Source organism: Bradyrhizobium sp. 33ap4 (assembly GCF_032654765.1).
GTDB lineage: Bacteria > Pseudomonadota > Alphaproteobacteria > Rhizobiales > Xanthobacteraceae > Bradyrhizobium > Bradyrhizobium australafricanum.
The window spans coordinates 1-57,671 of record NZ_JAUMTJ010000002.1 but is presented as its reverse complement, the minus strand read 5'-3'; the positions used below and the strand labels follow the sequence as shown (position 1 = coordinate 57,671).

The window sequence follows — 57,671 nt, the reverse complement described above, 5'->3', positions numbered from 1 at the left end:
GTACATGCTCCCAAGCGCCAGTCCTGTTATCACCGCGGGAAGAAATGACATCGATGACCACCCTGCTTGTTTGTCGGACGATCTCGCGCGGTCAGTTCCGTGCGAACGGCATGATGTGGTTGTCCTCGAACCGCGCCCAGATGTAGTCGCCCGCCGTCAGCGCATCGTGCTTGTCCTGCGCGAACGGCTTCTCGTAGGTCTTGATCAAGCCATCCACGCGATCGATGGCGTAGAAGCCGTCACGGACGGCGGTCGGTTCGGTGCCACCGGCCTTTTCGATCGCTCGCGCAATGACCAGGATGGAGTCGTAGGCGTTGGCCACGCCAACCGCCGGCGTCACGTCCGCAGGCCCCTTGATGTCCGAATACTTCGCCTGAAGGGCCGACATCACCCGCTTGCCGACCGGCGACAAGTTCCCGAAGAAGCTGTAGGTCTGGACGAAGATCACGTTCTCCGCGCTCGGCCCGGCGAGCTCGGTGAAGCGGCCGCCGGCCGGCCCCCAATGCGAGACGATCGGCGGCGCCCAGCCCATACGGTCGAGCGATTTCACCACCTGGGAGGACGGTCCGACGTTGCCGACCAGGTAGAGCGTATCGGCGCCCGCCTGCTTCAGCCGCGACAGCTGGGAAACGACATCGACGTCGTTGCCTTCAAACTTCTCGACGCCGGCAGGCTCGATTCCTGCGGCCTTCAATGCCGCCTTCAGGCCATGCTCGTTCGACTCGCCCCAGGGATTGTTGACCAGGATGAGCCCGGGCTTCTTCGCATTGTACGTCTTGCGCGAGAACTGGACGATCGCCTTATCGACCTCATCGTCCATGGCCGAGACGCGGAACACGTAGTTGGACGGGGCGCCGTTCCGCGTGATGTTGGTCCCGGCGGCCCATGGCACCACGAACGGCACCTTGACGTTGTTGACGAACGGCACGATGGCGAGCTCGACCGGCGTGTCGAGGCCGCCGACCAGGACCGCGACCTTCTCGCGCTGAATCAACTCGCGCGCCGCGATCAGCCCTTTGGCCGGATTGCTCTCGTCGTCGCGGCGGACGAGCTCGAGCGGACGTCCGAGCACGCCGCCCTTCGCATTGATTTCCTCGATGGCGATCGTCGCTCCGCGGGTGAGCGCCTCGCCGGCGCGCGCCGACTGTCCCGACAGGGCGGTCACCAGGCCGATCTTGATCGGTTCGGCCGCGCGCGCGCCGAACGCGAACGGCAACGCGGCCAGCAGGATCGTCGCAGCGGCGTGCCAAGCCGGCCAACGACGCGCAGGTCCGGACGAAACTATGCTCCTGAAGTTCATGTTCGGTGTTCCTCCGCTGATGGCGGCCTCGGCATCGAAGCCGCCAGTTCCTCCGCTGCCGCTTATGCGCGGACTTGACGGAAGTAAAAACTTTCTTCAAAAATATTCCGATGTCAAGCGAGCGATCAACCGCGCGGGGAAAATTCCGATGGACCCAAGGAATGTCGAGGCCGGCGACGTGTTGATCTCGATCGCGGAAGATGGCGACCGCCTGTCGCGCAGGGAAGCCGTGCTGCGCTCGGATTCTGTCGGACCGGTCCTCGCCGCTCACGGACGCTATCGCTACAGCGCGATCGGGCAACGCCCGGATTTCAATTGGCCGCAAGGGCGGCGGCTTGCCGTCTACGTCGGTCTCAACCTCGAGCATTTCGCATTCGGCGACGGGCTCGGTGCCGAGCTCTGCCCCGGCGGTCCGCATCCGGACGTCCTCAACTATGCCTGGCGCGACTATGGCAACCGTGTCGGCGTGTGGCGCCTGATCGAGCTGTTCGACGAGCTGAAGCTGCCGCTGTCGGTGCTCGCAAACAGCAGCATCTATCACTACTGCCCTGAAGTCATGGAGGCATTTCGCGCCCGCGGCGACGAAATTGTCGGTCACGGCCGCACCAATTCCGAGCGCCAGGGTGTGCTTGCGCCCGACGAGGAGCGGCAATTGATCGCGGAAGCGACCGATGTCATCGCGCGAGCCGAAGGGCGGCCGCCGCGCGGCTGGCTGGGGCCCTGGATTTCGCAATCACAGGTCACGCCCGATCTGCTGGCCGAAGCAGGCTACGAGTACCTGCTCGACTGGTGCATGGACGATCAGCCGGTGTGGTTCTCGACGCGGAACGGCGGCCGCATCCTTTCAGTGCCTTATCCGCAGGAGTTGAACGATATCCCTTCGATCGTCGGTCGCAAGGACTCCGGCGAGCAGTTCGCCGCCATGATCACCGAGACGTTCGAGGAGATGCTGGCACAGTCGAAAAGGCAATCGCTCGTCATGGGAATTGCGTTGCACCCCTATCTGGTCGGCCAGCCGCACCGCCTACGTCCGCTGCGGCGCGCCCTGCAGACAATCCTGGCGCGGCGTGACGAGATCTGGATCACCACCGCCGGAGGTATAGCCGCATTCTCGCGCGCGCTGCCCGATGGCATCGTCCCAACATGATGAAAACGAATCGGGCCCCGATCGCCTCGCCATTGCGACGAACCGGAGACGACCAGTGAGCACTGCCGACACGCTGTTTCGAAACGCCCGATTGGTCGATGGGCGCACCGTCGATATCGCCGTGCGCGATGGCCGCATCACCTCGATCGCGTCGCAATCGCCGGTCGCGGCCGGCGAAACCCTTGATCTAGCCGGACGCCTGGTGTTGCCGGGGCTGGTCGATGGTCATATCCACCTCGACAAGGGCTTCGTCGGCGACGATTGGAAGTCCCACCGCCCCTGCACCGCCGGTTTCAGCGTGCGCGAGCGCGTCAAGTTCGAGAAGGAGGCGCTTGCCGGCGCGAGGCCGATTGCGGTGCGGGCGGCCGCGCTGATCGACCTCTGCGTCGCGCACGGCACGACCTGGATGCGCAGCCACGTCGATATCGACCTTCAGGTCGGGTTGCGCAATCTCGAGCAGGTCATGGCGGCGCGTGACGCGCACCGCGACAAGGTGTCGGTCCAGATCGTCGCCTTTCCGCAAAGCGGCATCGTGACGTCGCCGGGCGTGGCCGGATTGCTCGACGAGGCGGTTCGCGCCGGCGCGGACCTGGTCGGCGGCCTCGATCCGGCGGGTTACGATGGCGACATCGACGGGCATCTCGACGTCATCTTCGGCATTGCCGATCGGCGCGGGGTCGGCATCGACATTCACCTGCATGACGGCGGCTTGCTCGGTATTTTCGAGATCGAGAACATTGCACGTCGGACCAAGGCCCTCGGGCTCGGCGGCAAGGTCACGATCAGCCATGCCTATGCTCTCGGCGAGGTGCCGCGAGACGTGGTTCAGCGCACCGCGCAGCTGCTCGCCGAGGCCGGGGTCGCGATTTTGACCAACGCGCCCGGAGCGCATGCGTTTCCGCCGGTGTTGCTGCTGCGCGATGCCGGCGTCAATATATTCGCCGGCAATGACAACATCCGCGATTCCTGGTGGCCCTACGGCGACGGCGACCTCCTGGAGCGCGCCATGATCGTCGGCTACCGCTCCGGCTTCAGCACCGATGCCGACCTGGCGGCGGCCTTCGACATGGTGACCACCAACGCCGCGCAGGCACTCGGCCTCCCGGACTATGGGGTGGCCGAGGGCGCGGCGGCGGACTTCGTCGTGATCGACGCGCAGCACGTGCAAGAGGCCGTGGTGGCCCGGCCCAGGCCGCGCGACGTCTACAAGAATGGGCGCCTCGTCGCGCATGGCGGCACGGTCGTGACGTCGGCGCGTTGATGTGGATGTGGAGACCGGAACATCGGGAAGGTTACCCCTTGACGAGCCACCGCAATAGCGATCTCAATCCCGCGAGCCTGCACGGCAGGGCCCCGCATCCCGTTGAACATGATGGGCGGGGGCATATTGTCCGCGCTGGGCTCGTACAACCTGAGAAAAGCTTGTCCCGTGACTGAAACGACAGCATCGACCAGCCCGGCCCGCAGCGCCACACGCGGCAGACGGGCACGCGATTCCGCGTTGACCAAGGAAGCGATCCTGCACGCGGCGACGTTCGAATTCTGCCGCAACGGCATTGGCGGAGCTCGGGTTGAAGCCATCGCGAAACGCGCCAAAGCCAACATGCGGTTGCTGTACGCCTATTTCGGCGACAAGAACGGCCTTTATCTCGCCGTGCTCGAGCACGTCTACACCGAGATCCGCGCGGCCGAACAGCAACTCAAGCTCGACGACCTCGATCCGGTCGCGGCCATGCGCGAGCTGATCAACTTCACGTTCACCTTTTTCGGAGCGCACCAGAACTATATCGCCCTGATCAACAATGAGAACCTGCAGCGTGGGCGTAACCTGCGCAAATCGCGCAAGATCGCCGACCTCACGCTACCCTTGGTCGCGAGCATCGAAAATATCCTTCGCCGGGGCCTTGCGGTCGGGCCGTTCCGCAGCGACGTCGATCCGGTTCAGCTCTACGTCACGATCACGGCCATGAGCTATTTTCATGTCTCCAACCGCTACACGCTGTCGGCGATGTTCGACAAGGATCTGGGAGAGCCGGACTGGCTGGAGAAACGTCGCCACCACGCGCTGGACGTGATCATGACCTGGTTGACGGCGACGGCGGCCGCAAGCGAGGGAAAACGGAAACCGTCCGCAGCCAGAACACCGGCCGGCGCCGCACGCTAGCTCGCGCGCGGCAAATTCCGAACAGTCTGCGGGTGAGCGCTAAGGGTGCTCGCTTCACCGGGCAGCGACGACGCCGTCGCTGCGAGGATCGCTGGCGCCCTCGAGCAGTCCATCCGGGTGCCAGACGATTGCGCCGGCGTGGCCCATGAATTCCTCGAACGCACCGACCACCTGGATGTCGTGGCCGAGCGCCCGCAGCGCGTCGACGACGGCAGGATCGAAACGCGATTCGATCTTGAGATTGTTGTTCTCCTCGCCCCATGTGCGACCGAGCAGCCAGCGCGGCGCGGTCACTGTCGACTGAAGGTCCTGACCGTGCAACGCGTAGCGGGTGAAGATCGCCGCCTGGGTTTGCGGCTGCCCTTCGCCGCCCATCGTGCCGTAGGACAACAGCCGGCCGTCGCTGAGTTCAGCCATTGCGGGCTGAATGGTGTGGAACGGCAGCCGCCCAGGTTCCAGGCGGTTGATATCGGTCTCGGCGAGACCGAAGCTCGTCCCACGGTTCTGCCAGGTGACCCCGCTTTGGGGCAGGATGACGCCCGAGCCGAACTCCCAATAGATGCTCTGAATGAAGCTGACGCTAAGGCCGTTCCGGTCGGTCGCAGCGAGCCAGACCGTATCGCCCTGGGCCGGCGGGTCAGGCCAGCGCGCTGCATGATCGACGGCGACCGTCTTTTCGAGCGCCGCAATGGACTCGTCGGTGAGAAACTCGGCCACCGACCGCGCCATGTAGTCGGGATCGGTCACGTAGCGATTGCGGATGCGGAACGACGCCTTCGTGCTCTCGACCAGCCGGTGCAGATGATCGACCCCGTCCGCCTCCTTCGCCATGCGCCGGGCATAGAGCGCAAGAATCAACAGCGAGGCCAGGCCCTGCGTCGGCGGCGGCATGTTGAACACCTTGTGCCCGGCCACATCGACCGACAGCGGTGTCACCAGCGCGGCTTGATGCTGCTCCAGATCGAATAGGCGGAGCGGGCTGCCGAGCCGTTCGAGATCAGCGGCCATCGAACGCGCCAGGTCGCCGCGATAGAAATCGGAAAGGCCGGCTTGCGCCAGCTGCCGCAACGTGTCTGCCACGCGCGGCTGCCGCAACCGCGCGCCGACTGCAAGCGGAACGCCCTGCGGCAGATAGACATCGGCAAAGCCCGGCACATCCTGCAGCTCAGCGCGCTTCTTCGAGGTGTTGTCGTGCAGGGTCTGGGTCACGGCGACGCCATCGGCGGCGTAGCCGATCGCAGGTTCGAGCAGCCGCGACAGCGGCATGCGCCCCCCATGGCGATCGCGGCTGAGCTCATAGGCCTTCTGCCAGCCATCGACGGTCCCGGCGGCGGTGAGTGCCGCGAGCGGTCCGCGGCTTGGGATGGTGCTGCAGCCATGCTCGCGATACCAGGCGCGGCTGGCGCCCTTCGCCGACCGTCCGCACGCCTGGATTCCGACCGGTGCGGAGCCCGCCCGGCCGACCAGCCAGAAGCTGTCGCCGCCGAGGCCGTTCATATGGGGATAGACCACCGCGATCGTGGCGGCGGACGCAATCATCGCCTCGACCGCATTGCCGCCTTCGGAGAGGACGGCGAGCCCGGCCTGCGCCGCAAGGTGATGCGGCGCGGTCACCATTCCGCTATAGCTTCGCTTGGTCTGCAGCATCAAAGCGTTCTCCGAAAGCAGCAGCTTGTAATAATATTCTTACTTACATTGTCAAGCAGCCGTCGCCTCGCCGCGGCGGCGCGAACGGCTGGCGGAGGTGCCGCGCGAGGTGGATCAAGGCGAAGCGGAAATCGGCCGCGCAAAGCTGCGCGTCAGCGGCAGCGGGGCGCCGAATTCCCGGAGGCCCTGAATCTGTTCCGAAAAAGATGCAAAAAATGTAGTCTCCCGAACCATGGCGACGATCCACGAATTCGGCCCCTACCGCCTCGACGCGGAAGCCGTGATGTTGTTTCGAGAGTCCGAACCGGTCGCGCTCGGGCGGCGCGCGGTGACGCTGCTTCGCCTGCTTGTCGAGCAGGCCGGAACGCCGGTTTCCAAGGACGCATTGATGCAGGCGGCGTGGCCGGGGCTTGCGATCGAGGAGAGCAACCTGACTGTGCAGATCGCCGCTCTGCGGCGGGTATTTGCCGACGTAGAGGGCGGCGCGACCTGGATCGAGACCCTGCCGCGCCGCGGCTACCGTTACGTCGGGCCACTGGTCGCTGCCGAATCCGGCGCCGGCCTGCCCACCTCGCCGGCACCGACGGTGCCGGATGGGCCGTCGCTTGCGGTGCTACCGTTCTCGAATCTCAGCGGCGATGCCGCGCAGGAATATTTTTCCGACGGAATCACGGCAGACATCATCGCCGAACTGTCGCGCTTCCGCTCGCTGTTCGTTGTCGCCCGCCACTCCAGCTTCGCCTACAAGGGCAAGACGCCCGAGATCAAGCGAGTCGGCCGCGAACTCGGCGTCAGGTACGTGGCCGAAGGAAGCGTGCGCAAGATCGGCAGCCGGATGCGGGTGACCGTCCAGCTTCTCGATGGCGCCAGCGGTTACAATCTCTGGACCGAGCGCTACGACCGCGAACTCGAGGACATCTTCGCCCTGCAGGACGAGATCGTCCGCGCAATCGTCGCAGCCCTTCCGGGCCGGCTCGAGGACGCCGGCCGCGAGATCGCCAGACGCAAGCCGACCCCGAGCATCACCGCCTATGACCTGGTTCTGCTGGGCAACGAGCGGTGGCGTCAATTGACGGTGAAGGGCATGGCGGAAGCCAGGCAGTTTTTCCGGGACGCCGTCGCGCTCGATCCGCAATATGCCCGCGCTCACGTCAACATTGCCTGGACTATCGTCTGCGACGTGTTTCTCGAATCGCCCGGCATGGCGAAGCTCGACGACGCGCTGAGCGAGATCGAGACCGCGCTCGACATCGACGGCGGCGACGCCTGGGCCCATGGCGTCTTCGCGCAATTGCTGTTCCTGCGTCGCGAGGACGCCAAGGCCGAAATCCATTTCAGCCGGGCTCTCGCGCTCAATCCAAACGACGCCGACGTCGCCGCCGTTTTCGCGAACATTCTGGTCTACTGGGGACGGTGGCGAGAGGCCCTCACATGGATCGGTGCGGCCAAACGACTGAATCCCTTCCCGCCCAATCTGTACCACTGGTACCACGCGCTCGCGCTCTATTCCGGGCGCCAGTACGATGAAGCAGTCAAGACGCTGATGGAGGCGCGATCCCCCGACCGCTGGTCGCACAGTCTGCTTGCCGCCTGTTATGCGCAGATGGGTCGGCTCAGCGAAGCGCGATCCGAAGCCGAAGCGTTCGTCACGGAACGTTGTCGAGAAATGAGCGCGAACGGCGCAACGCCGCCAGCGAACACCCTCGATCTCGTTCGAGCACGGGCAGAAAGGTACAGAATTTCTGCCGAACGCGAGCACTTCCTCGACGGCTTGCGCAAAGCCGGCTTATCCGGCTGAGCCGTAACGAGGGTCACAACAGGCTGTTCGAAATGACCGACAGCGGTGCTCCGCCTCGGCTTGCTTCAACCTCAAATTCCTGAGCGCCGAGGCGGTCTGGATTGTGCAATGGTGGAGGATCGACGCTTGGCGTGGCGAGATTCATAGCCCGTGGTAGCGGGGGAGCGTTGCCGCCATTCCCAACACTCAGAAAAACGCCTCCAATGCGCGCTGTGCGGAAGCAGCTCTTCATAGAGGTCGAGGACGAAGGGGAGCGTCTCCGCGGAAAACCGCAGCCCCCGATCTTTGAATCTTTTGGATCTGGCCTGGGATCAGCTCAATCTGAGGAGATCGAGCATTGGAAAACTCCATGAAGGCGTCTGAGGTTTCGAATATTTGATTCACGAGCCCGCGATGCTCTGGTTCAATGATGGAGTAAATGTCGGGTTTGTCGCACCTCCACCATCCTGACCATAGTTCCGCTTTCTTCTCATTGGGATCAAAAATAAGGATGAGCGCCCCTCCGTCCTCATAGATGAGCTCGGCGGGCACGCAGCCGTGTTTGATCAGCGTTTGCAGAACGTGGCAGAACTCATACCCAAATACGTACACATCAGGCTTTAGCTTAACGACTATGGGTTGGTCTGCGTTATCGTACCCGAAGGAATCGGTACTGCTTGGCGGTTTAATCACTTTGATGCTTCCCGCGCTTGCGCCATGAAGCGAATCGCTTAGCCGCCTGCTTGGATCAGTGATCCTGGTCGGTCAGCCGATACATCAGGCGCTCACCTCGATACCCTTGAGAGCATTAGCCGTCCGTGCCCGACGCTCTGAGATACGTCGCTCTATGCCGCGCCGGCGATCGGGTATCGGAACCTGCGAATCCCGCACGTTGCTCCTTCGCCGGACAAGAATTCGCCGATCAGCTACCCTGCGTTCCGTACCCACTTTTCGGTCGTCTCTCCGCACCACGCTTGCCGATCCGGCGATCGCTCTTCCCGGACGGACGGCGTAAGCCCTGCGCGCCACCACTTCGCGGAGCGCCAGCCAGATGAACTCGCTGTTGGTGGAAAGATATCGCCGCCATAACTTGCGCGGCTCCATCATCAGGCGCCAGAACCACTCGAGACCGAGCGATTGGAATAGCCGAGGAGCGCGCCTGATAAAGCCGGCCAAGACGTCGAAGCTGCCGCCGACCCCCAGAATGACGGGAACTTGCAGCCGATCCCGATAGCGTTCACTCCATACCTCCTTGAACGGGGACGGCAAGCCGATAAAGAGAATGTGGGCGCCGCTGGCTCGTATCTCATCGACGATAATTTCGTGCTCGTCCGGACCGAAGTAGCCGTTCCGAAAACCAGCGATCTTCAGCTGCGGAAAGCGCGCCTCGCAGACCCGCACGAGCTTTTCGACGACTTGCTGGTGCGCCCCTAGAAAATAGACACAAAGTCCGTTGGACGCGGCCCCCCTTAAAAGTCCTTCCATCAGATCGATGCCGGCCACGCGTTCCGGCATGTGTTGACCTGACGCTCGTATTGCCCAAACCACCGGCATACCGTCCGCCACCGTCATATCGGCCGCGGAACATGCGTGCGCCAACTCCACGTCTCGCCGCATCATGCAGAGATGCGACGCATTGATCGTCATCACGACGTGAGAACTGTTCGAGCGGAGACAGATATCGACACAACGCTGCGCCGCCTGATCGAGCGTAACCGCATCAAATTCGACGCCCAATAGGCTCGCGTGTTGCTTCATCTGCTCAACTCCCCTGCGGCGATTGCCGGCTGGCTTGCCACCGAGCCACTTGCTCGGCGTCCAGGCGAGCCGTGGCAGCTCGTTTACCCAGTCTCAGGCACGCGTGCTGATACGTACGAAGAAAACGTCTGAACTCGAGGTCATTATAGCGCGGCAACCCCTTTGCCCAGCTGCTGAAGTAACCCCAAAGCATCGCGATGCTTCCGATGAACATTGGGTGCGCGCGAAGACGGGAAGCCGCCACCGCCAGATAGTAAAACGGCGAAGTGCCCATGAAATACTGACCGAAGCCAGCACGAATTCTGCCTGCCCAGATGCTCTTCTGGCTGGCCCCTTGCGGACGAAGGTGGACGAACCGGATTGGCTCTGAATCGACGCTCTCCGCGATCCAGCCCAGCATTCTGGCGCGGTGGCAATCGATGCCATCCCACATGACTTGTCGCACGAATCCTCCGATCTGCTCGAAGCACTCAACCCGATAGAATTTCGTCATCCCAACCGACATTTCGTCGCCGCAGACCTCGGGCACGAGATCACCGGTTTGGGGATGAACGAACCAAGGTTTGCCTGAGGTCGTCCCGATACGTGGATTATCCTCCATTCGCTGCATCAGCAGCTCGAAGTAGCGAGGCGGCAGGTCGAGATCCATATCAAGCTTGCACAAATAGCCGAAGTCGCCGAGCGACACTTGATCGAGACCATCATAAAACGCCTCAATCACGCCGGGCCCTACCCGCCGATGGCCTCGGTCATGGCGGCGCACGACGCGCAGATAAGGCAACCGCGCCGCATACTCTTCCAGAATCCGTGGCGTCTCGTCGGTGGATCCGTCGTCAACGACGATCCACAGCGCAGGCGGCACCGACTGTTCAGCCACGCTGTCCAGCGTACGGCAGAGATAGGCTCCCTCATCGCGGCAGGGCGAAATCAGCACATACCTGCGCGGCGTGGCGCTGTGCGGAACACCTGAAGCGCGCCTGTCAAGCTCGTCCACAGGTCTACTCCCGGTAATATCCTTCGGACCTGACGCCATTTCTTGCCTCGATGGTTCTAAGCTCGACGGGATCGATCTGGTTGAGCACAATGGTCGACACGCGCTCACGGATGAGCTGCGTTACCGACAACGCTTCGAGCACGCTCGTGCGCTTGGTCTGACCGCATTCCACAACGAAGACGAACTCATCGATGAAGCGCTCGATCAGCCTTGCATCGACGACCGACATGATCGGCGCCACCTCCACCACAATGTAGTCATAGGACTTCCGTGCGACGGCGAGCAGGTTTTCCATTTCCCGCGAGCCCAGGAGTTCAGCAGCGTTGGGAATCCGAAGCGCGCAGGCATTCGGCAGGACATCCAGCCCCGAATGCGGTCGCTTGCAAACAAACTCGCCAAGACGGGAGGGATCTTCCAGCGCTTCGAAAAGCCCGACCTTCGCATCCGGGGACAGTGCAGTCGTGAGATTCCGGAGATGAAGGTCGGCATCGATCAACAGCGTGCGCGATCCAGAGGACGACAATATGAGCGCGGCAAGATTGGCGGCAACGACAGTCTTTCCCTCTTTCGAAACCGCCGACACGACGCCGATGACTTTGCCCCCGGTCAAGGCGGACGAAAGGTCGAGCATCGCCTTCACATTGCGAAAACCTTCCGCGAAGCGCGAGAAGGGGGCAGCAAGGACATGCTCCTCGATTGGCAATTGACCAGCATAGACGAAGGGCAGTCCGATGCACCGCATCTCGGTCACCTGTTCGACGGCCTTGGGCGTACGGAACACATCCGCCATCCATTCACGTCCGAAGGCAGAGCCTATGCCGAGAAACAGACCGAGAACAATGCTGCCTGCCGCCACGACGAGGGTTTTCTTGGAACTCTTTGTCAGCGGCGGAACCGCTCTCGTGATGATCTGCGCACTTTGGGCCGGAAGCGTCTCCGCCTGCGCCGCCTCGATCTCCTTATGCTTTTGCAGGAATCCGCTATAGAGATTGCGCAGCGCCTCGGCAGCGCTCTCGAGTTCGCGCAGCTGGCTTCCGGTTTCCGCGGAAAGCTTCGCGGCGGTGTCTTCGAGTTCAGTCTGTCGTGCCCTAGCGACTTCGTATTCGCTGGCGTAGGAATCGGTAATGCGCCCCTCGTCGGACCGAATGGCGGCGTCAACGCCGTTGAGCTGCGCACGAAGCTTGACGACAGCCGCGTGCTTGCGACCGACGCGAGCTTCCATCTCCGCAAGCCGAGACGCAAGATCGCGCTTTTGCGTGCGGAGACGTGCAAGTTCGCTGTTGTTGAGTGCGAAGTTGATGACCGCCGCTCGCTTGTCGTTGAATAGCGCGTCCGTCGACACGGCCGACGGAATCCCGTTTGCCTCTGTCCGCTTGATCCGGTCGAGACGCTCCTTTGCTTCAACTGCCGCGAACTTGGCATTCATCAGCTGGGTATTCAGACTTGCCAGGAGCTCGGTATCCTGAGCGCCAGTGCTGCTGAGATTGTTAGCCGTCTTGAAGTCCTGCAGCGCCTTGTCAGCATCGGCCACCTGCTTCTTCAGTTCGATCAGCCGCTCCTGCAGCCACTTACTCACCTTCTGCGTTGATTTCAGCTTTGCGTCCTGCAGGGACTCGAGATAGCTATCCACGATTCCGTTGGCGATCTTCGCGGCCTTCTCCGCGCTCTGCGACTCGACCGTTACGTTGATAACGTTCGCGACATCCTCACGTGCAACAGTCACCCGCTTCAGCAGAGATTCGAGCGCCGCTCGTTCAGCGGCTGCAGTGGCTTCCGCCGTGCTGGAGTTCCCGTCTGTGGCGCTGCCAAGTGCAGATCGCCCGGCAAACTCGCCATCACTGGCCAGACCCAGCGAGCGAATAACCGGAAGCAGGACCCTGTCTGATGACAGTACGTAGAGCTGACTGCCGACCTCCACTTCATCCATCGTCGGCTGATCTACGATCTTGTTCGTCTGCAGATAACGATTGAGACTTCGATCGATGAGGATGCGTGCACTGCTCTTGTAGGGCGCCTTCATGACCACAACGGAAGCCACGGCAACCGCCAGCCCAATCAACAGCCCGATAACGGGCAACCGCCATTCGCGGCGCAGAACGTCGACAATGTCCCATAAGCCGAAAGCGGGACGGCCCGCCGCAGGCGGACCATAGTCTTCCGCAAGTGGCTGGCCGTATTCCTGAATAACCAATTGATTGGTTCTGGTGTCCATGGCTTCGTTTGATCAGTGGGCCGGTTGGGGAACCGGCGACGGCGGTTTCGTATGCATCTCGGCATTCGACAAAAGATTGACGCTCGCTATGCCATCAGCTGGATGTTTCGGCCGACGGACATTCAGAAGATCATGCACGATCAGTTTGCTGGCGCGCCCCTCACCGAACGGATTGGCACCGAGAGACATGGCTTCGTGCTCCGCTGGCACATCGAGCAGGCGCTCGACGCCTGCAACAATGCGAACCGGATCGGTGGTGACCAGGCGAGCGACGCCGGCGTCAACGGCCTCCATGCGCTCGCTGGTATCTCGCATGACAAGCACGGGCTTCCGAAGCGCCGGCGCCTCCTCCTGAATTCCACCGGAATCCGTGAGGATGAGATACGAACGCGTCATGAGGTAGACGAACTCGGGATAGTTAAGGGGTTCGATCAGGAAGATATTCGACGCATCGCGCAGATGGTCGAACACCGGCCCGCGCACGTTCGGATTCAAATGGACGGGATAGACGATCTGAATATCGTCCCGCCGACTGATCGTCTTCAATGCCTCGCAGATTTGCCGGAACCCGGATCCAAAGCTCTCGCGCCGATGTCCAGTCACGAGGATGAGCCGCTTCGAGGTATCGAGCCATGAGTATTTCGCTTCAAGCGACCGACGAAGCTCGCCCGGTTGAGAGATATTTGAAGCCATACGAAGCAGTCCGTCGATCACGGTATTGCCGGTGACAATGACGGCGTCTGGCGGATACCCCTCCTTCAGCAGGGCAGAACGCGCCCGCGACGTCGGTGCATAATGCCTCGTCGTAACGACGGCAGTGACCCGCCGATTGGCCTCCTCCGGCCACGGACTCATGAGATTGCCGGTTCGCAATCCCGCTTCGACATGCCCGACACTGACCGACCGGAAGAACGCGGCAAGTGCAGCCGCCGTACTGGTTGCGGTGTCGCCCTGTACAAGAACGTAGTCCGGATTGTAGTCGGCGATGATCGGATCGATTCCGGTCATGACCGCGCTGAACACTTCGCTCAACGACTGGTTCGGTCGCATGATGTTCAGGTCGTAGTCAGCCTTCAACGAGAAGGCCGACATCACATCATCGAGCATCTGACGATGCTGGCCCGTCACGCAGACGCGCGTATCAATTCCTTCTGCTTCGCCCAGCGCAAGCACAAGCGGTGCCATTTTGATCGCCTCTGGACGAGTACCAAATACGCTAAGAATACGCATGAACCCCGACGCCGCCTGTGTTCAATGATTTGCCGTGTTGAATATTTTTGTCGTTTCGAAATGATGCGGCACGCTACCGGATTTTCCCGACGCGTTCATCGCCAACGTTGGCTCGGCACATGTTAAATGAAATTTATAGCTAATTCTCGGAGTTGCCGCAGAGCGCGTTGCGCATCATCGAAGCCGGCTGTTGTCAGGCGGTTCCAGATTTAACCTTTTCGGGTTAACGCGCACTCAGTCATTGTCCGCTGACGTTCTTCGCTACTGCCAGCGAGTTCCAGATTTAACTTCTCCAGGTTAACGCGGATTCGCTGTACCGTTCGCAAATCTTCGCCGATGCATCCTCGTGCTTGCATTCGGAACGGCACGGCGGGAATGCCAATGCGCGTGCAATGAACCCCACAGGCTCGCATTATCCAATTTCGGTAAAACTTGTACAAAACAAGATTAAATAGCGTATCTGGACTAGCGTTGATAGGCGCCATTGCGCGCATCGTGACGACGATCAACGCGCAACTCGCTCCTGGTCGAGAGATTCCGGAAGTCGTGTGGCCGGCACTTTCCGGCATTTGATAGGTCGGAGGCAGCGCCTCGTGGAAGGCAAGGTTTTACTCCTCTCGCAGCGTCGGATTTCCGATCTTGTTGCATTTTGCCTCAGCTATGAGTTCGAGGACAATTTGGCGGCGATGACGCGCGCCGATCGGTTCGATGTTCAAAATCGCGCTGCGCTGGAGTTCTCGCGACGGGTCTACAAGTGGACGCGCCTTGCATCAGGATCGACCAAACTGGCAGGTGTGCTGGCACCCTCCCCGCCGCAACTGCGGCTGCAACGTGATTACGAACTGTTCTTCCCGATCTTCAGCAATGCGTATCAACTTCACTCACTCGCCGCGATTCCCGACTGGCGCAAACGGTGTCGCAAGGCCGCATGCTTCATCACTGAAGTCTGGGCAGACGACATCCCGGAGTATCTGGTCGAGCTCCTATCCGGATTTGATCATATATTCGTCGGCCTGCATCACTGCGCACCGCAGATTGCGCGAATAGCAGGTCGACCGTGCAGCTATCTGCCGCTGGCGGTCGACGTGGAGCGGTTCGCGCCGAGGCCCGAGCAGCAGCGATCGATCGCCGTGTGCAACATCGGGCGTCGTTCGGCGACGACCCACGCCGCGTTGCTGGCCGGCGCCGAGAGAGAGCGCTTCTTCTACTACTACGACACTGTGGCGGCGAGCGGTTCGAACCGAAAAGAAAGGACGTTCCGGGTCGACAATCCGGAAGAACACCGCATCATGATTGCGAATATCCTGCAGCGCAGCCGCTATTTCATTGCCAATCGCAGTCACGTCAACAACCCGGAATTCACGGCCGGCCGTGATGAGATTTCCGCTCGCTACTATGAAGGCGCTGCAGCCGGGGCGGTGATGGTTGGAGAAGCGCCGCGCACCGAAGAGTTTGCACGGCAGTTCGACTGGCCCGACGCCGTCATTCATGTACCCTTCGATTCGCCCGACATTTGCCAGATCCTCGAAGCGTTGGACGCAGACCCGGCGCGACTGCGAGCGGTTCAGAACGCAAACGTCCGGGAAGCCGCGCTGAGGCACGATTGGCTCTACCGCATACAGACGGTATTCGACATCCTCGGTATTGCTCATACCGATCAGATGCGCGCACGAGCCAACCGTCTGCGCCAGATCGCCGGATCCTTTGAGCTGCCAGCGGCCGCCTGAAATCGTCGCCCTCGCGTGGTGCGGAGCAATGCGGCGTTTCCGCCGGTTTATGGTTAACGGCCTGTTAAGCGGCGGCTGCTACATCCCGGCAGGTCGGCGATCCTTTTCATATGATCGCCAGGGTGTCGCGAACGTCCGCAATGGCGGACAAACGTCAAGCTGCGTATCCAGGCATGAAACGCTCCAGTCAGCTCCCCTCGGCTCAGGCGGCCATCCTCAATGCGCCGCCCTTGCCACGTCAGGCAGACAGGCTTGCTGCACCTCTGCGACGGCGTGGCGCCTGGACGCAATTCGTCGAAGCCCGCCTGCGCGAGCCCGTAAATCCGGAACGAAATCCCGCCGAGCCGCCGCCAGACAGTCCGACCGACAAGCAACCGACGATCCTCGGCGACAATCCGAGCTTGCCAGGCGGTGGGCCGACGAATGAAGCCCACCCGGTCCCCGACTTGGAACACCTGCAGCCGATCGTGCTCCCGCAGGATGAGGTCAGTCTGCGCCTGAATGAGGCCGCGGAGAACATCGGCCGCTGGACAAATGTGGCTCCGCCTGATGCCGGACCAGACGACGGGTCCGTCTCCTCTGCGGCCGATCCAGACGATGCTTCAGCGAAGGAATCCGACAACGACACGCAGCCAGCGCCACCGGACTCGCATGCCGGCTCAGCCGTTGCCTCGTACACGCCCGAAGCAGATGAAGGAGAGGGATTCAGTCCGGCCGCGGACCCAGGTCCGAACTCGGTGCCGCCGGCGTCAATCCGTCCAGCAGTGCAACCGCCCGTGCACACCAGCACCGCCGAGGCGAGCGTCGCGGTGCAGAAACAGCAGATCATACTGATCGACAAGCTGATCGCGGAAGAACTTCAGAGCTCGCCGCGAGACCGACGTTCCATCACCAGCGAATGGAAAGTGCGCAACTTTGTGTGGTTCCTTGCTCCGACAGCGGTTCTGCTGGCGATTGGCACTGGAATGCTCATGCGGGGCAATGTTGCATCCGTGTTCAATACAACACCCCAGGTTGTCAGCCATTCGAACGCGACGCCCGTTCAGTCGCCACCGCAAAGCAGACGCAAGCTGAAACCGGCAATTGCCACGTTCGTACATCGTGCTCCGATCGAAGCAGCCGCGCCCGCTCCACCCGCACGTTCACTGCCGACGACATATGGGATTTTTGCGTCAAGCATCGGGCGGATGATCCGGCTCGAGCCGATGAACATCCGCCTTCCCGACAGCCGGATCGCCGTGTCGGTATTGACCACGAAGCCCGGCACGGTTGTGGTGCCGCACGGCCCGCTTTCGTTTGTCGCGTATCAGCGCGAGCTTATGACAAGCGCGCCCGACAACGCACAATTGCGCATTCTCGCCCAGGTGGCACGAACACCGTCGTCACCGGCAGTCGCTATGGCCAACGATGCCTGGGCTATCCGGTCCGTTTCCGTCGACCTGACCGTAGCGCCGGTCCCTGAAAGCCGCGAGATGGTCGAGCTGCAGCCAGTGAACCCAGATCTCGTCCTCTCACCCGGCCGTTACGTGCTGGTCTTCAAAAACCAGGCCTACGACTTTGTCGTAGCCGGCAAGGTTACCGATAAGGCTCATTGCCTCGAGAGGGCGGAAACGCCGGACGGCGACAGGTTCACCGAGTGCCGCAGGCTCCCGTAATGTAGGGCGGCCCGGTCCTAGGGCGGCGTCGACGCGACCGCGGCCGGCGGCAACTTTGTCGCTTTCGCAGTGGCAACACCGACGCTGAGCTGGCCGGTCTTGCGCCAAAGCAGCAACCCTGCTCCGCCGCCGATCGTACAGATCGCAAGCAGCACGATTTCACCGCGCCCCAATCCACCAGAGATCAGTGCGTCGGGCAGCATGCCCAGACCCATCCAGAAGAGCTTTTGCCACTGGTAGGAGTCGTACCTCTTGCCAAGATTGCGACGCTTGAACCACAGATCTTTCGCTTCGCGCGAAAACGGAAGGACACGTCGGCACACGGCCGGCACAAGGCGAAGCGTGAGCAGCAAGGCAAGAAACATCGTCAACGCGACCACGATACGATCGTCGCCGCCGGACAGCAGTCGGAACACCGGCAGAATGCAAAGGCCGAGGCCGATCCTCAGGAATGCCCCGGCGGGCCAGGTGTCCAAGTTAATCAGGAAGCGCTCAACGGAGGTCATGGGCGTAATCCAGGATCAGGAGTTGACTTGCAGTCGTACAATGCCGAAGTCGCGTAGCAACGACCACGCGAGTTGCAGTGGCCGCGTGATCCTGAAGACCCCGATCACGACGGTCAGGTAGGCCGTCACACAGATCACGCTCGCGACGGGAATTCGCAGCAACCGCGGCAATTCCTGCAGGAATGCGTCCTGTATCGAGGAGGCGACCGCGACGGCGACCAGCGCAGCAATGGTCTGCGGCGCTGTCGCGCGCAGGACGTCCCCGATTGTGATCCCGACAGGCCTGCCGGCGTAGACCAGCGCTGGAACGAACAGCACGAACATGGTGACCGTGTAGGCGATCGTCACTCCGATCACGCCGAACGGCAGTCCAGCTGCAAGCGCAACCAATTGGCAGATTGCACTGAAGATGCCCCATCGCATCCACCGATCTGGACGCCCGACAGCGACATGGACCCAACCGAGAGTTCGCTCGATGCAGTCTGCAATGCCGCGAATGGCGAGGATACAGAGCAGGGGGCCCGCGGGAGACCATTTTTCTCCGAGAAGCACGATCACGATGTCATGAGCGCTCACGGCCAGGGCCGCGAAGGCAGGTCCCGAAAAGTAGCAAAGCAATGAAAGCGCGCCTTCCCAGGAACGCTTCAATTCGGCCGCACTGTGCTGGAGCTTGCTCAGTCCCGAAACCGCGATGTTATGCAGCGGCTCACTGAGAATCGACAGCAGGTTGTTGTAGATCGTGAAGGCGTTCTGAAAATAGCCAAGCGGCCCTGCCCCGAGGAAATACCCCATCGCGATTCTGTCCGCTGAACGAGCGAAGCAATCTGTCACGGTGAAGCCGGTGACTCCCAGCCCGAACCGCAGCAGTTCCTTGACCATTGGCGTAAGTCCGGGCCTGCCTGGGATCCATCGACAGGCGGTCCAGGCTCCCACGACGGTCAAGGCCGATGTTATGATCGGCTTGGCGATCAGCGCCCAGTAGCTCCAGCCCGAAAGCGCCAGTCCGACGCTTGCAGCGCTTCCGATGATGTTCGCCGATATGTCGATCATCGCGATGCGGCGAAACTGCATTGCCCGACGCATCAGCGCATAGTGTTGCGTCGACAAGGCCATCATCAGGAAGGTCACCGACAATGCCAATGCCATGCCCGCGAGCGATGGCTCGCCGAAGGCACGCGCTATCCACCGACCGGACGCAGCCAGCACGACAGCCAGCACGACGCCGATCAGAACGTTCAGCCAGAACAACGTGCTGACCTCGGCTCGTGAGATGCTGCGCCGCTGGGCGGAGGCCTCGCTCATCCCGAGATCGACGAAAAGGGGCGCGAAGCCGATCAGGGCCAGCATCATGGCCACCAACCCGAAATCGTGCGGTCCGAGCAGTCGCGCCAGCACGATCGTCGAGGCCAATTGAACGAAGATATTCAGTCCACGCGCAGCAATGAACGCTACGCCGCTGTGCAGCGACCTGCGGCCAAGGCCAGAATATGGCTTGTTGTCCGCAAAATACTGATCGGTACGTTCGTTCCGATGCACGCGCCGTTCCCGTTCAATTCGCTGGATTCTGGCCTTGAGGTACCCGCTCAAGCCAGATTTCTCGCCAATAGGGATAGATGGCGCGCGGGCAGAAGCGGCGGCAGATCGCATAGCGCGCCTCACACACGACATCCTTCAGGATGATCGCGTCCGTCTTGAAACGGACCATCTTGCATGAGCCTTCGTCGATGATTTGCTTTTGACGCCTCTCGACCTCGTACTCGCGCTCGGTGAACGGCACCATCTCCGGATCGAAATACAGGCCGCGATTGCGGTAATTGCAGTCCAGTGTCTCGAGGATGTCCTTGTACGGCTTGACGCGCACGACGTCGCCCACCTGCAGATCAAGCCGGGACTGCGGGACCTTGCTACCCTCCGGCACACCGACGGGCCTGATCGGATAAGGCACGCCACCTCTCATGCGCTGGAATGTGTCGTAGATCCAGCGCATCGCGGTGCCAATGCCGAGCCCTGCTTCGGTGACCGTGCGCCAGACCGAGAACGTCAATCCGGCGACGAGGTCCTGCAACCGAACGTTACCCGAAGTGTAGTCCTCGACATACTGACGCGGATCCCACCACTTCAGGGGTTGCGTGGCGAATTTGACCTGTGTGTTCTGGCAAACGTAGGTCGGCTCGGTTTCGCCGACCTTCGGCGGATGCTTGATCGTGCTCCACAGCGTATCCTCGCTGCAGCCGCCTGACCTGAACGGCTTGTCAGCGCCATCTGGCGACGGCGTTTTCTCGCCCGCCGGCTTCAACCAGGCGTCCTTCCAGAATATCAGACAGGCCGCCTCACAGCCGTCATGAGCCGCGCCGTTGCAGCGAATGTTCTCGAGATGGACCGTGTTCAGCATCTTGCGCCCGCCGATACCGAGCGCGGGATCGCAGGTCTTGTGAGCTCGCTTGCCGACGCGAAGCCTCTTGCCGCAATGCTTCAGCATCTCGGGCATGAAGGGCATTTCCTCCAGGCGGCCGTTGGCATCCAGCGTCGCGAGGATCTCCTCCTTGCTTCTGACCTCCACCAGGTCACCAGCGCGAAAGATGCTTGAAAATAGCGTGCTCATATCGTGCGCCTTGAGATACACCCTGCAATCAGAAATTCACCGGCTGCGTGACATCCGCGCAACCATCGTCAGATCAGTGTCAACTTTCGTCCAAAAAATGCCTCGGCGAAGCGTTCCGTAGCCCTGCACTCCATGCCCCGAATCCGTGCGAGGCCGCGAAAGGTGTCCGCATCGAACCACTGCTTGGATCGCTGCGTCCCGAAATGCTTGAGCAGGAGTTCAATCTTACGATCGAGCGCCGCCGCCGACACCGGCATGTAAACGTTGGGTTGACCGAAGTCGCCATCCCACTTCGGGATCTCATATTCCAGAATCTGATGATCACGAAACGTGTTCCAGGTCAGGCGGCAGACCTGACGATGGTCCTGATGAGCATCATCCCTGCGATGCGTCAGAATGACGTCGGGCTCGACCCGCCGCTTCAGCGATTCAAACCATTCCTTGATGGCTTCTCCCCTTTCCGGGAAAAATCCGTCGGGAAATGACAGCACCTCGATATTCGCGGATGCCGCCTCGCACAAGAAGTCAGCTGCCGACGCTCTCGCCTCAGCCTCCCGTATGGTGCCACCGCTTAGAACGCACCAATGCACGTCCAGCTTGATACCCCGCTCGATCAGATCCAGCAGCGTCGCTCCCGCGCCGATTTCGATATCATCCGAATGGGCGCCAAGGCACAGGATCGACAGACGGTCTCCGGGCTTGGCAAGCTGCAATGCTCTCATTCCGGTTATGCCGCGCTGGCTACCGACGAGTGATTCAGCCGCCACGGCGTGTCGCCGCGCTCCACCATGTCCTCCAACACTTGTCTATCGCGCAGGGTATCCATGGCGCGCCAAAAACCCTCATAGCGATAGGCCATGAGATGACCGCCCTCGATCAAACGGTTGAACGGTTCCTGGACGAGTTCTTCTCCCTCCTTGATGTAGTCGAAGATTTCGTTGCGGAAGATGAAGTAGCCGCCGTTGATCCAGATCTCGGACTCCTGGCTGGAGCGAATCCGCTGCACCGACCCCTCGGCGTCAAACTCGGCAAGGTGGAAGCTGATCGGTGGATGGATCGCCACGAAGCAGCCGATCTTTCCGCTTTCCTTGAACTTCTGGATCATGTCCGGCAGCGGCGCATCGGTCAGCCCGTCGCTGTAGTTCGCAAGGAAAATCTCCTCGTCCTGGACGAGATGGCGGACGGCCAGCAAGCGCTGCCCGATGTTGCGCCATGTCCCCGTATCCACCAGCGAAACCCGCCAGTCCGGCTGATGTTCGCCGATCAACTCGACCTTTTTGCCATACTCCGAAATCACGCAGTCGCTGTTCGCAGTCGCGCGATAATTGAGGAAGTAATCCTTGATGACGTTCGCCTTGTAGCCAAGGCACAATATGAAATCATTGTGATTGTACTGGCTGTAGTACTGCATCACATGCCAGAGGATCGGCTGATGGCCGATCGGGACCATCGGCTTCGGTATGCTCTCCGAATACTCGCGGATCCGCGTACCGAGACCGCCGCAAAAAAGGACAACCTTCATGGCGCAACCTCACGCGGATCAATGATTCCGACGTTAGGAATCGGAACGATGAACTTGCAGCCCCAGTCCGCGACATGCCGCATTTGCGCGACGATTTCCCTCTTCAAATTCCAGGGCAGGATGAACAGGTAGTCGGGACGAGCCTCGTCGATGGCTTCGACTGGGAGGATCGGAATGTGCATTCCCGGTGTATAGCGGCCGTGCTTGTAAGGGTTGCGGTCCACGGTGAAGTCGAGGAAGTCCGTACCGATGCCGCAGTAGTTCAGCAGCGTGTTGCCCTTGCCGGGAGCGCCATAGCCGCAGATCCGCGCGCCCTTGTTCTTGCTCGCGATCAAGAACGACAGCAGTTCGCGCTTGGTGCGATGAACCCGCGATGTAAACTGCTCGTACTGACCTATGTCTTCCAGGCCGATCCGACGCTCATGGGCCAGCAGTGCGGTCACCGCGGCGGAGACGGCGTGAGTCGCATCGGCGCGGCAGAGATAGACGCGAAGCGAGCCGCCATGCGTTGAGATCTGCTCGACGTCGAAAACCTTCAGATCATGCCGCCGCGCCAGACGATCGATCGTGACCAGCGAGAAATAGGAGAAATGCTCGTGATAAATGGTATCGAACTGATTTTCGTCGATGAGCCGCTCAAGATGCGGGAATTCGAGCGTAATCACGCCTTTCGGCGTGAGCAGGCACGCCATTCCGGCGGTGAAATCGTTTAGATCCGGAACCTGTGCCAGCACGTTGTTGCCGATAATCAGATCGGCGCGCTTGCCATCTGACACCAGCTTCCGCGCCAGCTCCAGGCCGAAGAACTCGACCATTGTCGGGACATTCTTCTGCCTAGCAACTTCGGCCACGTTGGCCGCCGGCTCGATTCCCGTGACCGGCACCCCGAGCGGCAGGAAGTGCTGCAACAGGTAGCCGTCGTTGCTCGCGATCTCGTAGACGCGGCTCTCGGCACCAAGGCTCAGCCTGGCCTTGATCATCTCACAGTAGCGCCGCGCATGTTCCACCCACGACGTCGAGTAAGACGAGAAGTAGGCATACTCGGTGAAGATATGCTCCGGTTTAACGTATTCCTGGAGTTGCACCAGGAAGCAGGACCCGCAAACCACGGTGTGCAGCGGGTAGTACGGCTCCATGGCGTCGGTCTGGTCGGCTGTGAGAAAACTTTCGCAGAGAGGCGACATCCCCAGGTCGACAAACGTCGATTTCAACGTCGCGCCGCACAGACGGCAGTTACCGTGAGAGGATTTCGACCGAATCGATTCGAATCTCGAGTGAGCGTTCATTGGGCCGTACCATGAATATAGGATTGCCGAATATGAGATTGCCGGCGCTTAAATCGGGCTCGTTAGATTGAATTTTATCGTATGAAAGCGAACAATATGAAGCGATATCGAACAACAAGGTAAACCACGCAGTTGCTGAAAATTTTAGTAAAATTGTATAGAACTGGTCATCGACAATTGGCCTCTCGGTCGGGAGTGGATACGTCCCATGCGCTTTGAAGCAACAGGACTTGACGGAGCGTGGCTCGTCAAAGTCGAGCCTGCACACGATGAGCGCGGCTTTTTCGCGCGCACGTTTTGCGAAGACGAGTTTCGTGCAAATGGGCTCGTGACCAGATTTCCCCAGCACAGCATCTCGAGCTCCTCGCGCAAGGCAACATTGCGCGGAATGCACTTTCAGAATGAGCCGCACGGCGAAGTTAAGCTCGTGCGCTGCTTGAACGGATCGATTTGGGACGTCATCATCGATCTGCGTGCGAGCTCGCCGACCTTTCGTCAATGGCGCGGCTTCGAGCTTTCAGCGGAGAACGGTTCGCAGCTCTACGTCCCCGAGGGGTTCGCACACGGCTTTCAAACCTTGAGCGACAACGTTCAGGTCAATTACCTGATTTCGGAGTTCTACGAGCCTTCGGCTGCTAGCGGCGTCCGATACGACGACCCGATGTTCGGCATCAGCTGGCCTCTGGCCGTCAGCACGATCTCCGATAAGGACCTGAACTGGCCGCTTCGGGGTGCGTGAACGCTTACCGCACAGGCGCGAGGAGCCCGTGGCGCTCGAGCACTTTTGCTGTCGTCAGAATGACCGGGAACGGCAGGTCGGCACGCCTGGCGATATCAAGCAGAGAATGATGTCCGTCGGACAGATTTAGAATCCACAGCATCGCCATGTTGGCTGCAGCAGCGTCCTTGTCGCCGCCGATCGCACCATAGAGTCCGCGTCTACCCAGCTGCGGTTCGCCTTTCGGCGACGTGTTGTAGTAGCTACGGTTGCCTTCGAGCAGGTCGATGACTTCGGAAATGATGCGGAAGGATTCCCCGAGGTGCTCCGGCCGAATGAAGCTCAGGTCGTCGGCCGAGGTATGATACTGAGGGATGGCACCGAAACGGCTGCGCTGAAACAATCCCACCGGCAGGTTGAACCCGGGCGAGCAGTATTGCCGCTCATCATAGCCGTAGGGCGAAAACGCCAAAATCGTCGGCGTCAGTTTGGAATGCTGCAGCGTGTGTAACATTGCACGGTCGATTTCGGCATCGCCCTGCCTGCTCTTCTTGTATGTCGGACCGGCGCCGTCTCCGACCATTGATACCACGAGGCCGTGCTTGATATGAGACACACGATGCTCATTGCGGGCGAGCCAGGTGATCGCGCCAATCGTTCCCGGCGCAAAGAGAAACCGATAGCTGTATCGCGTTCGCATCTGGGAGATGCGGCTTGCGAGCTCCGCAAGCAGGGCCAGACCGGAACAATTGTCATTGGCAAGCGAGGGATGGCAAACATGCGCCGACAGAAGCACCTCGTCGTCTGACTCTCCCCGGTGAAAATACTCACCATAGGTCAAATGCCCGTCGGCGAGGGTCGAGTCGATCACGACCTCGTAGCTATCGTCCCGCAGTTGCTCGAGCTGTCGGTGGGCCATGCAGAAAGCCCAGTTTTCCTGGTAGTAAGACGTTCGGTAGGGGACCAGGTCCGGCTGATCGGGCAATGTGAAGATGTGGGACTTAAGCTCGTCGAACAACATGGTGCGGCGCACCGGCACGCTGTAGCTCATGACGTGCAGGTTCGATTCGTTGAAATCTACGACCTTCCGGCCCCGCGGGTCCTTGATGTACGCGTCCCGGATGTTCCACTCACGTGGCACGACCCAGTCGAGAACGGGTGTACCGGTCGGCACCTCGTGGACATCAAGGGAGATGTACGCACCGATCTCCCGAAGGGTCTGCCGCACACCGTTACCGGTAATGCTGCGGCAGATCGGGTAGATCTTTTGGGCAAGCGCAAAGATCTTTGCGCCTGAACTCGTGCCATCGTCTGCCGCCGACACGCCGTCCTCCTGGTGTGTCAAATCGATCGGCGCGTGTATTAGTTCGCGGCGAGAGCCGATTGCCCGACGCTCCGCCTCGACTTTACATGGCGGAGATCCGCATCGAGCACGGCGTCCGCCAGCAACTTGTTGACGTGGCTGATGCGCTGATACCGGGGACCTTCGAACTCTTCGAGCGTGATGCCCGAGACCCGGTAGGCCTTATAGAGCTGCTCCGCGCCCATCTTCGCATCCCATTGCGGCTTGAACTCCGGCAGCCTGGTTCGAATCTTTTCGAAGCTCACGCGATAGGACCGCGTGTCGGGACCGGCGCCATCGGCAAATTCGATCTGACAACCGGGGACAACATCGGCGACGATCTTCGCGAGATCGCGGATCTGGTAGTTGTGCGCCGTCTGGCCGACGTTGAAAGCTTCATTGAACACCGCCGCCTCGGGAGCCTCCATCGCCGCGATAAAGGCGCGGGAGATGTCCTCGATGTGAACGATGGGCCGCCAGGGCGTGCCGTCCGACTTCAAGAGGATCTTCCGCGTTGTCACCGCCCAGGCAACGAGATTGTTCAGCACGACATCGAATCGGAGCCGGGGAGATACGCCGTAAGCCGTTGCGGGTCGCAGGTAGACCGGGCAAAATCCGTCACCGGCGAGGCTGGCAATATCGCGCTCCGACTGCACCTTGGATTCGCCATAAGCAGTCACCGGGTTGAGGGCTCCGGTTTCGTCGATCATCCCGTCGCCCGCCTTGCCGTAGTTGCTGCAGGAGGACGCAAACACGAACCGTCGCACACCGGCTTGCTTGGCCAGCTGCGCGAGGCGCACGCTGGCTACATGATTGATCTGGTCGGTAAGGCCAGGTCTCAGATTGCCGAGCGGATCGTTAGACAGCGCGGCAAGATGCAGGACCGCATCAAAAGCCTTCAGGTCCGCAAGTTCGATGTCTCGCGTGTCCTTGCAAAGGGCCGGCACATCCACGATCGACCCGCCCTCTGCAAATGTGCAGCGAGAGTACAGATCGCTGTCGAGGCCCACGACTTCGTGCCCGGCACGCCGTAGCATCGGGGTGAGCACTGTTCCGATGTAGCCGAGATGTCCGCTCACGAGAACGCGCATCTAAACGCCTCCAAATTTATTCTGTTTCTATCTCGCCTACTTATTTCAAAATCGCCCGCTGATGCACGTGTTTGTAAAACCTTAGTTAATGGCGCGCCTGAAATTGCGGGAACGATCCGCTCAGGACGACGGAAAATGGTTGAGCCGTACCCCATGATCGTTGACGTCGCCGGTAGCGGCGCCAGGCGAGAGACGCCGCAGCAGCGCTTGGGGAACTCTGCGTAGTTGCCGGTGAAGCCGGTAACGTGTGGTGGAGCGGCTGACGTCGAAGCGATTGGCCAGTTCTCCGCCGAACGCCACAACGAATTTGTATCGCGCCTCGTTTTCGATTCCGCCATCGAAATCGAAATGAAGGCCCCGCTCGTGCGCCAGCTCGATGCCACTCCAGAGGAGCAGACTTACTGCGCCTGGATGCGCAATGCTCCTGTCCCGCGATGACAGGAAATAGTGCACGAACTTGTGGTCCCAGACGAAGAAGACCTGGGCGTGGACGTTGTTGTTCGAGTCCACCGCCGCGAGGATCTTGCATTGCTGTCGCTCGTTCGCGGCGGCATAGACAGCTTCCAATCGCGAGAGGTCGAAATACGACTTCGCGCCCTCCAGGTTGGCCTGGTAATACTTCACGAAGTATTTTGGGGACGTGACTTCGCGAATGGCGAGCCGTTCCCGCGCGCGTCGTATCACGTTCTTCGTCTTGTCGCGCAATCCCGACCAGAGCTCGTCTCGGGGGATCGTGCATTTCAGCATGAAAGTCGGATGCGCGCGCACCTCGTAGCCGCACGCGAGGAACGCGGCCACATCGCTGAACCCGGTATCGAGCGTCATCTCGACGTGATCGAAATCCGCGACCTGCTTGAGCAGGTCAGTGATGACCGCATGCGCCAACCGCATGCGCGCTTCCGTCTTGCCGGACTGCAGCGTGACCGTCGGCCCGAGAAAACGCGTGATCTGAGGCATCTCACATATGTTCATCCCGCTTTCAGTACGCGTGACGAACCGCAGAGAACCCACGACGCGCCCGCCACGCGAACAAGTGACTTCGCGCCAGCCACCGGGAGCCAGCGCATCCAGCCACCAATCCTCGTGAAAGACCGATTTGCGCATCAAATTCCTCTTCCGGAGACTAACCGGATAGCGAATCGGCAATCTGATTAAACCAAAACGTGCAGAAATGCCCAAGGTCCGCGCGGATCAGAAGGCCTTAGCTTCTATTGTAGTTAACGACGTCTGCAGCATTTAAATCGGGCGCTCGCCTAGTTAGCCTCCGAGCTCGGCGTCGGTCAGGTGACGCATTGACGCAATACCGCGCCTGTTCAAAACATATTTAATCATTGCCCGCGAGGCGTATGCTCACTGCGAACTATTGCGTGCCGATCCATCCAAATTCGGTTGCACGAACGGCGTGCCGGCGTCATAGCGCGCTTTGGCCGGAAGCACATGAAGCTTCGTTATCCCGACCGGGTCCACCCAAGGCCACTCGTATCCGCGCCCGGCATCGAAGAACGGGGGGCGGCTTGTGAGGTACATGGAAGCAGGCAAGGCCTGATCCTCGCTTCCGGAATCCCAGTGCGTTTTGTTGGTGAGGTAATCAAAATTGCCATATCGAATCGTGGACGTCGCAACCTTTGCGTCCGTCGGATATGGCTTCACGGCGTCCCAGCCGAGCATCCAGACGCCGGGCTTTGCGTCGGTAAAACGAGTTTCATACGACCAGCCGTCCATCTGACCGGGAACCCCGAGCACGTTTCCTATGAAAGACATCCAGTAGGAATACGCCATCAGACCGGCGGCGCGACGCGGCCCATTGCGGAGCTGCGACACATCATCGATCGTCCCGCCAGCCTGATTGTCGAACGCTGCCCGGACGCCGCGCAGATAGTTGCGGAAAAACGTGTGATAGATGCTGTTGCCGTGAGTGTCGTCGCTGTCGGCGTTCTGAGCATAGTTGCCCTCGAACAAGACGTGATGGGCGCCCACCATGTGGCTGGCGTTGAGCCCGGTCTCGATCCAGGCTCCATTGGTATTGATGTAGCCCATGTCCATGTAGTTGTAACCGACCACCGAACCAGCCCCGGCGGAACGCGCCACCACCAGCTTGTTGGCCCTCACGGCAATTCCATTCTCGATCAGAGCTTCCGACGATCCGGCGGAAAGGCTAATGGCATATCCGCCTCCGCCGGGTTGAGCCCAGGCCGCGTCGTGCACGTAGAACTCGCGCAGTTCGACCCGGAAGGAGCTGTGAATTGCAAAGCCTTCGCCGTGCCAGACAGAATTGTCGACATTCTTCGCCCACGAAGAAGCAGCCCAATTGAAGCGAAGATTGCCCGCGTCGCCCCCCTTGAGCGCCAGATCTTCGATGCCCGCGTGCTTCACATGCGGCTGCGCGAACCGCGACAGTTGAGCTGCGTTTGCTTTCCGATAGCTGATGTGAATTGGGGTCGTGAAGGTGATCCTGGAACCGGAGACGGTGCTGATCTCCTTGATCTCGGCGACGGGCCGATCAGGTCTCCCGAACCACGATCCAGCGCTCTGTGGCGTCGACGGAAACCCATCGGGTGCAAAGTCGTCGACAAACTGAATTGCAGGTTTGTGCTTTTGCCAGACAACCCTGAAATCTTCCGACGCCCAGATCTCCCCTCGCCCCTGCGGGTCGACACGCCAATCAGCGGCCGACGCCTCGTCGAGCAGCACGATCTGTCCAGGCACGAAGCCTGCAGCATCGTCGACCTCGACGGTTTTTTCGCCCTTTATTGCATCATTCCGAAGGTTCGCCGATCGCACGGCATTGACCGTATCGCTCGTGCTGGAGAAAAGCGACGGTCCCACCACGACCAGCGGAGACGGCTTGGCACCGACTGCGTCATTAAAAGGTTTCGCGCCATCTTGCTTTTCGAGCATCGTCCGGCCCGGACCGGAGCCGCGCAGCGTGATTGCCTTGTTGAGCAGCAGGAAATTGCCGCCATTGATCAGAAACCGTCCCGCGGACAGTTGCACGACCTGCCCTACCGGACATGCGTTGATTGCGCCCTGGATTACCGCAGCGTCATCGAGTGTGCCGCCACGAGGCGACAGCGTCGCGCAGATGGTTTTTCGAGAGGGTATACTACCCTCGGCCATCAGGCCGGGTTGCCAGGTGGTCGCGCGATCTGAGGGCAGTATCTCCATCGAGTCGAGAGCAAATGCGGACGAATGGCTTGAGCATGCAACGAAGATCATCGTTGCAGCCAAACATCGCCAAGGTCGCCGCCGCGGGGCGGCTCGCAGCGTCTCGTGATCAGGGTTGCGCCGCGTCGCGATGACCTTCCGGTTGAACATGCATCCTCTGACTTGCAGCGCCGAACCGACCGGCTTCGCGCCTGCTAGCGTGACCTCACGACGTTGACGGGAGTGGACGGCGGCCTGAACCGCGATCCGTGGGTGCGCCGCATTGCTGGACGCCTGGCTATCCGCAAGCTGGCCGCGGGACGCGCCTGTCCCCAATATCTGGCAGCTTCAACCGCGGCTATAACGAACACGACCCACAGCATTTCGAAGCCGCGCATCCACGTGCTCTCGAGACCGTTGGTAATGGCAACGTAGAGAACGATCGACAGCAGGATCCATGCCCGCGAAAGATCAAAACGCGCCAGGCGACCAATGCCGTGTATCGTCGCAAGGATGAACGCGACAAGCAGGAAAAATCCCGCATAGCCAAGTTCGAGCAACGTGTCTTTATACCCATTGTGGGCGTTGGGCATCTCCTTGACCCAGCCCGGCGCTTCCACGATGCTCGGCGCGTCGGGTCCAACCAGCCAGAACGACTGATAACCCCAGCCCAGCAGCGGCTTCTTTGCGATTTGCATATTTGCAAAATCCCAAATGATGGTACGGCCTGTGAAAGTCGAATCGCCATACAGCATGTACGACACGCGATTCATGCTGAAGCCGGTGACGAACGAAAAGACCATCCAGCAAATCGGTATCGATACGACAATCACCCACACCGGAACGCGGGTAGCCTTGGAAAGCTTGAGCAAGGTCCAGGCGAACGCCGGGACAAGCACCGCAAGTGCAAGTGCCGTCTTTGAATTGCTCAGCAGCAGCAGCGCAACAGACATCAGCGCGGTAACGATGCCGAGAATCCGTCGCCGTCCGGGATGAAGCAGTTCATGTAGCGCAAGCAGGAATGCAACGGCAGCGCATTCGCCTAGATAGTTCTTGCCCGAGAAATAGCCCGGATAGCCCCATGTGGCGAATTTCACATCGATCGGCGGCCGGCCCATGACGAACAGCAGATTCAGCACGGCAGCGATAAAGAAGCACCAGAACAAGCCGCGCAGCAGGTCGGTCGATCGAGTTGCAACGATCGCCGGGAGCGCGATCGAGGCAATGATCATGGCCTGCTGCGCAAACCTGATCCCCGAAGCCTCCGGCTTGAATGCCCAGGCAACGCTCGCCCCCGCCAGCGCAAGATAGGCAAACAGTATGATCAGGATCGGCGGAAAGCGGAGTCGCGACCGATTGCGCAGCGCAACGACGAGCGCGACTGCGGACAGGATCGGCCAAAAGATTTTGCTCTCTGGTCGAGCTTCCAAAAGACATGCCGAGTCCGACGGACTACAGGTCACGAGGATCAGGGGAAAAGCAATCGTGGCGTAGACACAAGCCAGCAGCGGGATGATTGCGTATCTATCGATTACCCGATCGGACGGGGCCGCCAAGCCTGGTCGCTGAGAACGCAATACGGCTTCGTGCATGCTCGGTGCCCGTCAACTCCAGTCGCCAAGGCAGCACGCTGATCGTTACTCGCCCGCCTTGCCCGATCGTGGGGCCACGCAGCGATACGATCAGCCTCTCAATGGCGCTGGCGCCAACACGTACTCAGACACGGCTCCGAACACCAACGATAAGTCAATCTTTCCTGAATTTTTATAGTGAACGCTTCGTTAACGCTTGTCCCCTAGCGTGGCGCACAGGGCGGGCTGTTTCGCCTGGTCGATTGATATTCCGGGAAATTGTGGATGCCGCGTAAGCACATGTTTACTCGCGCAAATTTCTTCCGAGCCTGTGTCCGGCGGTGCGGCGGTCGATGCCGGACGGCGACGACCGCAAGCGGCGCGCAAGCAAGCGCGAAGAAGAGACCGGCGTTTACCAAGACTCCGTTCGCTAATCTTCGTTAACCAGGGTCCAATGTCGTGCCGAGAAGTGCAGGCAAGAGTAGTCAACGAACGCCGCGCCTGACCACTCGCGAAGTGACGCCGGCGCATTCGGCTGGCAATTCCTCGCGTCTCGGTGGTGGCCGCCTATTGGGCGCCCTGGCCATCACAGCGACAATCGCGCTCGCTGGCTGCTCGACCATGCCGACCTCGGGACCGGCAAGCTCGTATGTCCGCGCGGGGCAGACCGACCCTGAAAGCGTGCACTATGCTCTGGTGCGCCTCACGGCTGACACCGAGAGGGTCCTCGTGCGCAACTCCAGGCGGATCGACCGCGTTTTCACGGATCGCCGCGGTCCGCCCGAGATTCGTTTTGGCATCGGCGACACGGTCAGCGTGACGCTGTTCGAATCGATGGCCGGTGGCCTGTTTACTCCAACCGAAGCCGGCACACGTCAGGGAAATTACGTCACGTTGCCCAATCAGGCCGTGAACTACAAAGGCAACATCACGGTTCCGTATGGTGGCTCGATCCGCGCTGCGGGCCGGACGCCGGAGGAAGTCCAGAATGCGATCGTGAAGTCCCTGCAGGACCGTGCGATCGAACCACAGGCAGTGGTTGCGCTGGTGGATCAGAAGGCAACGTCCATCAGCGTATTGGGCGAGGTCGGAACGCCTGCACGCTTGCCCGCAAGCGCCAGCGGCGAGCGGCTGCTCGACATCATCACGCGTGCGGGCGGCCCCAAGAATCCCGGCTTCGATACCTGGGTGACCCTCGAACGCGACGGCCGGCAGGGTACCGCACCGTTCGGATCGCTGCTCAGCCAACCGGCAAACAACATCTTCGTTCGCCCCCAAGATACGGTCTACGTATTCACGCAGCCGCAAACCTTCCTCGCGATGGGCGCCTCCGGGCAACAGGGGCAGTTCTCGTTTGGAGCCTGGCGCCTGACACTGGCCGAGGCCATGGCGAAGGCAGGCGGCCTCAAGGATGATCACGCCGACCCTGGATCCGTGTTTATCTACCGAGGAGAGCCACGCGAAGTTGCCAAGCAGCTCGGCGTCGACTGCACTCGCTATAGCGGACCCCTTGTCCCCGTTATCTATATTCTCGATTTGAGAGATCCCGGCGGCTACTTCATCGCGACAGAATTCGAGATGCGGAATAAAGATGTCATCTTCGCGTCCAACGCAAATTCTGTCGAAGCGACAAAGTTCATGACTTACCTGCGGATGATCATCGGCACAGTGAGCGATCCAATCGTCGCCGGGATCGATGCCTACACGCTGAAGGGACTCGCCAACGGCAGCATCTCTGGCGCGACAACCATCGTTACGTCGTCCCGATGACGACAATTGGCCTGGCGGAATCGGCTCGCGCGGCAGGTATGCTGCCGGCAACCGAATCCGCCGAGGCAACAGTCCGCGACCGGTGGCCCCGCCTTCACGGACACATTCCTGCGCTCGACGGCGTGCGGGGACTTGCCATCGCAATGGTGATGCTGCTGCACTTCGTCGGCAATACGTTACCAACCAACGCTGTCGAGAAGATCGTCGTCGGAATCACCAACTACGGCTCCTATGGCGTCGAGTTGTTCTTCGTCCTGTCCGGCTTTCTCATCACCGGAATCCTCTATGATTCACGGGAGGAGCCGAACTTCTTCCGCAATTTCTATATACGGCGAGTGCTGCGCATTTTTCCGCTCTATTATGGCGTGCTCGCACTTGTCTTCTTCGTCGCTCCGCTTGTGAGCCCGCTGCGTGGTCCGACCCTCGACTATCTGATAGATCGTCAGGCTTGGGCCTGGCTGTACGGAGTCAACGTCTACATCGCATGGAACGGTGACTGGTCATTCTCATATCTGGAGCATCTCTGGTCGCTTTGCATCGAAGAACATTTCTATTTCTTCTGGCCGCTCGTCGTATATCTGGTCGCGAAGCAACCGAGAAAGTTGATTGCGGTCAGCCTCGGCCTATCGGTCGCTGCGATGCTCGCTCGCCTGGGCGGCTCCTTGGCCGGACTTAGCTGGTGGACAACCTACGTGTTGACACCGTTTCGCCTGGACGGTCTGGCCCTTGGCGCCTTCCTCGCCGTGGTGGTCCGACAACCGGGCGGACTTCAGCGACTTGTTGGCGCCCTTCCATACGTTGCGACCACTGCATTTGGCTTGCTGTCCCTGACTTTCACCTGGACGCGCTTGGTGACCGACCAAGGTAACGCTTTCGTCCTTCCGGTTCGGTCTTCCATCATCACCGTGCTGTTGGCTTGTCTCCTCATCTGGGTGCTCGTTGCGCCAAAACATTCCTTGTTATCGCGCCTTTTCTGCAGCCGACCGCTGATGTTTCTCGGGACCTATAGCTACGGCCTGTACGTCTACCATCACTTTATATCGTACTATCTCGTGACTCACCGAACCGAACTGGCACTCGGCGAATGGCTCGGCTCTCACAGCGCAGCCGTGGCAATACAGGCGACAGCGGGAGCACTCGTCTCGCTGCTGATCGCTTATCTGAGCTATGAATTCGTCGAAAAGCGCTTCCTGGACCTGAAGCGGTTCTTCAAAGCTCAGCACACCGTTGCTGCTGGCGAAGCGTTGGCGCCTTCCCATCCGTACCGCAACTGATGGCGAGCCTCGTATGGTAAAAACCCTCGAGAGCGCGAGCTGCTGAACTCCAGGCATACTTGCTTTCGGCCAAATGCCTTGCGGAACGTCCGAGATCCGCAGCGCGATCGGCATCGCCCAGCAAGCCGCTGACACGGGCGGCAAAGCTCTCGAAATCGTCCGCGATCATGATGTTACGATCCGGCACGGCCTCGATCCCCTCGGCGCCCAGGGTTGTCGAGACGATTGCCTTGCCCATCGCCATAGCCTCGACAATCTTGAGCCGTGTCCCGCCTCCCAATCGCAGGGGGACGACGACGACCGCCGCCTCGGCAAGATGCGGTCTCAGATCCGGCACGAAGCCGGTGAACTCGATTCGGGGACCTGCCAGCGCCAACAGGGCGGAGGGCGGCGAACCGCCAATGATCTTGCAACGCGCATCCGGATGGCTGGCCGCGATGCGCGGCCATATATCATTGATGAAGTGGATGACACCGTCGACATTCGGTGCATACGACAAGAGGCCAAAGAATACGACGGTGCGTCCGTCGGGCTTCGGACCGTCGGCACGCGGGCGATAGAACTCGATATCCGCGGCATTGGGTATGACGGCAGTCCTGGCTTCCGGCACTTCTTCAAGCAGCCGTCGTTCGTCAGCAGCGCTGCACAGATAGACGCCATCCGCGTCACGATAGGTCCCGAGCTCCTCCTTCCGAAGCTTGCGCCAATTGACTTCGGAATAAAGGCGACGAAACAAGCTGTCGCCGCTTTGGGCGTACTGGCGGGCAAGGTCGTAGTCGATATTGTGAGAATCCACGACCAATACCGGAAGCTTCTCTCCTGCCGGCGCCTTGCGCAGTTCGTAGTGACCAAGGAACGTGAACTCGAGATTAACCACGTCGAAGCGCGTCGACCCAAGCAAGTCATCCAGCGTCTGACGCACGACGTCTGCCGTGATTCGCAAACGCTCGAAGCTGAGGGGCGATACCAGGGAGCGCAGTTGAAGCAAGCGCTTCGGCATCCCATCGCGACCGAACGGGTTACGCACGAGCACCACCTTGCGGCAATAGGCCTGCATGGCAGTTCGGCATTCGTCGATGTCGTGCTCGTCATCCACGAGCATGACTGCCGTCAGGTCATGGCGCTGAGCCAATTCCGTCATCAAACCGTGCATGCGTGCCTGCGCGCCGATCCGCGGCGGGCTCGCAGGCATCTGTGACACGAAGAGAATATTTAGGCGGTCTGAGTGCATCGATCCAAACCTGCCTGCCGACGTCGACAGGTACTGAGATGCTCGCTGGGGCCCACATTCACATAGCTCGGCTTACTCAATGCTTAAGCCTGCGCTTTGCGTTAATAGTTGCCTCGTTCCTCTTAACGAAACAATGATAGAAAGGCGGCGTGTCCATTTATCCGCTTGGATTTTCGACGTAAAAGCATTGCCGAAGCAGTCTTGGTAGGTTCTCCGCAACGTTACCTCGTGCGGGCCAGCTCAAGCTCAAGCCGCGAAGGCGACGATTGAATGTGCGGTATCTCGGGTATCATCGGCCGGCTTGACGAAAACAACCGGGCCGCGCTCGCTCGGATGAGCAAGGCCATGATCCATCGCGGGCCGGACGGCCATGGCTCGTGGGCTTCGACGCCGGATGCCCGCGGCTGGGGTGTCATGCTCGATCACCGCCGCCTCTCGATCCTCGATCTGTCGTCCGCCGGCGCCCAACCGATGGTGGACGATACAACCGGGCACGTGATTTCGTTCAACGGCGAAATCTACAACTATGTCGCCCTGCGCAAACGCCTCGAGAGCGAAGGGCAGTCTTTTCGGTCCAGCGGCGACACCGCCGTCATGCTGCGGGCACTTGGGCTGCATGGCCTAAAGGCAGTCGGATGGCTGCGCGGCATGTTCGCATTTGCAAGCTGGGATCCGCAACAGCGACGACTTCTCCTTGCGCGCGACCAGCTCGGCATCAAGCCGCTCTATATCGCGCAGTCCAGCAATCCGAACACGACGTGGTCGCTGATATTTGCATCCGAATTGCGTGCATTGCTGGCCTCAGGCTTGCTCGGAACGCCGCGTCTTGATCCGCAGGCGGTTGCGAGCAACGTATGGAACGGGTTTGTTGTCGGCCCCTGCACCGCCGTTCAGGGTGTTGAACTTCTTGCGCCGGGTCACTACGCCGAGTTTGACGGGACAGGCCGCAAAATAAGCGAGCACGATTTCTGGCGCATTCCCGGAGAGGCGCCAAAACCGACAATGGACGAAGCGGCGCTTGCCTCGATCCTCGACGAAGGGATGAAGCTTCACCTCGCCAGTGATGTGCCGCTCGCGGTTTTCCTGTCGGGTGGCATCGATTCCTCCGCGATGGCAAATCTCGCGCAACTGACCGCTGACGCCCCGGTTCATACTTTCACGCTCGCGTTCGAGGACCAGCAGTTCAACGAAGCGCCGTTCGCAAGACAGACCGCTGCGGCAATCGGCACTCAGCATCATGAGGTGGTGTTGTCCGAGCAGCGGTTCGTCGACAGTCTGGACGACGCCCTCGATAGTCTCGACCAGCCAACCTTCGATGGACTGAACGCCTATTTCATCTCCCGGGCCATTCGCCAAGCAGGCTTTACCGTCGCACTGTCAGGAACCGGGGGTGACGAACTGTTCGGCGGGTATCCGACGTATCGCGATCTTCCGATCTTGCAGCAGTGGTGTCATCGGGGCCGCGCATTGCCCAGAAAATGGCAGGCCAGGGCTGCAGCTTTGTTGACTTGGCCCCTGCGACGATCCTCGCATCCCGTGCCGCCTCAAACGCGCTGGGCGAAGCTTCCGGATATGGTCGATCGTAGCGAGGATCTGCTGGCGTTATACCAGATGGCCTACGCGCTCTTCCTGCCTGGATTTCAGGGTGAATTGCTTGCACCGGATTTCGCGGGCGCGCTCGTGGAAGGCCTTCCCGACGCGATGCGCCGGCGGCTGACGGCCGAAACGGCAGGCCGTACCCCAGTTTCCGCTATTAGCGTGATGGAACAACGTCTCTTTTTGGGTGAACGCCTCCTGCGCGACAATGATGCAGCAAGCATGGCCAGTTCGCTCGAGCAGCGCGTTCCGCTGGTCGACCACGTATTGTTTGAAAGCGTCGACGCCCTGTCGGACCAAGTGCGATATCAGCCCTTGGGGCGCAAAGATATGCTTCGGCGGATCGGATTGCGCGGTCTCGATCCTGCGCTCTTCGAGCGCCCAAAGACCGGCTTCGTCATGCCCTTTGACCGGTGGATTCGCCGCGGATTGAAGGACGCCATGGATCGAACCATGCGCGATCCGCAGGCGATCGCAACTACCGGCCTGAATCCCGACGCGGTTGAGCGACTTTGGCGAGCCTTTCTCGACGGAGCGCCCGGCATATACTGGTCGCGGGTCTGGTCCATCTACACGTTTGTCCGTTGGTGCCATTGCAACGGCGTTTACGCATGAGCAGCGAGTGCCTTCACCGGCTTCCTCGCCGCTCACTCTGACCATTCGTCCAATCGATAACGTCGAACTCGAGCCCTCGCTTCAACATCTCTGCCTCAAGATCGCGGGCATGCCGCTTCCATTCGGCCGTCGATCGGACTCGGAATTTGGGATCTTTGCCGCTTGCCTCGAATTCATCGTCGGCCTCGAGCGCGCCGCGGATAGCTTCGTATATCATCCTCAGATTGGGATCGGTGATGGCACTGCAGGCCATTGGTTTCAGTGTCTCGATCTCGTCGAAGGTTCTGCTCATGGCAATGATCGATCCTCATCTACGCGCGCTAGCGCGCCTTCGATGACCTCGATCTCCTCGCGGAGGATATCGCTCACGATCGACGGCTTGAACCCTGGAATGGTGTGCATCTGAACATCATCCAGCAATTGCTGTCGATGGTGCCTCAGCTTTTCCAGGGCTTGGCGATCCTTCAACGAAACGTAGCCGGCAACAATCTGCTCGATGGCTTTCATCGGAAATGCGCTCTACAATAAGAATAACGTACTGCAATCTCTCGATTAAAATGGCCAAATCGCTTCCTGACAAGACCCCCACCTTTGTGCTCGTGCGGCAGCGTTAACGCTCAGTCCGTAAAAACCCGGACCTTCCACGAAATGATTCCGCCGCTTGTCGGAATCCGGCTGAAAGCGAAGGAGCCGGTTCGATTGTCATTGTCGAGTTACTTCCACGCAACACGATGGGGAGGGTGCAGAAGAACCTGTTGTGCGACCGCTTCGCCGATATCTACTCGGCGCAGGTTCAGCAGCGAACCTGAAACGCGCTGCTGGACCCGCGCTGCGATACCCGTCGCGCGGCACCGCGGATCCTCAAAGATAGCAGCGATGCCGTGGACGGCGTTCCGTTCACCGGCTGCGAGCGATGTGTGTGACGCCGGTCAGGAGTGACGCGTAACGACACCCGTCGGCGTGGCAAAGCCCTGGAGAGTCTTGATCCGCTTCTCGAGCCACCAGCCGAACTCGGGCGACCAATCTTCGAAACGGCTGTTGATGCCGAGATCGTGCGCCCAGTGGTGGGCGATGTTGGGATTGAACTGCGATTGCCGCCCGACGGCAATGAGGTCGGCTTGGCCTTTCTGAAGGATGGCCTCGGCCTGCTGCGCCTCGAGAATGATGCCGACGGCCATGGTGGTGACATCCGCCTCCTTGCGCACGCGCTCGGCGAAAGGAACCTGGAAGCCGAGGCTGCGCGGCACTTGCGCTGCCGTAGCCGCGCCGGAGATTCCGCCGGAGGAACAGTCGACGACGTCGACGCCGCGCGCCTTCAGCTCGCGCGCGAAGGCGACCGTATCATCCATGTTCCAGCCCTCGACAGTGCCGTCGACGGACGAGACGCGCACGAACAGCGGCATGTCCGCCGGCATTTCGCGGCGCACCGCCTCGACGATCTCGAGCGGCAGACGCATGCGCCCGGCGCGGTCGCCGCCATACTCGTCATTACGTGTGTTGGAGACCGGCGACAGGAACGAGGCCAGCAGATAGCCGTGCGCGGTGTGGATCTCGATGGTGTCGAACCCGGCGGCAACCGCCCGCCTTGCAGCGGCTGCCCAGGTGCCGACCATGGCCTTGCACTCGGCGGTGGTCAATTGCCGTGGTGTCAGCCAGCCCTTGGCGACCGGTTCGGCGGTCGGGCCTACCGGTTGCCAGATCCTGGCGCCGGCTTTCAGATTCTCTTCGGTCAGCGGCCCCATGCCTTGCATGGCGGACTGTGCCGACGACTTGCGGCCGCCATGGCCGATCTGAATGCCGATCGCCGTCCCCTGACGCTTCATGAAGGCGACCAGCGGCTTGAAGCTCTCGGCCTGCTCGTCATTCCAGATGCCGAGATCGTTTTCGTTGGTGAGTCCGACTTCCTCCACCGCCGTCACTTCGACGAAGACGAGCCCAAATCCACCGAGGGCATAGCGACCAAGGTGTACGAGATGAAACGCTCCGCAGGTATTTCCCGGTTCGCAGCTGTAATGGACCATCGGCGGCACGACGAGGCGGTTCTTCAGCGTAAGGCCTCGAATCGTGAGTGGCTTGAACAGCATCGGCCGCTCGTCTTCTTTGCCGTTGATCATTTCACCACTCATGGAACTGTCTCCTTGCATGCTATGGCCGTCCGTTCGTGCCATGGACGGCAAGTCTTCAGGTACGTCTTGGGGGCCCCAGCGACGCGCGCGGGATGAACTCGTTGGGCACGAGCACGCGCCGCGGCTCGTGCGGACCGTCGTTTCGGATGCGATCGAGCAGCATGCCAGCCGCAATCCGGCCGACCTCCGCCTGATCCCAGCCGATGATGGCGACGGCCGGCGAGACGAGCTCGGCGAGCTCGGAATGGCCTGACGCGATCAGCGACACGTCCTCAGGTATCCGCAGGCCTCGCCCGCGCACCGCGCGCAGCACGCCAGACAGCATGTCGATGCCGCCGGAAATGATCGCGGTCGGAGGGTTGCGCTGGCCGAGCAATGCCGAGGTGATACGAAATCCAGCGCCGGGCAGGAAGCTCCCGGCGTGAACGAGCGAGGGATCGGGCTCGAGATTTCGCGCGGCAAAAGCCTCCTGATAGCCGCGAACGCGTTCGCGCGCCGGATAGAGCCCGGCGTCGCCGGTGATCAGCGCCACGCGCCGATGACCAAGATCGAGCAAATGACTGACCGCGACGCGCATCCCTTCGGCGTGATCGGCCATAACGGCATCAGTCCAATCCGGCTGATCACGATCGATCAGCACGATCGGAATATCGAGATCGCGCAGGAAGGCCTCGAACTCACCGGCGATCGGCGTGTACGGCCCCATCATCACGCCGTCGGCCTGCCGCCGCGACAGCCGGCTGAGCAGCTCTCGCTCACGCTCCTTGCGGCCTTCCGAGTTGGATATGAGCAGCGAGAAGCCGACCTCGTCCAGCACGTCGTGCGCGGCTTTGACGAAGCCCGCCAGTTGCGGAATGTTGATCTCACGCAAGATGCAGCCGATCGTGTGGGTCGACCGGATGCGCATGCTCTGCGCCACCGCGTTCGGCGTATAGCCCAGATCATCGATTGCGCGCTGGACCTTCCGGCGGATGTCGGGATGGACGGTGGCATTGGCATTGAGCACCCGCGACACCGTGCCGGTCGAAACGCCCGCTGCGGTCGCCACGTCGCGGATCGTCAATTTGCTTCCGCGACCTGCCGTTTGCTGTTCTGCCATCACCATCACCGGGGCTGAGACCTCAATCCCCTGCACAATACGCGGAAGCCAATTCGGCCGCAGGTGCTATCCGCCGGCCGAAGGCAAATGATTTGTGCATTTCTCCACCGTGATCCAAACGGCCTGGCCTCCCGTCCTTGTTCCGGAACGATCAGATGGCGTCGGCTTCGACGATATTGCGGCTCATACTTCGAACGCCCACTGCTCCGCCACCAGGCTGTATCGGCCTGCCTCGCGCCGCAAATGTCCGAACCCGGGGAAATGCAGATGCATGCCGCCGACCAGCATGTCGTCAGTGACCACCATGTCGAACATCATCTGACGAGCGGCCGCGGCGGCCTCGGGGTCGGTGTCGAATTCCATTGTCACTTCCGGACGTGCAACCTGGATCTCCGGCACATGGACCGTGTCTCCCCAAACCACCATTGATTCGCGGCCGCGCGATACGACATAGGCGGCGTGGCCGGGGGTATGACCGTGGATCGGGATCGCCGTGACGCCCGGGAGCACCTCGCCCTTCCGGAATGTCTTGACGCGATCGGCAGCCATATAGGGCTTCAGCTGGGTGCGGCCGGCCTCGAAATAGCGGCGCCGGGGCCGCTCGGCCGCCTTGGCCATCGCCTCGTCGTTGAACCAGTGATTGATCTCGTTCTCATGGACGATGACTTCCGCATTGGGAAACAGCCGCGTTCCGGTTGCGGCATCTGTCAGCCCGTTGGAATGGTCGGGATGGACATGGGTCAGCAGCACCGCGTCGACCGAGGCCGGATCGATGCCGGCGGCAGCGAGATTTGCCGGCAGGCGACCGCAGGTCGGCCCCATCAGATCCGCTGATCCGCAGTCGATCAGGTAGGTCCGGTTGTCCATGCGCACGGCAAAGGCGTTGACCGAGATGCGCGGCGGCGAGGTGCGATGATCGCGCGCCAGAATGGCCTTGGTTTCCTCCTCGGGGATATTGCGAAAGATCGTGTATCCCATGTCGACGTAACCGTCGCTGAGGCCGGTGACCAGCGCGTCGCCAAGCCTGCGGTGATAGACTCCCGCGACTTGCGTTGAGGGTGAAGTGCTCATTGTGCGTCCCCTTGCCAAAATCTTGCAACGATCGCTGCATCGTCGCGCCTGTGGTGCCAGCTCCGGCCCACGCCAAGTTGCGCCTTCGACCAGAGCCTGATCTGCATCAGCGCGTAGGCCCAGGTGACGGCAAACACGTCCATCACAGGAGCACCGGCGATGCGGTGGACGCCGTGACGAACCAAGAGTTCCGCCAGCACGCCTTCCGCCGGAATGATGACGTCAGCGCCGCGCGCCACCAGGCGCTCGGCCGCGGCGGTGAAATTTGCGATGACCGGAGCCGGGTCGGCGTAAGCACGCGCCAGCTGCGGCTCGTCGAGCGGCGGATCCATCGCCGCGACCTCCAGCACACGCGCGGCGAGCTTGTGCTTGTCGACCGCCACCTTCGTCATCCACTGCACCGCCGGCGCATTGGAGATCAATGCCACATAGCTGCCGAGCGAGCAGCCGACCAGAAGACCACTCTCGGTCAGCGAGGCGACGGGAATATCCACCGCGGAGCGGATCTCGCGCAGAAACGGCTCGCTGAACGAGCCGATCACGAAGGCATCATAACCCTGCCGCTCGGCCGCGATCGCATTGTCGATCACCCGGCTGAGAATGCGGTGATAGGCGAATGCATTGCCGAGCACCGCAGTGGCCGAAGCGCCGGCGTATGATCCGGACGGAAGCCCGTGGACGACGACCTCGGCGTCGTCGCCAAGGATTTCCGCCGCATGGGCCTCGAGCGCGCGCTTGTAGACTTCGAGATGATCGAGCTCGTTGACCGACTGGTGCCAGATCCGCGGCGTCGATCTCTTCCCAGGCATTGCCGCGCTCATGCGTCGCCCCGATCGTTGGTCAGGCGCAGCGAACGGATCGACCCGAGGTCCTCGATATTCCAGAGCTGCTCGAACAGTGCTGCGGCCTGGCCTTGCTTGAACACCCGGGTCGCGCAGTCCATGAACTTATCCTGCAGTTCGTCGCGCAAAAGCGGGCGCTGCCAGCTGCCCTTGGCATGAACCACCGGCGCGTGCTCAAGCACTTCGCCCGACGTCAACACGACGCTGACGCGGTCGGCCGGCGCGAACGGCTGGTCGCCCGGCATGATCTCGTCCGTCGTCGTGCAGCGGACCTTGGCGAAGGTAGCGCCGACGTCGGGCCGCGAGACGAACTCATCGGTGAGCTCGGACAGCCCGACACGGCCGGCGATCAGCGCGGCGGTCATCGCGAATTCCATGCTGAACTTGGCCTCGAGACCGGTCTGCGGATTGGTGTTGCGCAACATCAGCCTTTGGGTGACGCCGGTGTGGACCCGAATTTCCTTCACGTCGTCGGGTTTGAGCTTGTGCGCATTCACCAGGCCAATCATCGCGTCGATCGAACGATGGGTCGCATAGCAGGTCGGATAGCGCTTCACATTGATGCCGAGATCGGCCAGCCGCCAGTTGCGGCCTATATCGATCGTCCCGTTTTCGATATCCGGCGTGCCCGATGGCGAATGGGCGCGCAGGAAGCCGGTTTGGTGCTCGAGCACGTCCAGCGATGCGGTAAATCCCTGATCGGCGAGGCGCGCGGCAAGCACGCCGGATTGAGCGGTGCGGCCGGCATGCAGCGATTTGGTCATGGTGCCGAAATTGGCGACTAGTCCGGAGGCGAGCGAGGCGGCGATCGCGATGGCATGCGCGGTCTTCGTGGAGTCGAGATTGCGCAGCCGCGCACAGGCGGCCGCGGTGGCGAGCGCGCCCATCACGGCCGTCGGGTGAAAGCCGCGCTCATGGAGGTGACCGGGCTCCAGCGCAATGACCTGCGCCCAGACTTCGTAGCCCGCGGCATAGGCGGCGAGCGCGTCGGCACCGCTGGAGTCGAGCGACCAGCCTTCGGCCAGGATGGCCGGCACCAGCACCGTGCTCGGATGTCCGGCCAGCGCCACGTCGTCATAGTCGAGCACATGCGCCGCGACGCCGTTGACGAGCGCAGCATCCGGCGCCGCGAGATTGCGGCCCGACGGAACCTCGAGCGCGCCGTCGTTCTGCGTGGACGCGGCCACCATCGCCGACACGATCCGCACCGGCTGCTCGGCGGCGCCAGCGATCATGACGCCGACGCAGTCGATGATGCCGGTCCGCGCCGCCTCGCGGCAGCGGCCGGACAGATCGGACAGCTTGAGGCCGGCTACAAAATTGGCCGTCTGACGCGTGATATCCAGCATGGGTCGTCTCCTCAGTAGGAACGCGGAAGACCGAGCACGTGCTGCGCCACAAAGGCCAGCACCATGTTGGTCGAGATCGGGGCTGTCTGGTAAAGACGGACCTCACGCCACTTGCGCTCGACGTCGTATTCCTGCGCAAAGGCGAAGCCGCCATGGGTCTGGAATGTCGTATCGGCAGCCTTCCAGGTGGCCTCCGACGCCAGCAGCTTGGCGATGTTGGCGTCTGCTCCGCAGGGCTGCCCGGCCTGGAACAGCGCGGCGGCGCGGCGGCACATCATGTCGGCGGCTTCGAGTTCGGCGTAGGCGCGCGCCAGCGGAAACTGGATGCCTTGATTCTGGCCGATCGATCGTCCGAAGACGCGCCGCTCATTGGCATAAGCGACGCCCTTGCCGAGAAGCCAGCGTCCGTCGCCCACACATTCGGAGGCGACCAGGATTCGTTCGGCGTTCATGCCGTCGAGGATGTAGCGAAAGCCCTTGCCTTCCTCCCCGATGAGATTGGCGACCGGCACTTTCAGGTTCTCGATGAACACCTCTGTCGTATTGTGATTGACCATCGCCTTGATCGGGCGGATTTCGACGCCGTTGCCCTTGGCCTCACGCAAGTCGACCAGGAACACCGAAAGTCCGTCGGTGCGCCGCTTCACCTGATCGACCGGACTGGTGCGCGCCAGCAGCAGCATCAGGTCGGAGTGCAGCGCCCGCGACGTCCAGACCTTCTGGCCGTTGACGACATAGACGTCCCCCTGACGCTCGGCGCGGGTCTTGAGCTGGGTGGTATCGGAGCCGGTATTGGGCTCGGTTACGCCAAAGGCCTGCAGCCGCAGCCGTCCCGCCGCGATTTCCGGCAGGTAGGTCCGCTTCTGGGTCTCGTTGCCGTGACGAAGCAACGTACCCATGATGTACATCTGGGCATGCGCGGGACTGGCGCTGCAGCCGTTCGCATTGATCTCTTCGAGGATCGCTGCCGCCGCACGCAGCGGCAGGCCCGAACCGCCATATTCCTCCGGGATCAGCGCGCCGAGGAATCCCGCCTCCGTCAACGCCGCGACGAATTCGGTCGGATAGGCGCTTTGATCGTCGAGCTTGCGCCAGTATTCGCCCGGAAAGCCCTTGCAGATCTGCCGCACCGTGTTGCGCAGGTCGGAGAAATCCTCGCCCAACGTGACGGTGACCTCCATGTCGGCGGTTTGGGCGGCGTCGTGATAGTTCATGTCATATCCTTTCAGGCGGCGGCGCTGGCCGACACGCGGAACGTTTTGGGCAGGCCGGCGCGGGCGATCGCGCCGGAGAACCGTTCGCCGGGCAGCCAGCTCTCGACCTCGCGTCGCAAGGCGACCAGCCGCTCGACATCGGCGCCGGTATCGAAACCGAGTTGCTCGAGCAGGAAGACGGTATCCTCGGTGTCGATGTTGCCGGTGGCGCCGGGTGCGAACGGACAGCCGCCGAGTCCGGCGAGGGATGCGTCGAAGGCGCGTACACCCGCATCCAGTGCCGCCGTCACATTGGCGAGACCGAGACCGCGCGTGTCGTGGAAGTGGCAGGCGACCGGCAGTGGGCGCACCGCGGCGATCACCGCGCCCATCAGGCGGCGGACCTGACCCGGATCGCCATAGCCGACCGTATCGGCGACGATGATCTCGTCGGCGCCCATCCCGGCGAGTCGCACCGCGATCTCGACCACTCGTGCCTCCGATACCGTCCCCGAGATGGTGCAGCCGAACGCGGTCGCGATGCCCGCACCAAGTCCGATTCGTGCTCCGGGGCGCTGATCGCGCTCCGCGGCGATGCGCGCGAAGTCCTGCAGCGACTCTTCTGTGCTGCGGCGAACATTGGCCTGGTTGTGCTCCTCGCTCGCCGACAGCACGTAGTTGACGATTGGCACACCGAGCGCGAAGGCGCGCTCGGCCCCCTTCAGATTCGGAACCAGAACCGAGGGCCGCAAGCCCGGCATTGTCAGCGCGCCGCGGGCCACCTCCTCCGCGTCGGCAAATTGCGGGATCACCTTGGCCGGTACGAATGAGGTCACCTCGATCTCGCGGATTCCGGCCTCCACCGCGCCACGGCACCAGGCCAGCTTGCGCGCGCTCGGCAGGATGGTTTTGACCATCTGAATGCCGTCGCGGGGTCCGACCTCGCGAACATGAGCTTTCTCACGCATTTCGCGCCTCCTCCTACTTGCCTTGAAAGTTGGGTTTGCGGCGCTCATTGAACGCCAGCACCCCTTCGCGCCGGTCCGCGGTCGGGACCAGACGGTTGTAGGCCTCGATCTCGAAGGCGAGGCCATCGGCGAGCGACATCTGCAAACCGCGATGGATCGCCTGCTTGGCCTGGCGCACCGAGATCGGGCCATTGGCAGCGATGCGATGGGCGATGGCGAAGGTCGCCTCCAGCAACTCCCCTGGCGGCAGCACCCGATTGACCAGCCCCCACTGCTCGGCCTCGGCAGCCGAGAACGGCTGCCCGGACAGGATCAATTCCTTGGCGCGGCGCTCGCCGACGGCGCGCGGCAGATTCTGCGTGCCGCCGCCACCCGGCATGATGCCGAGCGTCACTTCGGTCAGCGCGAAGCGCGCATTGGTCGAGGCGTAGACGAAGTCGAGCGCCGCGGCGATCTCGCAGCCGCCGCCATAGGCCGCACCATTGATCGCGCCGATCACGGGAATCGGACAGCCCAGCAGAGCGCGCAGCATGCGCTCGAAGACCAGATGCTGCGCCTGCCAGGCCTCGTCCGTCATGCCGTTGCGCTGCTTCAGATCGCCCCCGGCGCAGAACGCCTTGTCGCCGTGTCCGGTCAGGATCACCGCGCGCAACCCCTCGATGTCGGTCGCGAAGCCCTCGAACAGCTCCACCAGATCGAGGCCCATCTGGGTGTTCATCGCATTCGACGCTTCCGGCCGGTGCAAGGTCACCAGCAGGATATCGCCATCACGCCGTTCGACCTTGATGGTCTGGAAATCAGTTCGCATTGATGGCTCCCTTGCTCGCAGGCTTTCGAAGAATGGCATTGTGCTGGCCGAGCGCCGGCGCAGCGGTGCGTGCGCGCGGTCGCATACCGTCGAAGGCAAGCGGAACGCCGACAAGATCGATATCGTCGCCAGCACATCGCACCATCATGTCGAGGGCGCGGGTTTGCGGATGCTCCGCAACCTGATCGGTGGTCAGCAGCGGTGCATTGGGAACCCCGGCGCCGTCGAGAATGAAGCCAAGCGCATCGGCCGTATACTTACGCACCGCGGCCGCGATTTGGGGGATCAGTCGTTCGCGGTTGACGACCCTTGCCGCGTTGGTCGCGAAGTCAGGATCATGCGCAAGCGCCTCGAGACTCAACGCCACGCACAGCTTGCGGAACAGATTGTCGTTGCCGGCGGCAATCATCAGCCATCCGTCGGACGCCTCGAATGCCTGATAGGGCGCGATTTCCGCGGTGCCCGATCCATAGGGCTTGCGCACCTCACCTGACGCCGCATAGCCGGCCAGTGGAACGGTCATCCACGCGAGCCCGGTCTCGTAAAGCGAGGTCGCAACGCTGCGACCCTGACCGCCCTTGTTGCGCGCCACCAACGCAGCGAGCATGCCGATCACTGCCCACATGCCGGAGCCCATGTCGACCAGCGAGACGCCGACACGCACCGGCGGCCGGCCGCCCTCGCCGGTGACGCTCATGATACCGGTGCTCGCCTGGGCGAGCGGATCGTAGCCGGGCTTGCTGGCGAGCGGCCCCTTGGCGCCGAACGCGCCGATGTCGCACCAGATCAGCGATGGCTTCGCGGCGCTGAGCGCATCCGCGGTGAGACCAAACTTGTCCAGAATGCCGGGCCGCAGATTCTGGATGACGGCATCGGCCTCGTTCAGGATCAGCGACTTCAGCCTCTCGCAATCCTCCGCTGCGCCGAAATCGACGGTGATGCCTTCCTTGCCGCGATTGAGACTATGGAACACACTTGCCGTTCCGTTCCAGAACGGCGGCCCCCAGCCACGCGCATAATCGCCGCTCTTGGGATTTTCGACCTTGATCACACGGGCGCCGAGATCGGCCAGAATCAATCCGGCATAGGGGGCGGCCACGCTGTGTCCGAGTTCAATCACGGTGATACCAGCGAGCGGCTTGTCAACGTCCATCAAATCCTCCCGGCTGCCGCAAGGGCCGCCGACGTTCCTGTTGTCATCAATCGATTCATCATGTCGAGCGGCGTCGCTTTCACGACTTGTCCTGCGCATTGTCGGCAACCAGCACCGCGCCGTTGACGAAGCTCGCGCGGTCGGACAGCGCGAAGACGATCAAATTGGCGAGTTCCTCCGGCGTGCCCCAGCGCGTGTTGCGCATCGAGTTATTTTCCGACCAGCGCTTGCGTTCGGCTTCCGCCTCCTCTTCGCCCAGATTGCGCTTGGCGAGCTCACGCTCCCATTTTGCAAAACGTTCCGGAGTATTGACGAAACCGGGAACGACGCAGTTGACGCGAATGTTGTGCGGCCCGAATTCGTTGGCGAGAATCTTGGAGAAGCGGATTTCGGCCGACTTGGCCGGACCGGTGCATGACGACAGGAACGGCGGCATCGTCACCATGATCCCGGTTTCGCCCGACACGTTGACGATGCCGCCGCCGTTCTGCTCGATCATGATCGGGATGATGCGCTGACAGATACGGAACTGAGCGAAGAAATTGATCGCCATGCCGTATTGCAGTTCCTCGTCGGTGACTTCGAGGAACGGCTTGTAGGTGCCCGTGCCGGCATTGTTGACCAGGATGTCGACGCGGCCGAGACGGTCGCGGGCGACCGCCGGCAGCCGCTCGATCTGCTTCAGATCCGTCACATCAAGCGACAGCGTTTCGACCTTGACGCCGGTGCTCCGCTCGACGTCAGAACGACATTCGGCCAGCGCGTCCTCGCGGCGCGCGCAGACCAGAACCTTGACACCCTCCTCCGCCAGCAAGCGTACGGTCTCGAGACCAATGCCCTTGCTGCCGCCGGTGACGATCGCAGTCTTGCCTTCAAGTCCAAGTTTCATTTGATCGCATCCCTTTGAGATCGGGTCAGGCGGTCGAGCAGCCTGCGCACAGGCATCGATCCGCCACTACGTGCCGAGGCGAAAACCTCGGCCGCAAGGCTGGCGCCTTCGCCGGCCGGAATTCCGGTGCCGGCCAGGCGGCTATCGAAAACCTCGGTGGCGCGGGCTTCGTCCTGGAACACCAGAACCTTGGGCGCCTCGCGCGCGGTCCGGCGAAGACGCGCACCATTTTCCATCTCCAACTCGACGGTCGCGTCGAGATGGGTGCCGACCGCGTCCGGCTCGACGATCGTCTTTCCGACGAGTGCCATGATCTCCCGGTCCTGGCGGTGCTCGACGCCCATCTCGTAGTCGAGGCGGCCGTAGCGCAGCATGGCGGCGACCGCAAAGGCGGTGCTGGCCTGGGTCTGCACGGTCCGCGTGAACGGTCCCTTGAATGACGTTCCCGGATATTGCGTATAGGGCTCCCAGATCGTCACGGTGATCCGCTTCACCTGCGACAGATCGATGCCGTCGCGGTGAAGCATATGCGCCGCCAGCACCGCCGACATGTTGTCGCCCAGGGTTGCGAACGGCTTTGCCATGATGCCGATCATCGTCGCGACATCGGGGCCTCGCTGCCATTGTTCTGGCGTGCGATCGAGGCCGGCAAGCGAGCGCAACAATCCCTTCGGTCCTTCCAGCGCATCGGGCGCCCCCTGGACGCCGCGCGCCGCAAGCTCCGCGGCCACCAGCCCGCCCTGGGCGGCGCGCCCGTTCTGTACGCGCCATTCATCGGAGCCGCAGCGCACCGGCTCCAGCGTGCCGCCGGTCGTGCAGGCCGCGATTGCAACCGCGCTGGTGGACCTCGGTGGATCGAGCCCAAGTGCGGCTGCGGCCGCCGCCGCAGCACCGATCGTGCCGAAGGTCGGGCTGGTCCGCACGCCCCTGCCGATCAGGCCGCGGGCAACGACTTCACCCGCACCAAGCCATTTGAGCGTGGAATAGCCGACCGTGAGAGCGGTCAATACGGTGCGCAGCGGCGCATCCAGCGTTTCACCAAGCGACACCGCGACCGGCGCAATCAGGGATCCCGGGTGCGTCCATGAATCGTGGTCGGTGTCGTCCTGAAAATGGGCGTGAACGGCAATGCCGTTGGCGAGAACCGCCTCGGACAGCGCGGCATGTTTGCCGCTCGCCCAGATGCGCGCGGTGCGCGGTCCAGGCAGCACCTCCGCGGACATCGCGCGCGCGGCCGCGGCCGTCGGCTCGTGTCGCGCCGCGAGCGCGAGCCCCAGCGAGTCCAGCAGGCAAATGGCTGCCTTCGTGGCGACATCCGGGGACAGTTCGCTCGCCGACGTCGTTGCGGCGAAGGTCCCGAGCAGCGCAGTGGCGTTCAAAGTAGCGGACATCACAAATACTCCTCGGCAAGCGCAACGTCGCGAATTTCGGCGACGGTGCCGCTCCGCCTGACCTCGCCACCGCGCATCACGTAGCCGCGTGTGGCAAGCTTGAGCGCCGGACGCGCCATCTGCTCGGTCATGAGAATGGTCGTGCCGCGCTGTTGCATATGACGGATCGCCTCGCTGATCTGCGCGATCCACACCGGCGCGAGCCCGAGGAAGGGTTCATCCAGCAGCAGCAGCTTGGGAAACGAACTCATGGCGCGCGCCAAGGCGACGATCTGCTGTTGTCCCCCCGACAATTGTCCGGCCGGCTGGCTGGCGCGCTCCTTCAGGATCGGAAAGATGCCACAAAGCCAGGCCCAGGCTTGGCGCTGGCTCGCTCCGCCGTGCCAGCAGGCGCCGCTCAGGACGTTGTCAGCGACCGACATGGTCGGGAACACGCGGCGCCCTTCGGGCGAATACCCAATTCCGGCCCGCGCGCGCCCATCGCAGGATACGGCACTGAGATCACGGCCCGCGAAGCGCACGCTGCCATGCGAGGCCTGGACCAGACCGATGATGGCGTTGATCAGGCTCGACTTGCCGGCACCATTGGCGCCGATCAGCAGCACCGTCTCGCCCTCGGCGACGTCGATCGAGACGCCGCTGATTGCCGTGATGCCGCCGTAGCGGACTTCGAGGTCTTTCACCGCCAGCATCAGGCCGCCTCCTCGTCCACTGTCCCGAGATAGGCGTCAATGACATCCTTGCGTGCCAGGACGTCGGCCGGAGCGCCCTCGGCCAGGACACGACCGGAATCGAGCACCAGTATTCTTGGACAGAGGCGGCGCACGAGATCCATGTCATGCTCGACGATCAGGACCCCGCAACCGAGCTCCGTCCTCACGTGGCGCACGAAAGCATCGACCCGCAGGCGCTCCCGCCGCTCGAGACCGGCCGCCGGCTCGTCGAGCAGGAGGACTTTCGGCCGGGCGGCGCAAGCCAGAATAAGGCCCAGCATCTTCTGGAGCCCGTACGGCAGCTTGTCGCTCTGCTCGTCGAGCTGCGGTTCGAGCTCGAACTCGTCGATCAGCGGCGCGACGCTGTCCCATCCGGGCCCACTGCCGCTGAAGCGAAGGGCCCTCGAAATGTTCTCGCGGACCGATGCCGTACGGAAGGTGTTGGTCTGTTGGAAGCTGCGGATAATTCCCATGCGACTGACGGCATGCAGCGGCTTGCCGGTCATATCCTTGCCGTCGAGCCGCACCCGGCCGATGGTCGGCGGCAGCATGCCGCAAATGACGTTGATGAGCGTGGTCTTGCCGGCGCCGTTCGGCCCTATGACGCCAAGGACGTCGCCTGGCGGGATGGCGAAGCTGACATTGTCGAAGACATGCAGCCCGCCGAAACGCTTGGAGATGGCTGCGACCTCGAGCAGCGCGCCGCCGTCGGTCCGTCCGGTGCGTTCAGCCGTCATTGCAGGGGCTCCATCGCATTGGGCACACTCAGCGTCGGCGACGAGGCGACGGTGGAAGACCGCGACGGCGACGGTGGCGAAAACACGCGGACGCCGAGGCGATGGATCGTCCCGACGACGCCCTCGCGCGCGACCAGCACCACCACCACGATCAGGAAGCCGAACAGGAACTGGGAATACTCCCCGCGCAATGCGAAGACGTCTCCTGCCCAGATCAGCAGGGCGCCACCGACAACCGGGCCAAGCATGCTGCTCTTCCCACCGATGATCGCATAGGCAATGTAGTTGACCGATGACAGCGCGCTGAACGAGGTCGGATGGGCCGTGAGCAGCATGTTGACGAGGGCGAAGCCGGCGAGCCCGGATACGCCCGCGGCGATGGCGAAGCCGAACGCCTTGTAGTGCCAGACGACGAGACCAAGACTCTGGGCGAGCAGTTCGTTCTCCTCGATCGCCGCGAAATGCTGGCGCAGCGTGCGGGTCACCGCAGCGGTGACGATAGCGCCGGCGAGCGCCAGCCCGATCGTGACCTGCAGCACCGCGCGGTTGTCGGCGAGCTCCAGCCCGAACAGCGTCACGGCCGGCATGCCGACCAGTCCATTGGACCCGCCGGTCCACCCCGGCGTTTCAAACAGCAACAGTTGCGTGATCTCGGTGAGGACGAACGTGACCAGCACGAAATAGACGCCGGTCAGACGGAGCACCAGCGCGCCGAGCGGCAGCGCAAACAGCGCCGGCACCACGAAGCTCGCAAGCCCCAGCAGCAGCACATCGGTCACGCCGTGACGAAGCCCCAGGATCGCGACGGTGTAACCGCCGATCGCCATGAAGGTCGGCACCGCGAAGGTCATCAGATTCATGCGCAGCATGATGTAGACGCTGAACGCGGCCGTAATCGCGATCAGCATCTGGTTGGCCAGTGAATAGACCATCGGGTTCTGGCTGAGCCAGGGAACTACGAAAGCGGCCGCGATGACCACGACGCTTGCTGCCTCGGCCAGGTCGCCGCGCTTGGAAAGGGTGCGGGCTGTCATGTGCTCAAGCTCCCCGAACCCGGTGACCGAAAAGACCCGATGGCTTGACGACCAGCATGACCAGGACGAGCACGAACAGCGCGAGTGCGCCCTTCGAGCCACCGAGATAGACCGCAGAGAACGCCTCCGCCATGCCGACGATGAAAGCCGCGACTGTCGCACCACCGACGCTACCGAGACCGCCGAGAATGACGATCAGGAAGGACGTCGCCAGCACAGGATCGCCGATATGCGGCGCGAGCGACAGGATCGGTGTGACCAGCGCGCCGGTGAGGCCGGCGAGCCCCGTCGCCAGGGCGAAGGCAGCCGGGAACAGAATCGCGGGACGCAGTCCCTGCGCTGTCGCCACCGCGCGGTCATCGGCCAGCGCTCGCAGCGCGCGGCCGAAATCGGTGTAATAGATCAGGCCGTAGATCGACAGGATCCCGACGATGCAGACGCCCAGCACCACGAGATTCTCGATCGGCACAAAGAAGCCATGGCCGTGAATGACACCGGTCAATGGAAAGGCGAAGGCCGGAGATTGCGGTCCGAACACCACCAATATGCCGCTCGACATCATCAAATAGAGGCCGAGCGTCAGCATCAGCGTCGCCAGATGATCGTCGATCACGCGATCCAGCACGAAGCGTTCGAACAGGAATCCGAGCAGCGTGGTGCCCAGCGCCGCGCAGATCACCGCCAGCGCGTAGGGCATGCCAAGATAGGTCACCGCGGAATAGGCGAGATATCCTCCGAGAACGTAGAAGCCGCCATGCGCGAAATTGACGACTCCCAGAATGCCGAAGATCAGGGTGAAGCCGAGGGCGAGCAGCGCGTACTGCGCACCCAGGCTGATGCCGATGAGGCAGGTGGCGACAAAACCTTGCACGGAGTACCCGCTACTTGCCGCCGGCCGCTTCGACCCTGATGGTCGGTTGCAGCTTGCCTTTTTCCACGAGTCCGACACCGAACGGGAACGACAGTTCCTGGTTGATGCCGAAGAAATCCTGCCCGATCCAGTGACCGGGACCGATATTGGGATCCTCAACCGGCAACGATCGCAGGGCCTCGGCAACCTTGGCCGTGTCCGAGATGGTACCGGCCTTGGCGATGGCTTTGGTTACCATGCGGGCGGCGGAGACCCACTGAAAGAACAGATTGTTTTCCGGCCGCTCGGCACCGAGCAGCTTCTTGTACTCGTCGGCGATCATTTGCACTTTCTCGTCGATGAGAACCGGCTCGTACCAATAGAAGTCCTTCAGCACCTCGTCGCCACCGGCGACGCGGGAGATTTCGGTGTATCCCGGACCGCCGAGACGTCCGATCGGTCCCTCAAAGCCAGCCTGACGCAATTGCTTCACGATGATGCCGGCGTCGCCAGGGGGCGATGAAGCGAGATCGACGGCGTCGGGCTTCGCGTTCATGATCCGGGTCACGATCGGCGCGAAATTGGTGGTGCCACGCTGATAATATTCTTCGGAAGCGGTGATGCCGGTTCTCTTGTATGCGTCGGCGTCGACGCTCGCGATATCCGTGCCACCCTGGTCGTTCGGCGCGACCAGCACCACGCTCTTCATGCCGAACTTCTGCTTGGCGATCTTGATGATCGGCTCGGCCCAGCCCGAAGGACCCGGCCCCATGTGGAACACCAGTGGCAACTGCGGCGACAGCGCATCCTTGGCGTAGCCGTTGCCCATCACCAGCATCGAATTGCGCTTGGCGATCGGCTTCACGCCGGTGAGCTCGGGCGAGCCGATCGGGCCGATGATGAATTTAACGCCCTGCCCTGCCAACGTGTTGGCTGCAGCGGCGGCGCCTTCGGCCGTGTATTTGCTGTCGATGGCAACGACGTTGACCTTGCATGGCGCCCCGTCGACCTTGATCAGGCCGTCCCGGTTGGCCTCGGCGGCGACGAGTTCGACCGCGCCGCGCAGCGCGAGGCCCCATTGCGCAGCGGGACCCGACAGAACGCCGACGACGCCGAGCGTCAATTCCTGTCCCGCCGCCATCACCGAGACATTCGAACTGGCCAGCGCAGCGCCGACGGCGATGCCAGACAACAGCAGATTTCTCCGCGTAGTGCTCATCACTCCCCCCGTAATTTGTTGCGGCTCATGCGCCGTCCACTTGTTGCGTGGAAACCCGAAGCGTTCGCCCCGGGGCCGCGCGTATCGCTCGGCGCCGGGACGCTAGGCGCGCGGAGGTCGCCTTGTCAATGAAACGTTTCATGAAAAATAGGGCAGATCAGCTATGCTTGAGATGAGCCAACGTTCTGGACATGCAATAAACATGAATAATAACAGTAATTTCCCCTGTCGATCGAATGATCCATCAGAAACTCCAAACGACGCACCGCTACTGACACACCTATGCAATGAAACGTTCCACTTGAATCAACCTAACCTGCCCGTTAGCTTCCGTGACCCGTCGCGGACAGAAGACGACGGCCAAGGGGAGAAACTCGATGATGCGGTGCGCCGTGACGGCCGTGCTTGCCGTGCTTGCGATTCAGTGCAGCCAGGGAGCGCTAGCAGCTGAACCTCAGTTCAAGCTGCGGGCTTCGGTGGACACGTCGGCGACACACGGACGGACATTGTCTGCCGCCGACTACCTGAAGAAGCTGCAGGAAAAATCCGGCGGCCGGATCCCGACCGAGCTGTTCCACAGCGGCCAGTTGTTTCGCGACCGCGACGTGGTGAAGGCGCTGCGTCAGGGCGCCGTCGAGATGGCGATCCCCGGCACCTGGGTGCTGACCGGCTTCGTCCCCGATGCAGACGTCTTCCAGCTGCCGGCATTTTTCGGGCAGCCCTACCCGGTGGTCTATGCTGCTGCCGACGGCAAGATCGGCGAGATCATCAACAAGCAATTCGAGAGCAAGCTCGATGTCAAATTGCTCGGCCCCTGGCTGCAGCTCGGATATCAAAACACCTACAGCACCAACAAGGCGATCCGCGACTTCGCCGATCAGGCCGGCATGAAGATCCGCAACTCCGGCGGTGCCGGACAATCGGCGCGAGCCAAGTTCTTCAATGCAACACCGAACGTCACAGCCTGGCCGGACGTTCCGCTGGCGCTCTCGCAAGGCACGTTCGACGGGCTGAGCTCGACCGATGAAAGCCTTGCCAGCGCAAAGCTCTGGGAATCCGGCGTGAAATATGGATTTGCGGATCGCGAATTCGTCGGGTTCTACGTGCCGATGATCAGCGAGAGCTTCTACAAGAAGCTGCCGCCGGATCTCCAGAAGCTGGTCGTCGACCTCTGGCAGGAGAACATCCAGGCCTACCGCAAGAGTATGGAAGAAGCTCAGACCGAGGCGCGCCACACGCTGGAAAAGAACGGCATCGTGTTCGTTTCGCCGTCCGAGAGCGCGCTCGCTGCGGTCCGCGCCAAGATGCTGCCTTTGCAGGACGGCATCGCGAAGGAGTTGCGGATTTCGCCCGCCTTGCTGCTGCAGGTGCAGGCGGATGTAACGACCGTCGGCCATTGATTGCCACCCATGATGAAGATCTGGAACAGGCTTGAACTCCTGTTGATAGGAGTTCTTGGTGCCGCCGCGCTGACGGTCGGGACCGCTCAGGTCATCGGTCGCTACGTGAACAAGAACTTCGCCTTCATCAATGGCGAGGAGGTAGTGGTCTATCTGACGGTCTGGGCGGTGTTTCTGGCGTCGAGCCAGTTGGTCCGGACCGATGGGCATGTCAGGCCCGACGTCGTGCTGCGACTGTTGCCGCCGCAAGGGCAAAGATGGGTCGAGGCATTCAACTGCTGTGTCGCGATCTTGTTTTGTGGCGGCCTGGCCTATTGCGGCTTCCAGGTTGCGGATGTCGCCCGCAGCCTCGACGAGCGCAGCATCACGGGCCTCGAATTCCCGATGTGGATCTACTACTCGGCCATCCTGACCGGCGCCGTGCTGATGCTGTTGCGCTACGTCATCAAGCTTTATTTGCTCGTATTCCGCTTCGATCCCGCCACCATGGTCATCGCCGTTCACGATCACTGAGCGATCGACGACGTCAGCCGTCTTGATGACCGATCTGCCATCGGCAAACTGACCGTCGTGGTCCCGCATCGGGACGCTTCAGGTCCAGCAACAACGAGACCGACACGATGTGGACGATGCTTTTCCTGCTGATGTTCTTCGGGCTGCTCTGCGCGGGAATGCCGATCTTTCTGGTGTTGGGTCTCTGCGCGGCGGTCCTGTTCGGCTTCAGCGACCAGCCTCTGGTGGCGATCGCGCAGAAGATCGCCGATGAAATGAATTCCAGCACACTGATGGCCTTGCCCCTGTTCGTGATGGCCGCCGCATTCATGCGGCGCGGCGGCGTCGCCAAAGCGCTGGTCGATGTCGCAATCGCCTGGTTCGGAAGTCGGAGGCCAAGCGGTCTTAGGAAGACAACTATAACACTCAACTCCTTGGCTCACAGAACGACATGGCTA

The 57,671-nt window shown here is 61.7% G+C and carries 50 protein-coding genes (1 of these 50 running past the window's edge); 13 read left to right on the top strand and 37 right to left on the bottom strand.

Going from position 1 to position 57,671, the window contains the following annotated elements; genetic code table 11:
- Both Q2M23_RS01895 and Q2M23_RS01890 read right to left on the bottom strand, forming a co-directional pair.
- Window positions 1-51: the beginning of a branched-chain amino acid ABC transporter permease gene (locus Q2M23_RS01895; RefSeq protein ID WP_168855335.1), read on the bottom strand. It extends 825 nt beyond the left edge of the window; only the first 51 of its 876 coding nucleotides appear in the window; its start codon is at window positions 49-51; its stop codon lies off the left edge, out of view.
- Between the two features lie 40 nt (window positions 52-91).
- On the bottom strand, window positions 92-1,300 hold the full coding sequence (locus Q2M23_RS01890; RefSeq protein ID WP_371852122.1) for an ABC transporter substrate-binding protein: 1,209 nt from the start codon (window positions 1,298-1,300) through the stop codon (window positions 92-94).
- 19 nt (window positions 1,301-1,319) lie between these two features.
- On the opposite strand from Q2M23_RS01890, the gene Q2M23_RS01885 reads away from it, so the two are divergent.
- The 3 genes from Q2M23_RS01885 (at window position 1,320) to Q2M23_RS01875 (ending at window position 4,611) form a co-directional block, all read left to right on the top strand.
- Window positions 1,320-2,447 (top strand): polysaccharide deacetylase family protein, encoded by a 1,128-nt coding sequence (locus tag Q2M23_RS01885; RefSeq protein WP_168855413.1) that lies wholly within the window; start codon window positions 1,320-1,322, stop codon window positions 2,445-2,447.
- A gap of 55 nt (window positions 2,448-2,502) precedes the next feature.
- Window positions 2,503-3,708: an amidohydrolase family protein gene (locus tag Q2M23_RS01880; protein WP_168855334.1), complete on the top strand. Its 1,206-nt coding sequence runs from the start codon at window positions 2,503-2,505 to the stop codon at window positions 3,706-3,708.
- Window positions 3,709-3,834: 126 nt separating this feature from the next.
- Window positions 3,835-4,611, top strand: a complete 777-nt coding sequence (locus tag Q2M23_RS01875; protein ID WP_233475250.1) for a TetR family transcriptional regulator — start codon at window positions 3,835-3,837, stop codon at window positions 4,609-4,611.
- Between the two features lie 54 nt (window positions 4,612-4,665).
- On the opposite strand, the gene Q2M23_RS01870 is transcribed toward Q2M23_RS01875, so the two are convergent.
- On the bottom strand, window positions 4,666-6,258 hold the full coding sequence (locus Q2M23_RS01870) for a gamma-glutamyltransferase family protein (protein ID WP_316393924.1): 1,593 nt from the start codon (window positions 6,256-6,258) through the stop codon (window positions 4,666-4,668).
- 232 nt (window positions 6,259-6,490) lie between these two features.
- Between Q2M23_RS01870 and Q2M23_RS01865 the strand changes: the two genes are divergently transcribed.
- Window positions 6,491-8,056, top strand: a complete 1,566-nt coding sequence (locus tag Q2M23_RS01865) for a winged helix-turn-helix domain-containing tetratricopeptide repeat protein (protein ID WP_316393922.1) — start codon at window positions 6,491-6,493, stop codon at window positions 8,054-8,056.
- A gap of 756 nt (window positions 8,057-8,812) precedes the next feature.
- On the opposite strand, the gene Q2M23_RS01860 is transcribed toward Q2M23_RS01865, so the two are convergent.
- From Q2M23_RS01860 to wecB, 4 genes are read right to left on the bottom strand one after another with little or no spacing between them, the layout of a single operon-like run.
- Window positions 8,813-9,793, bottom strand: a complete 981-nt coding sequence (locus tag Q2M23_RS01860; protein WP_057017407.1) for a WecB/TagA/CpsF family glycosyltransferase — start codon at window positions 9,791-9,793, stop codon at window positions 8,813-8,815.
- A 4-nt stretch (window positions 9,794-9,797) separates the two neighbouring features.
- Window positions 9,798-10,787 (bottom strand): glycosyltransferase family A protein, encoded by a 990-nt coding sequence (locus Q2M23_RS01855; protein WP_316393920.1) that lies wholly within the window; start codon window positions 10,785-10,787, stop codon window positions 9,798-9,800.
- Window positions 10,788-10,791: 4 nt separating this feature from the next.
- Entirely contained in the window at window positions 10,792-12,999 is a 2,208-nt protein-coding gene (locus tag Q2M23_RS01850; RefSeq protein ID WP_316393918.1) for a GumC family protein, read from the bottom strand.
- A 12-nt stretch (window positions 13,000-13,011) separates the two neighbouring features.
- Window positions 13,012-14,229, bottom strand: coding sequence for a non-hydrolyzing UDP-N-acetylglucosamine 2-epimerase (wecB, locus tag Q2M23_RS01845; protein ID WP_082653799.1), 1,218 nt, complete (start codon window positions 14,227-14,229; stop codon window positions 13,012-13,014).
- Window positions 14,230-14,822: 593 nt separating this feature from the next.
- Between wecB and Q2M23_RS01840 the strand changes: the two genes are divergently transcribed.
- Both Q2M23_RS01840 and Q2M23_RS01835 read left to right on the top strand, forming a co-directional pair.
- Window positions 14,823-15,956, top strand: coding sequence for a glycosyltransferase (locus tag Q2M23_RS01840; protein WP_253606972.1), 1,134 nt, complete (start codon window positions 14,823-14,825; stop codon window positions 15,954-15,956).
- A 140-nt stretch (window positions 15,957-16,096) separates the two neighbouring features.
- Window positions 16,097-17,611, top strand: a complete 1,515-nt coding sequence (locus Q2M23_RS01835) for a hypothetical protein (RefSeq protein WP_316393917.1) — start codon at window positions 16,097-16,099, stop codon at window positions 17,609-17,611.
- 17 nt (window positions 17,612-17,628) lie between these two features.
- Here the strand turns inward: Q2M23_RS01835 and Q2M23_RS01830 are convergent, their stop codons facing one another.
- The 6 genes from Q2M23_RS01830 to Q2M23_RS01805 all read right to left on the bottom strand — a co-directional run bounded on the left by Q2M23_RS01830 (window position 17,629) and on the right by Q2M23_RS01805 (window position 23,527).
- Complete coding sequence (locus tag Q2M23_RS01830; protein ID WP_253638771.1) at window positions 17,629-18,117, bottom strand: hypothetical protein; 489 nt, start codon at window positions 18,115-18,117, stop codon at window positions 17,629-17,631.
- A gap of 15 nt (window positions 18,118-18,132) precedes the next feature.
- Window positions 18,133-19,704 (bottom strand): lipopolysaccharide biosynthesis protein, encoded by a 1,572-nt coding sequence (locus Q2M23_RS01825; protein WP_316393915.1) that lies wholly within the window; start codon window positions 19,702-19,704, stop codon window positions 18,133-18,135.
- On the bottom strand, window positions 19,667-20,719 hold the full coding sequence (locus Q2M23_RS01820; RefSeq protein WP_316393914.1) for a hypothetical protein: 1,053 nt from the start codon (window positions 20,717-20,719) through the stop codon (window positions 19,667-19,669). The genes Q2M23_RS01825 and Q2M23_RS01820 overlap by 38 nt, the downstream gene beginning before the upstream one ends.
- 68 nt (window positions 20,720-20,787) lie before the next feature.
- Window positions 20,788-21,441 carry a PIG-L deacetylase family protein gene (locus Q2M23_RS01815; RefSeq protein ID WP_316393913.1) on the bottom strand — a complete coding sequence of 218 codons (654 nt, stop codon included), beginning with the start codon at window positions 21,439-21,441 and terminating at the stop codon, window positions 20,788-20,790.
- Window positions 21,442-21,446: 5 nt separating this feature from the next.
- Window positions 21,447-22,241, bottom strand: coding sequence for a glucose-1-phosphate cytidylyltransferase (locus Q2M23_RS01810; RefSeq protein WP_057017398.1), 795 nt, complete (start codon window positions 22,239-22,241; stop codon window positions 21,447-21,449).
- On the bottom strand, window positions 22,238-23,527 hold the full coding sequence (locus Q2M23_RS01805; RefSeq protein ID WP_316393912.1) for a class I SAM-dependent methyltransferase: 1,290 nt from the start codon (window positions 23,525-23,527) through the stop codon (window positions 22,238-22,240). Before Q2M23_RS01805 ends, Q2M23_RS01810 begins: the two co-directional genes overlap by 4 nt.
- 208 nt (window positions 23,528-23,735) lie before the next feature.
- Here Q2M23_RS01805 and rfbC point away from each other — a divergent pair, with 208 nt between their 5' ends.
- The gene (gene rfbC / locus Q2M23_RS01800) at window positions 23,736-24,266 is read left to right on the top strand and encodes a dTDP-4-dehydrorhamnose 3,5-epimerase (protein ID WP_316393911.1); all 531 of its coding nucleotides are present in this window, start codon (window positions 23,736-23,738) and stop codon (window positions 24,264-24,266) included.
- A 4-nt stretch (window positions 24,267-24,270) separates the two neighbouring features.
- On the opposite strand, the gene Q2M23_RS01795 is transcribed toward rfbC, so the two are convergent.
- From Q2M23_RS01795 to Q2M23_RS01775, 5 genes are all read right to left on the bottom strand, one after another.
- On the bottom strand, window positions 24,271-25,590 hold the full coding sequence (locus Q2M23_RS01795) for a DUF4910 domain-containing protein (RefSeq protein ID WP_316393909.1): 1,320 nt from the start codon (window positions 25,588-25,590) through the stop codon (window positions 24,271-24,273).
- Between the two features lie 17 nt (window positions 25,591-25,607).
- Window positions 25,608-26,678: an NAD-dependent epimerase/dehydratase family protein gene (locus Q2M23_RS01790; RefSeq protein WP_057017394.1), complete on the bottom strand. Its 1,071-nt coding sequence runs from the start codon at window positions 26,676-26,678 to the stop codon at window positions 25,608-25,610.
- A gap of 120 nt (window positions 26,679-26,798) precedes the next feature.
- A complete protein-coding gene (locus Q2M23_RS01785; RefSeq protein ID WP_244558774.1) occupies window positions 26,799-27,782 on the bottom strand; it encodes a GNAT family N-acetyltransferase in 984 nt (327 codons plus the stop codon).
- Between the two features lie 246 nt (window positions 27,783-28,028).
- Window positions 28,029-29,993 (bottom strand): hypothetical protein, encoded by a 1,965-nt coding sequence (locus Q2M23_RS01780; RefSeq protein ID WP_316393906.1) that lies wholly within the window; start codon window positions 29,991-29,993, stop codon window positions 28,029-28,031.
- A gap of 44 nt (window positions 29,994-30,037) precedes the next feature.
- Window positions 30,038-31,414: an O-antigen ligase family protein gene (locus Q2M23_RS01775; RefSeq protein WP_316393904.1), complete on the bottom strand. Its 1,377-nt coding sequence runs from the start codon at window positions 31,412-31,414 to the stop codon at window positions 30,038-30,040.
- 549 nt (window positions 31,415-31,963) lie between these two features.
- On the opposite strand from Q2M23_RS01775, the gene Q2M23_RS01770 reads away from it, so the two are divergent.
- A complete protein-coding gene (locus tag Q2M23_RS01770) occupies window positions 31,964-33,163 on the top strand; it encodes a polysaccharide biosynthesis/export family protein (RefSeq protein WP_057017391.1) in 1,200 nt (399 codons plus the stop codon).
- Window positions 33,160-34,437: an acyltransferase gene (locus Q2M23_RS01765; protein ID WP_316393902.1), complete on the top strand. Its 1,278-nt coding sequence runs from the start codon at window positions 33,160-33,162 to the stop codon at window positions 34,435-34,437. The genes Q2M23_RS01770 and Q2M23_RS01765 overlap by 4 nt, the downstream gene beginning before the upstream one ends.
- Here the strand turns inward: Q2M23_RS01765 and Q2M23_RS01760 are convergent.
- The gene (locus Q2M23_RS01760) at window positions 34,373-35,590 is read right to left on the bottom strand and encodes a glycosyltransferase family 4 protein (protein WP_410469683.1); all 1,218 of its coding nucleotides are present in this window, start codon (window positions 35,588-35,590) and stop codon (window positions 34,373-34,375) included. The two genes, Q2M23_RS01765 and Q2M23_RS01760, sit on opposite strands and share 65 nt — an antisense overlap.
- Before the next feature lie 348 nt (window positions 35,591-35,938).
- Between Q2M23_RS01760 and asnB the strand changes: the two genes are divergently transcribed.
- Complete coding sequence (gene asnB / locus Q2M23_RS01755; RefSeq protein WP_316393901.1) at window positions 35,939-37,879, top strand: asparagine synthase (glutamine-hydrolyzing); 1,941 nt, start codon at window positions 35,939-35,941, stop codon at window positions 37,877-37,879.
- Between the two features lie 13 nt (window positions 37,880-37,892).
- Here the strand turns inward: asnB and Q2M23_RS01750 are convergent, their stop codons facing one another.
- The 18 genes from Q2M23_RS01750 to Q2M23_RS01665 all read right to left on the bottom strand — a co-directional run bounded on the left by Q2M23_RS01750 (window position 37,893) and on the right by Q2M23_RS01665 (window position 55,294).
- A complete protein-coding gene (locus Q2M23_RS01750) occupies window positions 37,893-38,171 on the bottom strand; it encodes a hypothetical protein (protein ID WP_316393900.1) in 279 nt (92 codons plus the stop codon).
- Entirely contained in the window at window positions 38,168-38,386 is a 219-nt protein-coding gene (locus tag Q2M23_RS01745; protein ID WP_076826890.1) for a hypothetical protein, read from the bottom strand. The genes Q2M23_RS01750 and Q2M23_RS01745 overlap by 4 nt, the downstream gene beginning before the upstream one ends.
- Before the next feature lie 422 nt (window positions 38,387-38,808).
- On the bottom strand, window positions 38,809-40,179 hold the full coding sequence (locus tag Q2M23_RS01740) for an NADH:flavin oxidoreductase/NADH oxidase (RefSeq protein ID WP_244558771.1): 1,371 nt from the start codon (window positions 40,177-40,179) through the stop codon (window positions 38,809-38,811).
- Window positions 40,061-41,068, bottom strand: coding sequence for a LacI family DNA-binding transcriptional regulator (locus Q2M23_RS01735; RefSeq protein WP_233475241.1), 1,008 nt, complete (start codon window positions 41,066-41,068; stop codon window positions 40,061-40,063). The genes Q2M23_RS01740 and Q2M23_RS01735 overlap by 119 nt, the downstream gene beginning before the upstream one ends.
- A 219-nt stretch (window positions 41,069-41,287) precedes the next feature.
- Entirely contained in the window at window positions 41,288-42,175 is an 888-nt protein-coding gene (locus Q2M23_RS01730) for an MBL fold metallo-hydrolase (RefSeq protein WP_253589172.1), read from the bottom strand.
- On the bottom strand, window positions 42,172-42,984 hold the full coding sequence (locus Q2M23_RS01725; protein ID WP_253638761.1) for an aspartate/glutamate racemase family protein: 813 nt from the start codon (window positions 42,982-42,984) through the stop codon (window positions 42,172-42,174). Before Q2M23_RS01725 ends, Q2M23_RS01730 begins: the two co-directional genes overlap by 4 nt.
- Before the next feature lie 8 nt (window positions 42,985-42,992).
- A complete protein-coding gene (locus Q2M23_RS01720; protein ID WP_316393894.1) occupies window positions 42,993-44,366 on the bottom strand; it encodes an MmgE/PrpD family protein in 1,374 nt (457 codons plus the stop codon).
- Between the two features lie 11 nt (window positions 44,367-44,377).
- Window positions 44,378-45,580, bottom strand: coding sequence for an acyl-CoA dehydrogenase family protein (locus Q2M23_RS01715; RefSeq protein WP_410469682.1), 1,203 nt, complete (start codon window positions 45,578-45,580; stop codon window positions 44,378-44,380).
- 11 nt (window positions 45,581-45,591) lie between these two features.
- The gene (locus Q2M23_RS01710; protein ID WP_057017382.1) at window positions 45,592-46,527 is read right to left on the bottom strand and encodes a hydroxymethylglutaryl-CoA lyase; all 936 of its coding nucleotides are present in this window, start codon (window positions 46,525-46,527) and stop codon (window positions 45,592-45,594) included.
- A 13-nt stretch (window positions 46,528-46,540) separates the two neighbouring features.
- On the bottom strand, window positions 46,541-47,335 hold the full coding sequence (locus tag Q2M23_RS01705; protein ID WP_316393891.1) for an enoyl-CoA hydratase/isomerase family protein: 795 nt from the start codon (window positions 47,333-47,335) through the stop codon (window positions 46,541-46,543).
- Complete coding sequence (locus tag Q2M23_RS01700) at window positions 47,325-48,488, bottom strand: CoA transferase (protein ID WP_316393890.1); 1,164 nt, start codon at window positions 48,486-48,488, stop codon at window positions 47,325-47,327. Before Q2M23_RS01700 ends, Q2M23_RS01705 begins: the two co-directional genes overlap by 11 nt.
- Before the next feature lie 79 nt (window positions 48,489-48,567).
- Window positions 48,568-49,377, bottom strand: coding sequence for an SDR family NAD(P)-dependent oxidoreductase (locus Q2M23_RS01695; protein ID WP_057017379.1), 810 nt, complete (start codon window positions 49,375-49,377; stop codon window positions 48,568-48,570).
- Entirely contained in the window at window positions 49,374-50,768 is a 1,395-nt protein-coding gene (locus Q2M23_RS01690) for an MmgE/PrpD family protein (RefSeq protein WP_076826882.1), read from the bottom strand. Before Q2M23_RS01690 ends, Q2M23_RS01695 begins: the two co-directional genes overlap by 4 nt.
- Window positions 50,768-51,460: an ABC transporter ATP-binding protein gene (locus Q2M23_RS01685; RefSeq protein WP_050387518.1), complete on the bottom strand. Its 693-nt coding sequence runs from the start codon at window positions 51,458-51,460 to the stop codon at window positions 50,768-50,770. Before Q2M23_RS01685 ends, Q2M23_RS01690 begins: the two co-directional genes overlap by 1 nt.
- Window positions 51,460-52,218, bottom strand: a complete 759-nt coding sequence (locus Q2M23_RS01680) for an ABC transporter ATP-binding protein (RefSeq protein WP_076826880.1) — start codon at window positions 52,216-52,218, stop codon at window positions 51,460-51,462. Before Q2M23_RS01680 ends, Q2M23_RS01685 begins: the two co-directional genes overlap by 1 nt.
- The gene (locus tag Q2M23_RS01675; protein ID WP_028333423.1) at window positions 52,215-53,252 is read right to left on the bottom strand and encodes a branched-chain amino acid ABC transporter permease; all 1,038 of its coding nucleotides are present in this window, start codon (window positions 53,250-53,252) and stop codon (window positions 52,215-52,217) included. The genes Q2M23_RS01680 and Q2M23_RS01675 overlap by 4 nt, the downstream gene beginning before the upstream one ends.
- A 4-nt stretch (window positions 53,253-53,256) precedes the next feature.
- Entirely contained in the window at window positions 53,257-54,123 is an 867-nt protein-coding gene (locus Q2M23_RS01670) for a branched-chain amino acid ABC transporter permease (protein ID WP_028333424.1), read from the bottom strand.
- Window positions 54,124-54,133: 10 nt separating this feature from the next.
- The gene (locus tag Q2M23_RS01665) at window positions 54,134-55,294 is read right to left on the bottom strand and encodes an ABC transporter substrate-binding protein (RefSeq protein WP_253625491.1); all 1,161 of its coding nucleotides are present in this window, start codon (window positions 55,292-55,294) and stop codon (window positions 54,134-54,136) included.
- A gap of 404 nt (window positions 55,295-55,698) precedes the next feature.
- On the opposite strand from Q2M23_RS01665, the gene dctP reads away from it, so the two are divergent.
- From dctP to Q2M23_RS01650, 3 genes are all read left to right on the top strand, one after another.
- Window positions 55,699-56,721 (top strand): TRAP transporter substrate-binding protein DctP, encoded by a 1,023-nt coding sequence (dctP, locus tag Q2M23_RS01660; protein WP_316393881.1) that lies wholly within the window; start codon window positions 55,699-55,701, stop codon window positions 56,719-56,721.
- Window positions 56,722-56,730: 9 nt separating this feature from the next.
- A complete protein-coding gene (locus Q2M23_RS01655) occupies window positions 56,731-57,234 on the top strand; it encodes a TRAP transporter small permease (protein WP_057017373.1) in 504 nt (167 codons plus the stop codon).
- Window positions 57,235-57,341: 107 nt separating this feature from the next.
- On the top strand, window positions 57,342-57,671 hold a 330-nt coding region (locus tag Q2M23_RS01650; protein WP_316393878.1), incomplete at its 3' end, for a TRAP transporter large permease subunit.

Excerpts from the sequence above, each read along its gene's own strand:
- Q2M23_RS01890 (WP_371852122.1), bottom strand. The coding sequence starts at position 1,300 with ATGAACTTCAGGAGCATAGTTTCGTCCGGACCTGCGCGTCGTTGGCCG.
- Q2M23_RS01885 (WP_168855413.1), top strand. The coding sequence starts at position 1,320 with ATGGCGGCCTCGGCATCGAAGCCGCCAGTTCCTCCGCTGCCGCTTATG.
- Q2M23_RS01870 (WP_316393924.1), bottom strand. The coding sequence starts at position 6,258 with ATGCTGCAGACCAAGCGAAGCTATAGCGGAATGGTGACCGCGCCGCAT.
- Q2M23_RS01865 (WP_316393922.1), top strand. The coding sequence starts at position 6,491 with ATGGCGACGATCCACGAATTCGGCCCCTACCGCCTCGACGCGGAAGCC.
- Q2M23_RS01860 (WP_057017407.1), bottom strand. The coding sequence starts at position 9,793 with ATGAAGCAACACGCGAGCCTATTGGGCGTCGAATTTGATGCGGTTACG.
- Q2M23_RS01850 (WP_316393918.1), bottom strand. The coding sequence starts at position 12,999 with ATGGACACCAGAACCAATCAATTGGTTATTCAGGAATACGGCCAGCCA.
- wecB (WP_082653799.1), bottom strand. The coding sequence starts at position 14,229 with ATGCGTATTCTTAGCGTATTTGGTACTCGTCCAGAGGCGATCAAAATG.
- Q2M23_RS01835 (WP_316393917.1), top strand. The coding sequence starts at position 16,097 with ATGGCGGACAAACGTCAAGCTGCGTATCCAGGCATGAAACGCTCCAGT.
- Q2M23_RS01830 (WP_253638771.1), bottom strand. The coding sequence starts at position 18,117 with ATGACCTCCGTTGAGCGCTTCCTGATTAACTTGGACACCTGGCCCGCC.
- Q2M23_RS01820 (WP_316393914.1), bottom strand. The coding sequence starts at position 20,719 with ATGAGCACGCTATTTTCAAGCATCTTTCGCGCTGGTGACCTGGTGGAG.
- Q2M23_RS01815 (WP_316393913.1), bottom strand. The coding sequence starts at position 21,441 with ATGAGAGCATTGCAGCTTGCCAAGCCCGGAGACCGTCTGTCGATCCTG.
- Q2M23_RS01810 (WP_057017398.1), bottom strand. The coding sequence starts at position 22,241 with ATGAAGGTTGTCCTTTTTTGCGGCGGTCTCGGTACGCGGATCCGCGAG.
- Q2M23_RS01805 (WP_316393912.1), bottom strand. The coding sequence starts at position 23,527 with ATGAACGCTCACTCGAGATTCGAATCGATTCGGTCGAAATCCTCTCAC.
- rfbC (WP_316393911.1), top strand. The coding sequence starts at position 23,736 with ATGCGCTTTGAAGCAACAGGACTTGACGGAGCGTGGCTCGTCAAAGTC.
- Q2M23_RS01790 (WP_057017394.1), bottom strand. The coding sequence starts at position 26,678 with ATGCGCGTTCTCGTGAGCGGACATCTCGGCTACATCGGAACAGTGCTC.
- Q2M23_RS01785 (WP_244558774.1), bottom strand. The coding sequence starts at position 27,782 with ATGCGCAAATCGGTCTTTCACGAGGATTGGTGGCTGGATGCGCTGGCT.
- Q2M23_RS01780 (WP_316393906.1), bottom strand. The coding sequence starts at position 29,993 with ATGTTCAACCGGAAGGTCATCGCGACGCGGCGCAACCCTGATCACGAG.
- Q2M23_RS01775 (WP_316393904.1), bottom strand. The coding sequence starts at position 31,414 with ATGCACGAAGCCGTATTGCGTTCTCAGCGACCAGGCTTGGCGGCCCCG.
- Q2M23_RS01765 (WP_316393902.1), top strand. The coding sequence starts at position 33,160 with ATGACGACAATTGGCCTGGCGGAATCGGCTCGCGCGGCAGGTATGCTG.
- Q2M23_RS01760 (WP_410469683.1), bottom strand. The coding sequence starts at position 35,590 with ATGCACGGTTTGATGACGGAATTGGCTCAGCGCCATGACCTGACGGCA.
- asnB (WP_316393901.1), top strand. The coding sequence starts at position 35,939 with ATGTGCGGTATCTCGGGTATCATCGGCCGGCTTGACGAAAACAACCGG.
- Q2M23_RS01750 (WP_316393900.1), bottom strand. The coding sequence starts at position 38,171 with ATGAGCAGAACCTTCGACGAGATCGAGACACTGAAACCAATGGCCTGC.
- Q2M23_RS01745 (WP_076826890.1), bottom strand. The coding sequence starts at position 38,386 with ATGAAAGCCATCGAGCAGATTGTTGCCGGCTACGTTTCGTTGAAGGAT.
- Q2M23_RS01730 (WP_253589172.1), bottom strand. The coding sequence starts at position 42,175 with ATGAGCACTTCACCCTCAACGCAAGTCGCGGGAGTCTATCACCGCAGG.
- Q2M23_RS01725 (WP_253638761.1), bottom strand. The coding sequence starts at position 42,984 with ATGCCTGGGAAGAGATCGACGCCGCGGATCTGGCACCAGTCGGTCAAC.
- Q2M23_RS01720 (WP_316393894.1), bottom strand. The coding sequence starts at position 44,366 with ATGCTGGATATCACGCGTCAGACGGCCAATTTTGTAGCCGGCCTCAAG.
- Q2M23_RS01715 (WP_410469682.1), bottom strand. The coding sequence starts at position 45,580 with ATGAACTATCACGACGCCGCCCAAACCGCCGACATGGAGGTCACCGTC.
- Q2M23_RS01710 (WP_057017382.1), bottom strand. The coding sequence starts at position 46,527 with ATGCGTGAGAAAGCTCATGTTCGCGAGGTCGGACCCCGCGACGGCATT.
- Q2M23_RS01705 (WP_316393891.1), bottom strand. The coding sequence starts at position 47,335 with ATGCGAACTGATTTCCAGACCATCAAGGTCGAACGGCGTGATGGCGAT.
- Q2M23_RS01700 (WP_316393890.1), bottom strand. The coding sequence starts at position 48,488 with ATGGACGTTGACAAGCCGCTCGCTGGTATCACCGTGATTGAACTCGGA.
- Q2M23_RS01695 (WP_057017379.1), bottom strand. The coding sequence starts at position 49,377 with ATGAAACTTGGACTTGAAGGCAAGACTGCGATCGTCACCGGCGGCAGC.
- Q2M23_RS01690 (WP_076826882.1), bottom strand. The coding sequence starts at position 50,768 with ATGTCCGCTACTTTGAACGCCACTGCGCTGCTCGGGACCTTCGCCGCA.
- Q2M23_RS01685 (WP_050387518.1), bottom strand. The coding sequence starts at position 51,460 with ATGCTGGCGGTGAAAGACCTCGAAGTCCGCTACGGCGGCATCACGGCA.
- Q2M23_RS01680 (WP_076826880.1), bottom strand. The coding sequence starts at position 52,218 with ATGACGGCTGAACGCACCGGACGGACCGACGGCGGCGCGCTGCTCGAG.
- Q2M23_RS01675 (WP_028333423.1), bottom strand. The coding sequence starts at position 53,252 with ATGACAGCCCGCACCCTTTCCAAGCGCGGCGACCTGGCCGAGGCAGCA.
- dctP (WP_316393881.1), top strand. The coding sequence starts at position 55,699 with ATGATGCGGTGCGCCGTGACGGCCGTGCTTGCCGTGCTTGCGATTCAG.
- Q2M23_RS01655 (WP_057017373.1), top strand. The coding sequence starts at position 56,731 with ATGATGAAGATCTGGAACAGGCTTGAACTCCTGTTGATAGGAGTTCTT.